The following is a 57,671-nucleotide window of genomic DNA, read 5'->3' as shown; positions in this document are numbered from 1 at the left end:
GGCGCGCGGTGACGTCGTCCGCCGCGCGCGCGGGCGTGGCCGTCAGCAGGGCCGCGGCCGTGGCGGTACCGGTCGCGAGCAGCGTCCGTCGGGCCATCGGGGGTCGGGGTGGGGTGCCGGCGTTCAAGATCTCTCACCTTCGCTCGGAATGCCGCGACGATCTCTCCCGTGATCGACGCGGGGGCGCGGACTTCCGGTTGCGCCCGGCCCCCGCCGGACCGCGGCGACGTCCTGTGCGACGGGCTTCGGCGGGGCGGGAGTCCGGTGCCGCCGGGACGGCGCCGGGCCGGGGGAGGGGACCGCGGTCGAGGCGGGCGGCGAGCCGCAGGAGGAGAGGTGCGTGGACTTCGCGCACAGCAGCCTCGCGAGTCCCGGCCTCCCGCCCCGTCCGGGTATCGGCCGTGTCCTCCGGGGGTTTACCCCGACGCCGTTTTCGGCCGGGGCGGCCGTACGGTGTGGCCGGAACGGACCGTGCGGAACCCCAGGTCGTCGATCCGGAAGGTCGGGTGGCCGCGGCGCCGCACGGAGGCCCGGCAGCTCCAGTGCTCGTCGGACCAGCCGCCGCCGCGCAGCACCCGGTAGGTGCCGTACACCTCGGCGTCGTAGACGTCCCAGCACCACTCCCACACGTTGCCCAACGTGTCGTACACGCCCCACGCGTTGGGCCGCCTGCCGCCCACGGGACGGATCCGCCCCTGCGAGTTGTCCTGGTACCAGGCGATGTCGTCGAGGCGGCCGTAGCGCGGACCGGTGGTACCGGCACGGCACGCGTGCTCCCACTCCGCCTCGGTCGGCAGCCGGTACCCGTCGGCGGAGGCGTCCCACTCGGCGGTCTCGTCCTCGATCCGCAGGCGGTACGCGGGCGTCAGCCCCTCGCGCAGCGACAGGGCGTTGCAGAACCGGACCGCGTCCCACCAGGAGACGCCCTCGACGGGCAGCCGGTCCCCCCGGGCGGCACTCGGGCGCAGGCCGGTGACCCGCTCGTAACACGCCTGGGTGACCGGGAACGCCGACATCCGGAACGGTGCGACGTCGACCGGCCAACTGCGCTGTGTCCGCCGGTCCGACAAGGTCACGCGCCCCGCCGGGACGGCGACCATCTCGTCGTCCGGGTCCGTCTCCATGACGGGCCACCCTACCCGCGTCCCGCGCCGCGGCGCGGTGCTCAGACGGTGCGCAGGAACGCGGTCCAGGCGTCCGCCCCGACCACCAGGACGGGTCCGTGCGGCACCTTGCTGTCCCGCACGGGGACGACACCGGGGACGCCGTCGGCGACCTCGACGCAGTCACCGCCGTTGCCGTCGCTGTAGGTGCTCTTGCGCCAGCGGGCCGCGCCGGGGAAGTCGTACGCGACCTCGACGCAGCTGCCGCCGTTGCCGTCGCTGTAAGTGCTCTTGCACCAGCGCGCGTTGCTCAGGTCGTACTCGTGCATCGTCTGAAGTCCTCCGCCACCGACTCGACCAGGGCCAGGGACGCCTCAGGCGACAGCGCGGCGGCCCTGAGCAGATCGTATGACGACTGCACGCGCTTCACCACGGCCGGATCGTCCAGCAGATTCCCCGAATACACGGCTTCTGTATAAGCCGTTGGCGGCGCGTCCTCGAACTCCATGAGCGCCAGCATGCCGTTCATGAGCGCGTACGCCCCAGCCGTGCACGGCAGCACCTGCACCAGCACCGTCCGCTGTCGTGCCAGCGCCGCCACGTGCTCCAGCTGCGCCGCCATGACCGCCGGGCCGCCCACCGGGACGCGCAGCACGTTCTCGTGCAGGATCACCCAATACACGGGACGTGTGGCGTCCTTCAGGATTCGGGCCCGTTCCACGCGGCCCGACACTTTCTCCTCGATGAACTCGTCCGGTGCGAGCGGGTTCATCGCCAAGGTGACCGCCCGCGCGTACGCGGCCGTCTGAAGCAGCCCGGGTACCAGCGCGGGCGCGAACTCGCAGATCCTCGTCGCCAGTGCCTCCAGCTCGGCCGCCTTGGCGAAGTAATCCGCATACCGCTTGTCGTCGATCAGCTTCCTGCACAACCGCTCGAAAATACCGTCGGTTTGCAGGACCTCGTCGATCCGCTGGGCGATATCCAGCTGCGGTTTTCGAATGGCCTGCTCGAACTGTCCGATGTAGGCGCCGGACACGAAGACCCGCGCACCCAACTCCACCTGCGTGAACCCCGCGTCCTCCCTGCGCCGCTTCAGCTCCGTGCCGAAGAACTCCCAGGCCGCCTGCCGCGAACCGTTGGCCATCGCCGAACCCCCTTGCACTGCCCCGCACTTGCAGGGCGCTGACCCTTTCCGAGTCTAGGTGCGCTGCGTCACCGTGGGAATGCGAAGCGTGAAAACGGAAAAGAAAGGGGAGCACGATGGCGGTACGGCACGCGGCGCTCTGCGTCGTGGAAGCGGAGGAAGCGGTGGAAGAATTGCGGACGGAACTCGCCGAGGCCGGAATTACCCTGCCCTCACTGGGGCTGGATCCGGTGAGTCTTGCGCGGGAGGCGCCCTGTCCGCTCGTGGAATTGGGCCGGTGTTCCGTGGAGACGGCCCGGCGGCTCGCGGCGGCGCTGCGATGAGGCCCCCGGTCGGCGCGTACGTGGTGGACACCCTCACGGGGCGGGTCGGGATCGTCATGGGGCACGAGGGGCCCTACGTCCAGCTCAGACCGTACGGGGGAGGCAGGGAGTGGGACGCCCATCCCCGCGCCGTGCGGCACGCCACCCCGGCCGAGCGGCTGCGCGCGGCGACGGCGTACGCCAACGCGCGCAGCCGGGGGGAGGTCCCTTGACGCGGAGGACGGGGCCGGCCGCCGCGTAGGCGAGAATGGATGCATGAGTCTGTTCCGCGACGACGGCATCGTGCTGCGCACCCAGAAGCTGGGTGAGGCGGACCGGATCATCACGCTGCTCACGCGGGGTCACGGCCGGGTACGGGCGGTGGCCCGGGGCGTGCGCCGGACGAAGTCCAAGTTCGGTGCGCGCCTCGAACCCTTCTCGCACGTCGACGTGCAGTTCTTCGCCAAGGGCAGCGAGCTGGTCGGGCGCGGGCTGCCGCTGTGCACGCAGAGCGAGACGATCGCCCCGTACGGCGGCGGGATCGTCACCGACTACGCGCGGTACACCGCCGGGACGGCCATGCTGGAGACCGCCGAGCGGTTCACCGACCACGAGGGCGAGCCGGCCGTCCAGCAGTACCTGCTGCTCGTCGGGGCCCTGCGCACCCTCGCCCGGGGCGAGCACGCGCCGCACCTCGTCCTGGACGCCTTCCTGCTGCGCTCCCTGGCCGTCAACGGCTACGCCCCGAGCTTCGGCGACTGCGCGAAGTGCGGGATGCCGGGGCCGAACCGGTTCTTCTCGGTGGCGTCGGGCGGTTCCGTCTGCGCCGACTGCCGGGTGCCCGGCAGCGTCGTACCCTCGCCGCAGGCGCTGGAGCTCCTCGGCGCGCTGCTCACGGGGGACTGGCGGACCGCGGACGCGTGCGAGCCGCGGTACGTCCGGGAGGCGAGCGGGCTGGTGTCCGCGTACCTGCACTGGCACCTGGAGCGCGGGCTGCGCTCCCTGCGCTACGTCGAGAAGTAGCCGCGGAGCGACCGGGCGGCTGCCGAGAAGCACGAGAAGCACTCAGACCTAGGGAGACGAGAGACACATGGCCGTACGCGGGATCCTGGGGCGCCAGCGCCGGGAGTACAGGACGCCGGAGCCGCACCCGTCCGGCGCGCGGCCCCCGAAGCTCCCCGGCGAGCTGGTCCCCAACCATGTGGCGATCGTCATGGACGGCAACGGGCGGTGGGCCAAGGAACGCGGGCTGCCGCGCACCGAGGGGCACAAGGTCGGCGCCGAGCGGGTCCTGGACGTGCTCCAGGGCGCGATCGAGATGGGCGTCGGGGCGATCTCGCTGTACGCCTTCTCCACGGAGAACTGGAAGCGCTCGCCCGAGGAGGTGCGCTTCCTGATGAACTTCAACCGCGACTTCATCCGCCGCACCCGCGACCAGCTCGACGAGCTCGGGATCCGGGTGCGCTGGGCGGGGCGGATGCCCAAGCTGTGGCGGTCGGTGGCCAAGGAGCTGCAGATCGCCCAGGAGCAGACCAAGGACAACGACCGGCTCACGCTGTACTTCTGCATGAACTACGGCGGCCGTGCGGAGATCGCGGACGCGGCCAAGGCGCTGGCGGAGGACGTCAGGGCCGGCCGGCTGGACCCCTCGAAGGTCACCGAGAAGACCTTCGCGAAGTACCTCTACTACCCGGACATGCCGGACGTGGACCTGTTCCTGCGGCCGAGCGGCGAACAGCGCACCTCGAACTACCTGCTGTGGCAGTCCGCCTACGCCGAGATGGTCTTCCAGGACGTGCTGTGGCCGGACTTCGACCGGCGCGACCTGTGGCGGGCGTGCCTGGAGTTCGCCTCCCGCGACCGCCGCTTCGGCGGGGCCATCCCGAACGAGGAGCTGCTCGCCATGGAGGGCAGGCAGGCCGAGGCCTGAGCCGGGACGGCCCCGGGCGGAACCGGACACCGGTGTTCCGCCCGGGGCCCACCGGGGACGGGACGCGGGCGGACGGCGCCCGCCCCGCCCGCGCGTCCGGAGCCACGGCTGCGCGTCCGGGGGCTCCACGCCCGCGTGTTCGAGGGCTCTACGGCTGCGCGGCGGCCGCCGCGCACTCCGCGCAGGTGCCGAAGATCTCCACCGTGTGCGCCACGTTCACGTAGCCGTGCTCGGCGGCGATGGCCTCCGCCCACTTCTCCACGGCCGGGCCCTCGACCTCGACGGCCCGGCCGCAGCTGCGGCAGACCAGGTGGTGGTGATGGTCGCCGGTGGAGCAGCGGCGGTAGACGGACTCGCCGTCGGCGGTGCGCAGCACGTCGACCTCGCCGGCGTCGGCGAGGGACTGCAGGGTGCGGTAGACGGTGGTGAGCCCGACCGAGTCGCCCTTGTGCTTGAGCATGTCGTGGAGCTCCTGCGCGCTGCGGAACTCCTCGACCTCTTCCAGGGCCGCCGCCACGGCGGCCCGCTGCCGGGTGGCGCGGCCCTTCACGGGCGGTCCAGCGGTCGTCACCGGTTGCCTCCTCATGTCTGCCTGTGCCCGGGTCATTGTGCCAGCCCGGGCCGGACCCGGTCAGACGCCGAGCTCGTCGGCGGTCCCCCGACTGGCCGGAATGGCGCACTCCGCGGGGTCCGCGGCGGGCCGCGCGGCGGCCAGCGCGCGGGCGCGGCGCCGGGCCAGCGGGGCCGCCAGCGCCGTCAGCAGGACGAACGCGCCGATGGTCAGCAGCACGATCGTCGCGCCGGGCGGCACGTCCTGGTAGTACGACGTGACGGTGCCGCCGAGGGTCACGCTCACGCCGACCGCGACGGCGATCGCGAAGGTCGCCGCGAAGCTGCGGCTGAGCTGCTGCGCGGCGGCCACCGGGACCACCATCAGCGCGGACACCAGCAGCAGGCCGACCACGCGCATCGCCACCGTCACCGTCACCGCCGCCGTGACCGCCGTCAGCAGGTTCAGGGCGCGCACCGGCAGGCCCGTCACCCGCGCGAACTCCTCGTCCTGGCTGACCGCGAACAGCTGGCGGCGCAGCCCGAGGGTGACCAGGACCACGAAGGCGGCCAGCACGCAGATCGCCGTGACGTCCGACTGCGAGACGGTCGACAGGGAGCCGAACAGGTACGAGGTCAGGTTGGCGTTGGAGCCCGTCGGCGCGAGGTTGATGAACATCACGCCGCCGGCCATGCCGCCGTAGAACAGCATCGCGAGGGCGATGTCGCCGCGGGTGCGGCCGTACCAGCGGATCAGCTCCATCAGCACCGCGCCGAGCACGGAGACGAGCGTCGCCATCCACACCGGCGACCAGGACAGCAGGAAGCCCAGGCCCACACCGGTCATCGCGACGTGGCCGATGCCGTCGCCCATCAGGGCCTGGCGGCGCTGGACCAGGTAGATGCCGACGGCGGGGGCGGTGACGCCGACCAGGACGGCGGCGATGAGCGCCCGCTGCATGAAGGCGTAGTCGAGGAAGTCCATCAGCTCAGCAGTCCCGTGCGGATCGGTTCGGCGCCCGCCGGTGCGTGCGGGTGTACGTGGTCGTGGCCGGGCAGCGCGTGCTGGCCGACCGCCTTGGGGGGCGGGCCGTCGTGCAGGACGCAGCCGTCGCGCAGCACGACGGCCCGGTCTATCAGGGGCTCCAGCGGACCCAGTTCGTGCAGGACCAGCAGGACGGTCGCGCCCTGGGAGACCTGCCGGCGCAGGGTGTCCGCCAGCACCTCCTGGCTGGCCAGGTCGACGCCCGCCATCGGCTCGTCCATGATCAGCAGCTCCGGCTCGGGGGCGAGCGCGCGGGCGATCAGGACGCGCTGGTGCTGGCCGCCGGACAGGGCGCCCACGGAGTCCTTCGCCCGGTCGGCCATGCCGACCAGCTCCAGGGACCGCCGTACGGCCTCGCGGTCCGCCTTGCGGAAGAGGCCGAAGCGGGCGCGGGCCAGGCGGCCGGAGGAGACCACCTCGGTCACCGTGGCGGGCACGCCGCCCGCGGCGGTGGTGCGCTGCGGGACGTAGCCCACCCGCGCCCAGTCGCGAAAACGCCTGTGCGGTGTGCCGAACAGCTCGATCTCGCCGCTGCTCACCGGCACCTGGCCGATGACGCTGCGCACGGCCGTCGACTTGCCGGAACCGTTCGCGCCGAGCAGCGCGACGACCTCACCGCGGCGCACGGTGAGGTCGATGCCGCGCAGGACGGGGCGCGAGCCCAGTTCCGCGCGGACGCCGCGCAGGGAAATGACGGGCTCGTTCATACCGTCCTCCGATGGGTCGATCACTTGGCTCCCAGGGCCGTCCGCAGGGCCTTGAGGTTGGCTTCCATCACCTGGAAGTAGTCGTCGCCGCGGGACTTGTCGGTGATGCCCTCGAGCGGGTCGAGGACGTCCGTCTTCAGCTTCGCGTCCCTGGCGAGGGTCTTGGCGGTCTTGTCGGACACCAGTGTCTCGTAGAAGACGGTGGTCACGCCGTCCGCCTTCGCCTCCTGCTGGAGCTCCCTGACGCGGGCCGCGCTCGGCTCGCTCTCCGGGTCCAGGCCGGAGATGGCCTCCTGGGTCAGCCCGTAGCGGTGGGCGAGGTAGCCGAAGGCGGCGTGGTTGGTGAAGAACACCTTCGTCCTGGTGTTCCGCAGGCCGTCCTCGAAGGCCGTGTCGAGGTCGGTCAGCTTCTCCACCAGGGCGTCGGTGTTCTTGCGGTAGTCGGCCGCGTGGTCCGGGTCGGCCTTCTCGAAGGCCTTGCCGACGCCCTCGGCGACCTCCGCGTACTTCACCGGGTCCAGCCAGACGTGCGGGTCGAGCGCGTGCTCCTCCTCTTCCGCGCCCTCCTCCGCGTGCTCCTCCCCGGTGCCGTGGTCGTGGCCGTCCTCGGTGCCGAGGTCCTCCAGCTTCGTGAGCGTCGCCGCGTCGATCTTCGTCTTGACGCCGGACTGGCCGATGGCCTCGTCGACGGAGGGCTGCAGGCCCTTGAGGTGGAGCGCCGCGTCGGCCTCCTCGATCTGCGCGCGCTGCTGGGGGCTGATCTCCAGGTCGTGCGGCTCCTGGCCGGGTTCGGTGAGGCTGGTGACCTGCACGTGGTCGCCGCCGATCCGCTCGGCGAGGAAGGCCATCGGGTAGAACGACGCGACGACGTCGAACTTCTCCGAGTTCCCCGAGTTCCCGCCCGCCGCCTCACTGTCGCCGGAACAGGCGGAGAGGGTGCCGAGGGCGAGGGCGGCGGCCGCCGCGGCCGCGATCCCGGATATGTGCTGTCGTCGTACGTTCATGACACTCATTTTCAGCAAAGATGGAAACCATTGTCAACAAAGCATGTCAGCGGTTCGCAGGACGGCCCATAGCGGTCCTGAGCGGGCACCGATTTGGCCGAGGGGCAGTCCCCGCCGGTAATCTGAAGCATTCGCTGGAAGCATCTCGCTTCGTCGCCCGTCGTCGTAATGAAGAGAGCACCGTGGCCGCCGACAAGATCGACACCATCGTCAGCCTGAGCAAGCGCCGTGGCTTCGTATTCCCCTGCAGTGAGATCTACGGCGGCCAGCGTGCCGCCTGGGACTACGGGCCGCTGGGTGTCGAGCTCAAGGAGAACCTCAAGCGCCAGTGGTGGCGCTACATGGTGACGTCGCGCGAGGACGTGGTCGGCATCGACTCGTCCGTGATCCTGGCCCCCGAGGTGTGGGTCGCCTCCGGCCACGTCGCCACCTTCACGGACCCGCTCACCGAGTGCACCTCCTGCCACAAGCGGTACCGTGCCGACCACCTGGAAGAGGCCTACGAGGAGAAGAAGGGCCACGCCCCGGAGAACGGGCTCGCGGACCTCAACTGCCCGAACTGCGGCAACAAGGGCACCTTCACCGAGCCCAAGCAGTTCTCGGGCCTGCTCTCCACCCACCTCGGCCCGACGCAGGACTCCGGCTCCGTCGCCTACCTGCGTCCCGAGACCGCCCAGGGCATCTTCACCAACTTCACCCAGGTGCAGACCACTTCGCGCCGCAAGCCGCCGTTCGGCATCGCCCAGATGGGCAAGTCGTTCCGCAACGAGATCACGCCGGGCAACTTCATCTTCCGCACCCGCGAGTTCGAGCAGATGGAGATGGAGTTCTTCGTCAAGCCGGGCGAGGACGAGAAGTGGCAGGAGTACTGGATGGAGCAGCGCTGGAACTGGTACACCGGCCTGGGCCTGCGCGAGGAGAACATGCGCTGGTACGAGCACCCCAAGGAGAAGCTCTCCCACTACTCCAAGCGCACCGCCGACATCGAGTACCGCTTCCAGTTCGGCGGCAGCGAGTGGGGCGAGCTGGAGGGTGTCGCCAACCGCACCGACTACGACCTCGGCGCCCACTCCAAGGCCTCCGGCCAGGACCTGTCCTACTTCGACCAGGAGGCCGGCGAGCGCTGGACGCCGTACGTCATCGAGCCGGCGGCCGGCGTCGGCCGCGCGATGCTGGCGTTCCTGCTGGACGCCTACGTCGAGGACGAGGCGCCCAACGCCAAGGGCAAGCTGGAGAAGCGCACCGTGCTGCGCCTGGACCACCGCCTCGCCCCGGTGAAGGTCGCGGTGCTGCCGCTGTCCCGCAACCCGGAGCTGTCGCCGAAGGCCAAGGGCCTCGCCCAGGCGCTGCGCCAGCACTGGAACATCGAGTTCGACGACGCCGGCGCGATCGGCCGCCGCTACCGCCGCCAGGACGAGATCGGCACGCCGTACTGCGTGACGGTCGACTTCGACACCCTGGAGGACAACGCCGTGACCGTGCGCGAGCGTGACTCCATGAAGCAGGAGCGCGTCTCCCTCGACCAGATCGAGGGCTACCTGGCCGGCCGCCTGATCGGCTGCTAGGGCCGCGCCGCCCCGCGTACCGGCCCCCGGTACGGGTCCCGCCGTGGACCTGTGCCGGGGGTTTTCGCATGTCCGGGGTGGTTCCCCCGGCGTCGCCCTCCTGCCGGCCCTCCTCGCCGCGGCCACCGACTGACATGTATTGAATGACAGATATTGAAATCTGTCATCTGTCATGCGAGGGTGGATCCATGACGACGCCGACCCGCCCCCTGGGAACCACCGGCCCCCGCGTCTTCCCCCTCGGCCTCGGCTGCATGGGATGTCCGCGCTGTACGGCGACGCCGACCGCGCCGAGTCGGTCGCCACCATCCACGCCGCCCTGGAGGCGGGCGTGACCCTGCTCGACACCGGCGACTTCTACGGCATGGGCCACAACGAGCTGCTGATCGGCGAGGCGCTGCGCGGCGCGCCCGCCGCCCGGCGCGAACAGGCGCTGGTCAGCGTGAAGTTCGGGGCCCTGCGCGGCCCGGACGGCTCCTGGTTCGGCTACGACGCCCGCCCCGCCGCCGTGAAGAACTTCGCCGCCTACACCCTCCAGCGCCTCGGCCTCGACCACATCGACATCTACCGGCCGGCCCGCCTCGACCCGGACGTCCCCATCGAGGAGACGGTCGGCGCGATCGCGGAACTCGTCGAGCAGGGCCACGTCCGCCACATCGGCCTCAGCGAGGTCGGCGCCGACACCCTCCGCCGCGCCGCCGCCACCGCGCCGATCACCGACCTCCAGATCGAGTACGGGCTGATCACCCGCGGCATCGAGGACCGCATCCTGCCGGCCGCCCGCGAGCTGGGCATCTCCGTCACGGCGTACGGCGTCCTCTCCCGCGGCCTGATCTCCGGCCACTTCACCCGCGACCGGCAGCTCGCCGCCCACGACTTCCGGGCCCACTCGCCCCGCTTCCAGGGCGACAACCTGCGGCGCAACCTCGACCTCGTGGAGGCCCTGCGCAAGATCGCCGATCAGAAGGGCGTGACGGTCGCGCAGATCGCCATCGCCTGGGTGCTCTCCCGCGGGGAGGACATCGTGCCCCTGGTCGGCGCCCGGACCCGCCAGCGGCTCACCGAGTCGCTGGGCGCGCTGGAGGTGACCCTGGACGCGGCCGACCTGGCGGCGATCGAGGAGGCCGTGCCGCCGGACGCGGCGGCGGGCGAGCGCTACCCGGCCGCGCAGCTGGCACACCTCGACAGCGAGCGCTGATCCCCGTGCCGGGTACGGTCTAGGACATGGCACCGACCACCGAGACCCTGACCGCCGAGCGCATCCTCGAAGCCACCGAGGAGGTGCTGCGCCGCCACGGCCCGGCCAAGGCCACCGTGGTGGACGTGGCCCGCGCGCTCGGCGTCAGCCACGGCAGCGTCTACCGGCACTTCCGGACCAAGGCGGCGCTGCGCGAGGCGGTCACCAAGCGGTGGCTGGACCGCGCCTGCGAGGAGCTGTCCGGCATCGCCGCCGGGGACGGCGACCCGGCGGTCCGGCTGCGGGAGTGGCTGGCGGCCCTGTTCACCGCCAAACGCCGCAAGGCCGGCGAGGACCCCGAGCTGTTCGCCACCTACCTGGTCCTGGCCGGGGAGAACGGCGAGGCGGTCGGCGCGCACATCGCCGACCTCACCGGCCAGTTGACGCGGATCGTGCGGGCCGGCATCGACTCCGGCGCCTTCGCGCCCGTCGCCGACCCCCGGGCCACGGCCCGTGCCCTCTTCCACGCCACGGACCGCTTCCACGACCCCTGCCACGCACGGGAGTGGGTGGAGCCGGGCGTCGAGGACGACTTCGAGACGGTCGTGGAACTGCTGGTGCGCGCGCTGCGGGCCTAGCCTCTGTCGTCGTCCCGGCCCCGGTGGAGCGCGAGCTCCGCCCGTCCGAAGCCGGGAAGCCGGCCGTGACCGCTGCCGGGCGGCGAAGATCCCCGGCGAGCGGGGCCTCGCGGCCGTGGCGGTGCCCATGGGCCCTCCCGCCCCGCCCGCGGACCGACCGCGATCCGATCACCCACGCGCTGAGCCTCCCGGGCCGCCCGAGCCGCCCGGGTCATCCGAAAAGCGACTCAGGGATTCACCGACCTCACGTACAACCCTCCCGCGTCTTTAGTGGTCTCCTGTTTGCTCATCGGACCGTTGAACCCGAGGCCAACGCCCGGCGAACGCGCCGTCCGTCGCACCCCACCGACTCCGGGATGTCCGCCGGACATCCCCGCATGCCGCAGGAGACCCGCATGCAGCACACCCTGCGACTCGCCCTCGCGACGGCCGCCGCGGCCGCGCTGACGGGCGGTCTGCTGATCACCCTGCCCGCCTCCCCGGCGCTGGCCGCGCCCTCCGGGCCGGCCGGTGACTTCAACGGCGACGGCTACCGCGACGTCGCCGTCGGCGCGATGGGCGCGGACGCCGGTTCCGTGCAGGACGCGGGCGCCGTCGTCGTGCTGTACGGCTCGTCCTCCGGCATCTCCGCGACGAAGAGGACCGTCATCACGCAGGACTCCACCGGCGTCCCGGGCGCCGCCGAGTCGGACGACCGCTTCGGCAGCAGCCTCGCCGCCGGCGACCTGAACGGCGACGGCTACGCCGACCTCGTCGTCGGCTCCCAGTACGAGGCCATCGGCGACCGCGACGGCGTCGGCTCGCTCACGATCCTGTGGGGCGGCTCCGGCGGCCTCTCCGGCGGCGCGGGCCTGCCCCAGCCGGCCGACCTGCCCGAGTGGGGCGGCTACGGCGCCTCCGTCGCCACCGGTGACTTCGACGGCGACGGCAAGACCGACGTCACCGCCACCGGCCAGGGCCGCGTCCACCTCTACCGCGGCGGCTTCACCCGTACCGGCACCCCGCTGAGCCACACCGACGTCGGCGAGCTGGGCGGCGCGTACGAGGCGATCGCGGGCGACATCAACGGCGACAAGGCCGCCGAGCGCGTCTACCCGTTCCTCGTCGACGGCGACGAGCGCGGCCAGATCGGCTACTTCCGCCACGACCCCGGCAACATGGACCACCCCGAGTCCGACTACGCCCTCACCGACCTGCCGAACGCCGACGGCGAGCACGGCACGATCGGCGACGTCAACGGCGACGGCTACGGCGACCTGGTCCTCGGCGACTACACCGACCCGCGCCCCGGCGTCACCGGCGGCCACAAGGGCGGCCAGATCAGCGTCTGGTACGGCGGCCCGAACGGCCCCGACCCGGCGCAGACGCCGACCGTCATCCACCAGGACACCACGGGCGTGCCCGGCTCCGGCGAGACGGACGACATCTTCGGCGCGTCCGTCACCGTCGGCGACATCAACGGCGACAAGTACGCCGACGTCGCGGTCGGCGCTCCCGGCGAGGACCTGGGCTCGGTGCAGGACGCCGGCTCGGTCACCGTCCTGTTCGGCTCCGCCGGTGGCCTGACCGGCACCGGTGCCAAGAGCTACACCCAGGACACCGCGGGCGTGCCCGGCTCCTCCGAGTACATGGACTGGTTCGGCGGCTCCGTCCGCCTGGTCGACTTCGACAGGACCGGCAAGGCCGACCTGGTCGTCGGCGCCGCCTACGAGAACGGCACCGGCGCCCTCACCACCCTGCGCGGCACCGCCTCCGGGCCGACCACGTCCGGCGCCACGTTCATCTCCGCCGCGAACGTCGCCGTCAAGGGCGGCAACCCCACCTTCGCCTGGGACATCGCCCCGTGACCCACCGTGGCCCGGCCGTGCCGCCCGCGGCCGCCCCGACCCCGCTCACGCCGTCCCTCACGGCGCGGTGCACCCGGGGCGGTCCCGGACGGCGGGCTTCTCCCACACCGACACGTGGCGGACGCTCTCGCCGGTGAACGGTGCCCGGGACCACCCCTCCCACCGGTCGCGCAGCCGCAGCCCGGCCAGGCGCGCCATCAGGTCCAGCTCGGCCGGCCACACGTACCGGAACGGGATCGCCCGGTACTCGGCGCGGCCGTCGACGATCGTGACGTAGTGCGAACTCATCGCCTGGGTGGCGGTGTCGTAGGTGTCGAAGGCCCACTGCGCCGGGCCGACGCGGAACGGCACCGCGCTCTGCCCGGGCGGCAGCCGGCGCAGCTCCGGCACCCCCACCTCGACGACGAAGCAGCCGCCGGGCCGCAGGTGGGCGGCGGCGTTGCGGAAGCAGTCCACCTGGGCGTCCTGCGTGGTCAGGTTGTTGATCGTGTTGAACACCAGGTAGACGACCGAGAACGCGCCGGGCACCCGGGTCGTGGCGAAGTCGCCGACCGTCACGCCGACGCTGTCGCCGCCGGGTTTGGCCCGCAGCCGGGCCACCATCGCCCGGGACACGTCGATGCCGTGCACCGGGACCCCGCGCGAGGCCAGCGGCAGCGCGATGCGGCCGGTCCCGACGCCGAGTTCGAGCGCCGGGCCGTCGCCGGCGAGCCCGGCCAGCAGGTCCACCGCCGGGTCCACCACCTCGGGGCGGAACATGTCCGCCGCCGACTCGTCGTAGGCGGCCGCGACGCTCTCCGGGAAGTAGCCGTCCTCATCGCTCATCGGGGGACCGTACCGCCGACGGCCCCCGGGTGCGCGCGGTTTTCCGGGGGCCGTCGGCGGTCAGCCGACCGCGCGCGGCAGGCGCAGGCTCAGCAGCCCGGTCAGGACCACCCCGGCGAACTGCACCGACAGCGTCACGACCAGCGCGTCCCGCATGCCCATGGCCGGTACCAGGGACAGGAACAGCGTGCCCAGGGTGGCCACGCCGAGGGCCAGCGCCGACTGCTGGACGGTGACCATCACGCCGCTGCCGACGCCCGCGCGGGCGGGCGGCACCTCGGACAGCACGACCCGGAAGACGACGGGCAGTTGCAGCGCCTGGCCCGCACCGGCCACCGCCCCTCCCGGCAGCAGTTCGAGGATCCCCAGGTGCGGCCAGCGGAACCAGGCGGCCAGGGCGATCAGGACCAGACCCAGGCCCTGCAGCACGGCGCCCGCCGTCACCACGCGCGTGCCGTACCGGGCGACCAGCCGCGGGCCCAGCAGCGAGAAGACGAAGAACACCACGGCCAGCGGCGCGAGCGCGAGGCCCGCGGCGACCGGAGCGAGCCCCGCGCCCTGCTGCAACGCCACCGCGATCACGAACATGAAGCCGCTGAAACCGGCGGAGAACGGCAGGATCAGCAGCAGCCCCCGCCGCAGGGAGGCCAGCCGGAACAGGCTCGGCGGGATCAGCGGCGTACGGCCCCGGCGGTCCCTGCGGCGCTCCACCGCGTGGAACGCCGCCGCCGCGCACGGGAACGCCGCCAGCGACAGCCACGTCCACAGCGGCCAGCCCGCCGCCCGGCCCTCGGTGAGCGGGACCAGCAGCGTGAGCAGGCAGACGGCGAGGAGGACGGTGCCCGGGCCGTCGACCGGCTCGGGGCGGTCGGAGCGGGTCTCCGGCACGGTCCGGGCGGCCAGTACCAGGCCGACGAGCACGACCGGCACGTTCACCAGGAACACCGAGCGCCAGCCGGTGCCCGCGATGTCCGCCGCGACCAGGACGCCGCCGAGGATCTGCCCGGCGATCATGGACAGCCCGGCGGTCGCGCCGTACAGCCCCATGGCCCTGGCACGGCGCGGCCCGGCCGTGGTCGCCTGGATGGTGGCCAGCACCTGCGGCAGCATCGCGGCGGCCGACGCGCCCTGCGCGACCCGTGCCGCCACCAGCGACCAGGCGTCGGGAGCGAGCCCGCACGCCAGCGAGGTCAGCCCGAAGCCCGCCATGCCGGCCAGGAACAGCCGTCGGCGGCCGAACAGGTCGCCGAGCCGGCCGCCCAGGACGAGCAGGACGGCGTACGACACCCCGTACCCGGCGACGACGAGTTCGAGGACCGCCTCGCTCGCGGCGAGGCCGGTGCCGATGGCGGGCAGGGCGACGTTGACGATGAAGAAGTCGACGAGGGGCAGTGCCGCGGCCAGCAGCACCGTGAACAGTCCGGGCCCGCCGAGCACGGGTGGGGCGGCGGGGGAGCGGACGGGCGGTGAGGTGAGGATTTCGGTCACGGCCACGAGCCTGTCGCCGCGCCGGGACCGGTACCAGAGTCCTGTTGTCCTGGTACCACCGCCACCTGGAAACAGGGTGCCGCGGACGGCAGGCTGGAGGGCATGACGACCATGGCCCGGGAAACGGCCCCGCGCGCGCCCGAGGCGCCCCGCGAGGCGGATGTCCGGCGGCACGAGCTGGCCGCCTTCCTGCGCAGCCGCCGGGAGCGGATCAGCCCCGAGCAGGTCGGCCTGCCGCGCGGCCGCCGGCGCCGTACGCCCGGGCTGCGCCGCGAGGAGGTCGCCCAGCTCTCCGCCGTCGGCGTCACCTGGTACACCTGGCTGGAGCAGGCCCGCGACATCCAGGTCTCCGTACAGGTCCTCGACGCCCTCGCCCGCGCGCTGCTCCTCGACCCCAGCGAGCGCGCCCACCTCTTCCAGCTCGCCGGAGCCGTCGACCCGACACCGGCGGCCACCTCTCCGTCGGTCACCCCGGCCCTGCGGGCGGTGCTGGAGCAACTGGAGCCGTTCCCGGCGTGCCTGCAGAACAGCCGGTACGACATCCTCGCGTACAACCGCACGTACGGGCTGCTGCTGTGCGACCTGGACGCGGTGCCGCCCGAGGACCGCAACTGCCTGGTCCTGTCCTACACGAACGTCCAGTGGCAGTCGTCGATCGTGCACCTTCAGGAGGCCCAGCGCCTGATGGCCGCCCGCTTCCGCGCCGCGATGGCCGGCCACCTCGCCGAACCGGCCTGGAAGATGCTGCTCAAGCGGCTTCGTGCGGAGTCCGCCGAGTTCCGGGAGGTCTGGGACCGGCACGAGGTCGTCGCCCACCGCACCAAGCGCAAGGAGTTCGTCAACCGCCACGTCGGCCGTGTCACCGTCGACCACACCGACCTGTGGCTGGGCCCGGAGCCGGGACCGCGCATGGTGACGTACGTGCCGGCCGACGAGGAGTCGCACAGGCGGCTGGAGGAGCTGCTGGCGATCGCCTCGGCGCGGGGCGTCTAGGGCCTGTCGTCGAACTCCCGTCGTCCGCCCGGAGGGCGGGCCGTGTCACCCGCCGACGCCGGCCGCTTCCCGCACCTCCGCCGCCCGGAGCCGCTCGGCCGTGCGCTCGGCGGTGCGCCGGGCCCAGCGGCCGCTGGTCGCCGCGCCCAGGACCAGGACGGCGAGGCCGCAGCCCACCAGGATCCACCAGCCCGGGCGGGCGGCCGCCACGAAGGCGTCCCGGTACGGCGACGCGCCCACGCCCGAGGCCAGTACCGCCCCGACCACCGCCACGCCGAGGGTCTGGCCGAGCTGGCGGCTGGTGGAGGCGACGGCGGCGGCCACACCGGCCTGGGCGCGGGGCATGCCGGAGACGGCGGTGTTGGTGATGGGGGCGTTGACGAAGCCGAAGCCGACGCCGAAGAGGGCGTAGCCGAGGAAGAGGGTGACGTCGGAGGTCTCGGCGTCGAAGGCGGCGAACAGCAGGGCGCTCGCCGTCATGGCGCAGCCCGCGACCAGCAGGGACAGGCGCGGGCCCCGGCTGCCGACCAGGCGGCCGGACAGCGGGGCGCACAGGAAGGTCGGGACCGCCATCGGCAGCATCCACAGGCCCGCGTGCAGGGCGTCCAGGCCGCGCACGTTCTGCAGGTACAGCGTCGACAGGAAGAGGAAGCCGCCCAGGGCCGCGAACGCGCTGATCGCGACCACCGTGGCCCCGCTGAACGGCGCCGAGCGGAAGAAGCGCAGGTCGATGAGGGGTTCGGCGCGGCGGGGCTCGTACCACAGCAGACCGAGCAGCGCGGCCGGCGCGAGCACGGCGAAGGGGGCGATCGCGCCGGGGGCGGCGTGCGGCGCCTCGATGATCGTGTAGGTCAGGGAGCCGAACAGCACGATCACCAGGAGCTGGCCGACCGGGTCGGGGCGGCGGGCCCGGCCGGCCCGGGACTCGGGGACGAAGCGCAGGGTGAGCAGCAGCGCGGCGAGGGCCACCGGCAGGTTGATCCAGAAGATCGCCCGCCAGCCGACCGACTCCACCAGCAGGCCGCCGACGAGCGGGCCGGCGGCCATCGAGATGCCCACCACCGCGCCCCACGCGCCGATCGCCCGGGCCCGCTCGCGCGGTTCGGTGAAGGTGTTCGTGATGATCGACATGGCGACCGGGTTGAGCATCGAGCCGCCCACCGCCTGCACCATGCGGAAGGCGATCAGCGACCGGAGGTCCGGCGCGAGGGAGCACAGCAGCGAGCCGGCGCCGAAGACCACCAGCCCCGCCGTGAAGACCCGCCTGCGGCCGATCCGGTCGGCGGTGGAGCCCGCGAGCATCAGCAGCGAGGCCAGCACCAGCGTGTAGGCGTCGATCGTCCACTGCAGGCCCGAGGTGCTCGCGTGCAGCTCCCGCTGCATGGCGGGCAGGGCCACGTTCAGGACCGTGTTGTCCAGACTCACGATCAGCAGGCTCATGCAGCAGATCGCGAGGACCAGCAGGCGCCGGCGGGGACTGAGCTCGGGCATGGCTCCCATCGTACGCTCGATAGTGCGGTTAACTAATGACCGTTGCACGGTTCTGTGTGCCGGGTACCCGCGGCGTGCGTGACAATGGGGGAATGCCCACGCCCACGCCCACGAGGAACTCGACGCACACGACGCCCACGACGGACACGACGCATGCGGCGGACACGACGCATGCGGCGGACGCGCCCCTGCGGATCGGTCCGCACACGGTGCGGCCGCCCGTCGTGCTCGCGCCCATGGCCGGGATCACCAACGCGCCCTTCCGCACCCTGTGCCGGGAGTTCAGCGGCGGCAAGGGCCTGTTCGTCAGCGAGATGATCACCACCCGGGCACTGGTCGAGCGCAACGACAAGACCATGCAGCTGATCAGGTTCGACGCGAGCGAGCGGCCCCGCTCCATCCAGCTGTACGGCGTCGACCCGGTGACCGTCGGCAAGGCCGTCCGCATGATCGCGGAGGAGGACCTCGCCGACCACATCGACCTGAACTTCGGCTGCCCGGTGCCCAAGGTGACCCGCAAGGGCGGCGGCTCGGCCCTGCCCTACAAGCGGAACCTGCTGCGGGCGATCCTGCGGGAGGCCGTCGGCGGGGCCGGGGGCCTGCCCGTGACGATGAAGATGCGCAAGGGCATCGACGACGACCACATCACCTACCTCGACGCCGGGCGCATCGCCGTCGAGGAGGGCGTCACCGCCATCGCGCTGCACGGGCGCACGGCCGCCCAGCACTACGGCGGCACCGCCGACTGGGACGCCATCGCCCGGCTGAAGGAGCACGTGCCGGAGATCCCGGTGCTCGGCAACGGCGACATCTGGTCGGCCGAGGACGCGCTGCGCATGGTGCGCGAGACCGGCTGCGACGGGGTGGTCGTCGGCCGGGGCTGCCTGGGGCGGCCATGGCTGTTCGCCGACCTCGTCGCCGCCTTCGAGGGACGCACCGGGGACATCGCGCGGCCGACCCTGCGGGAGGTCGCCGACGTCATGGTCCGTCACGCCACCCTGCTCGGCGAGTGGATCGGCGACGAGTCGCGCGGGGTCGTCGACTTCCGCAAGCACGTCGCCTGGTACCTCAAGGGGTTCGCGGTCGGCTCCGAGATGCGCAGGAAACTGGCGGTCACCTCCTCGCTGGAGGAGCTGCGGGCCGGGCTGGACGAGCTGGACCTCGACCAGCCGTGGCCGGCCGGCGCCGACGGGCCCCGCGGCCGTACGTCCGGCAACAACCGGGTGGTGCTGCCGGACGGCTGGCTGAAGGACCCGTACGACTGCGCGTGGGTCGGCGAGGACGCGGAGCTGGACACCTCCGGCGGCTGATCAGCCCCCGGAGGGGGACGGGGTCGAGCCGAACGCCGTCAGGAAGCGGTCGCGGAAGGAGCTCATCGGCCACACCGGCGCGTTCCGGGCCGGTGTGAGGCCGTCCGTCCACTTCCAGCCGTCGACCTTGTCCAGCACCTCCGGGTCCCTGGCGACGATCGAGACCGGCACGTCGCGCGAGGCGCGGTCGCCGCTGACCCGGGAGACGGGCTGGTGGTCGCCGAGGAAGACCAGCACGGTGTCGTCGGTGCCGTAGCGCTGCAGCCACTGGGTGAGGCTGGTGAGCGAGTACTGGATCGACTTGCCGTACTCCTGCCGCGACCGGGTGGCGTCGGTGACGACGTCCCCGGGCTTCTGGCCGGCGTCGTGGACGGCGTGGAAGACGGAGCCGTCGCCCAGTTCGTCCCAGCCGACCATCCTCGGGATCGGCGCCCAGGGCTGGTGGCTGGAGGTCAGGATGACCAGGGACATCAGCGGCCTGTCGCGCTTCCGGCCGTGCACCCGGCGCTGGAAGGCCTCCAGGGCGTACTGGTCGGGCATGGTCGACCAGCTGAACTTCGGTCCCCGGTAGCCCAGGTCGAAGGCGTCGTAGACCTTGTCGAGGCCGTACCACTCAGCCTCCGGCCAGCCCTTCTGCACACCGGGCATGACGCCGACGGTGTCCCAGGCGCCGGTCCTGCGGAACGCCTCGGTCAGGGTCAGGTGGTCCCCGGCGGTGACGGTGCGGTAGCGCTGCTGGTTGTCGATCCACAGGCCCGACATGGCCGTGGAGTGGCCGAGCCAGCTGCTGCCGCCGTACGTCGCCGAGGTCAGCCAGCCGCTCTTCGCGCGAAAGCCCGCCTTCGCCAGCGCCTCGGTGCTCGTGTCGAGCGTCCGGCCGACGCCGGGTGCCATGACCGGGTCCTCGATCGCGCTGCGGCCGTAGCTCTCGATGAACGTGAAGATCACGTCCTTGCCGCGCAGGTCGGGCACGAGCCGGCCGGGGGGCGTGGCACCGAAGGTGTCGGCCCTGGCCTCCCTCGCGAACGCGGCCTCGTCCCGCAGGGTGTCCGCGACCCGGTGGGCCTGCGCCTTCAGGGCCCCGGCGCTGCGGTCGGAGGCGATCGGCATGCCGGAGACCTGCAGGCCGAGGGCGGAGCAGGTGATCCAGACGGTGCCGGCGGCGAGGGCGCCCCGGGTGGCCCGGCCGCGGTGCCGGGCCAGCAGGTCGCCGAGCCGCACCGTCGCCAGGGCCATGACGACCAGCAGGAGCAGGACGAGGACGACGGCACCGACGGCCGCGCCGGTCGCGGCCGTGCGGCCCGCCGTGTCCTCGACGTACGCCTGGGCGTCGTCCAGCAGGCCCCAGTCGAGCACGAGGTTGAAGCCCCGTCCGAGGTACTCGTTGAAGCCCATGTCCAGGACGTTGACGACGGTCAGCGCGCCGAGGCCGGTCCCGTACAGCACCGCCGCGACCAGGCGCGGCACGCGCGGCAGGGCGAGCAGCACGGCGGCCCCGACGATCGCCTCCGCGGGAAGGCGCGTGAACCGGTCGGGCTGCAGGCCCTGGAGGGTGTTCGGAAGCAGCAGGGCCCCGAGGACCAGCACGGCGGCCAGGGCGGTGGTGATCCGGGACAGCGCCCGGGCGGCGGCGGGGTACCGCGTGCGCCAGGCACGCAGGCGCGCGAGGCGGGCCCGCACCGTCCGTACCGTCCGCACCGTCCGCGAAGCCCCCGGGACCCCCGGGGCTCCGGGGGCTTCGCGGACGGTGCCGTCGCCCGTGTCCCCGGCCGGGGCGGGCGGCTGGCGGAAGCGCGTGAAGACAGGCACCCGGAGGTCCTTCCGTACGAAACCCGTGGGACGGCGGACCCGGTGGGGGGAAGGTCGGGTCCGCCGCATGTCCGTACGGCCGGTCCGCGGGGCGTGTTCAGCCTGCCGGGCCCACACTCGGCAAACACCCGGCAAACGGCACGCCAACCGCCCCGCTGCGCGCCGCCGACAGACCCTACGCGCCGCCGACCGCCGTGAGCAGCGCCAGCGGAGCCGCCGCCGAGCGTGACTCTCGCACGCACGCGTGTGGATAGGGCACCGGCTCGGGATGGGTGCCGCGGCCGTAGCCCGCGAGGACCCCGGGCAGCCGGTGGCCGGTCGCGGTCGCCGCGTCGACCAGGCCGTGCGCGACCGTGCGGGCCTCGTCGTGCAGGCCGTAACGGGCGAGCCCGAGCGCGATCAGCGCGTTGTCGTGCGGCCAGACCGAGCCGCGGTGGTAGGAGAGCGGGTGGTACGCCGGCTGGCCCGCCGCCAGCGTCCGCACGCCCCAGCCGGAGAAGAAGTCCGGCTCCAGCAGGCGCCGGCCGACCAGCTCGCCGTACTCCTTGTCCAGCAGCCCGGACCACAGCAGGTGCCCGGCGTCGGAGGCCAGCGCGTCGACCCGCCTGCCGTTGCCGTCCAGCGCGATGGCCGGGAAGGAGTGCTCCGGCATCCAGAAGTCGCGCTGGAAGCGGTCGCGCAGGTCGCCGGCCGCCTGCTCCAGCAGGGCGGCGTACGTCTCGTCCGCCCAGACGGTGCGGGCCAGCCAGGCCGTGCGGCGCAGCGCGTCGTACGCGTAGCCCTGCGCCCCCGCCGCCGTCACCGGCCCGTGGGGGCGCGTGCCGTCGGCCGAGCAGATGGCGTCGGGGGAGTCCTTCCAGTTCTGGTTGGCCAGGCCGCCCCGGTCGGCGCGGTGGACCAGGTAGCCGCGCGAGGTCAGTCCGCCGTGGTCCAGCATCCAGCCGATCGCGGCACGGGCGTTGGCCTCCAGCCGGCCGGCCAGTGCCGTGTCCCCGGTCTGCTCGACGTACGCGCCGAGCAGGACGAGGAAGAGGGGGGTGGCGTCGACCGAGCCGTAGTACCGGCCGTAGGGCACCTGGCCGAAGTGCGCCAGTTCGCCGTGCCGCACCTCGTGCACGATCTTGCCGGGCTGGGCGACCGCGTCGGGCCCGGCCGGCGTCGCCCCGGTCGCCTGGGTCGCGGCCAGCGCGGGAAGCGTGGCGGCGGCCAGCCGGGGACGGTAGGGGAGGGCGAACAGCGAGGTGAGCAGGGCGTCCCTGCCCAGCAGGGTGAGGAACCAGGGGGCGCCGGCGGCCGGGACGCGCAGTTCCTCGCCGTCGGGCCCGGTGGCCGGGACCTGGAGCGCGGCCAGGTCGGCCAGTCCCCTCGCGCAGGCCGCCGCCAGCTCTGGCCAGCCGGTCGGGAAGGCCACGCCCTCCACGAACTCGCCCTCGCGGGCCAGCTGCCGCTCGTTCACGGCGGCCGGGTCGCGCGGCACCCGCAGGGCGCGCTTCTCGCCGTGCGGACGGGCCATGACCCGCAGGACCAGCTCGGCCGTGCCGTGCGGTGCGAGCTCCAGCGTCCACACCAGACGGCGGGCGCCGGTGCCGGTCTCCTCCACGGTGTCCGGCACGGGGTCGGACGTCACGGTCGTGCAGGACCGCCACTCGCCGCGCCGGTAGGTGAACTCCACGCCGTGGTCCAGGACCTGACGGGAGCGGACGGCGCCGGCCTTCGCGTACGTGCGGTGGTCGGAGCGCAGCTCGAACTGGTCGGCGAAGTCGGCGTCGGCCGTGATCGCGAGGCGGACCGTGACCGGCACCGGGCGGTTGCTGGTCACGCGCAGCGACTCGACGAACGAGGCGTCGCCGACGGCCTGCTCGCGAAAGAGCGTGTACGCGGGCGGCTCCTGCCGGCCGCCGCGCGGGACGAGGACGCAGCGCGCGCCGTCCCCGTCGGCCACCGGGCTCAGGACCTCGGGCACGGCACCGTCCACGGTGAGCTGCCACCGGCTCAGGTGCCGGGCGTCCCGTACGAACAGCCCGTCCGGGGAGGTGCCGCCCCGTATTCCGACGATGTCCCCGCGGTCGCCCACGTTGGCGAACGTCCCGCCGTGCACGAGCAGATGATGCCGCTCCGTCATCCCCGGTCCCCTCCCGTGATTGCCTTGACACCGTTCCCGTCCCGTCCGGGCCGGGCGTGCAGCAGGTCGAGCGTGAGCGCGGCCGTCCAGCCGAAGCCGGTCGCACCGCACGCCTCGCCGGTGTACGGGTCGACGTACTCGGCGAAGCCGGAGGCGTCGGCTACCCGCACCAGGGCCCTGCGCAGCGCGGCGGCCCGCCCGTGCGCGCCGTGCAGCCTCAGTCCGCGCTCCAGCAGCCAGTTGGTGTTGAACCAGGCCGGGCCCCGCCAGTAGCGGTGCGGATCGAAGGCCTCGCCGAGCAGGTCGTAGCTCGGGACGAGGCGGGTGACCCCGCCTAGTCCGAAGTGCGGTCCGCACATCGTGCGGACCAGCGCGGCGGCGAGCTCGCGCGGCAGCGCGGGCAGCAGCAGGGGGACGAGCCCCGAGACGCCGCGCTCGGGGATCAGCTCCCCGCCGCGCACGTCACGGCACAGGAACATCCCCGCCGCCGGGTCCCACAGCCGGTCGACGAGCGCCGCCGTCAGGCGCCGGGCGCGTCCGTGCCGGGCCGGGCCGGCCGCGCCCAGCTCGTGCGCGATCCTCGCCAGCGCGTGCTCGGAGGCGATGAGCAGGGCGTTGAACGCCGGGTCCTCCACGGCGAAGCCGCCCGCCCCGCCCCCGCCGCCCCCGCGGCCCGCCTCCCGGTCCGTCCCGTCGGTGTAGCCCCGGTCCCGGTAGTCCGCCGCCAGCCGCACGTACCGCCCGTAGTCCAGGTCCGTCGGCCGGTCCCCGGGCGAGCCGTGGGCGAGGTCGGCGCGGCGGAAGGCGCCGGCCGGGGCCGGGGTGACGCGGGACAGCGGCCGGTCCCAGCAGGGGCTGTTGTCCATACCCTGTTCCCAGGGGTGCACGACGGACACCAGCCCGCCGCCGCCCAGGTCGCGCCGGTGCAGCAGGTAGCGGTGCCAGGCCGCGAGCCGCGGGTAGGCCCGGACGAGGAAGCCGCGCGCCCGGGACAGTCCCGGGTCGGCGCGGTGCACGAGCCAGGCGGCCAGCGCGTGCACCGGTGGCTGCACGATCCCGGAGGTCTGTACGGTGCGCGGGGCGCCCGCCGCCCGCCCCGCGGTCGAGGAGCGCCAGAAGTCGGGGCTCGGGAAGTACGCGTCGAGCGGGACGGAGGGGTTGAACACGATGTGCGGGATCCGCCCGTCGGCCCACTGGGCGTCCAGCAGCGTCTCCAGCTCCGTCTGCGCCCTGAGCGGCGACAGGTGCCTGAGGCCGATCGCGATGAACGCCGAGTCCCAGGACCACTGGTGCGGATACAGCCCCCGCGAGGGGACGGTGGACGTGCCCGTCCAGTTCTCCTCCAGCACCCGGGCGGCCCTGAGGTGCGGGGACGACGGCGCGGCCGGATCGTGTGCGACGGGCGGTCGTGCGGGACGGGTGGGCAGTTGGGCGGTGCGATCCACTCGGGACTCCCCGGAAGACGTCCGGCCGACCGGTTCGATCATGGCCGCCGTAGAGTTACGTCTATTTAACACGCAAAACCCACTATGTAATGCAGGCTCGATGAACACAAGGGGGTGTGCATGACCGGACGGCCGGGAAGGACCGGGACATCCACCAAGGGGGGCGGCCAGGCGAGCGCCGGCGATCTGCTCCACCTGGTGCGCAGCGGCCGCGCCACGACCCGGGGCGCGCTCCAGCAGGCGACCGGGCTGTCCCGGGCCACCGTCGGCCAGCGCCTGGACCGCCTCTTCCGCGCGGGCTGGCTGCGCGAGGGCGCCGGGGGGCCGGTGGACTCCCCGCTGGGCGGACGGCCCTCCATCACCCTGGAGTTCGACGACGGGCACGCCGTCGCCCTCGCCGCCGACCTCGACACCCGGCACGCGCGCGCCGCCGTCCTGACCCTCTCCGGCGAGATCCTCGCCGAGCACGCGGGCACGCTGGTCGTCGAGGACGGCCCCGAGGCGGTCCTCGGGGAACTGGGCCTGTGGTTCGCCGAGCTGCTGCGGAAGGCCGGGCGCCGGGCCGAGGAGGTCTGCGGCATCGGGCTCGCCGTCCCCGGGCCCGTCGACAGCGGGACCGGCCGGGTCGTCCAGCCGCCGATCATGCCCGGCTGGGACGGCTACGACATAACCGGCCGCCTGGCCAGGGCCTTCACCGAGCACACGGGTGCCGCCCGGGTGCCGGTGCTCGTCGACAACGACGCCAACCTCATGGCGTACGGCGAACAGCGCACCGGATACCCGCACTGCTCGGCGTTCGTGCTGGTCAAGGTCTCCACCGGCATCGGCGCGGGGGTGGTGGTGGACGGCTCGGTCTACCGGGGCGTCGACGGCGGCGCCGGGGACATCGGCCACATCCGGGTGCCGGAGGGCGACCGGGCGCTGTGCCGGTGCGGCTCGTACGGCTGCCTGGCCGCCGTGGCGAGCGGTGGCGCCGTGGCGCGGCGGCTGGCGCAGGCGGGCGTGCCGGCGGCCTCCGGCTCGGACGTGCGGGACCTGCTGGCGGCCGGGCACCCCGAGGCGGTCGGGCTCGCCCGGGAGGCGGGGCGCCGGGTCGGGGACGTCCTGGCGACGGTGGTGACGCTGCTCAACCCCGGGGTGCTGATGATCGCCGGGGATCTGGCCGGCACGCCCTTCCTCACCGGCGTCCGCGAGCTGCTGTACCAGCGGGCGCTGCCGCGCTCCACCGCCCGCCTGGAGGTCGTGGTCTCGCGGCTCGGCGAGCGGGCGGGGCTGGTGGGGGCCGGGGCGCTGGTCGTCGAGCACCTGTACGCGCCGGAGCGGGTGGAGGAGCGGCTGCGGGCGCTCGGGCTGTGAGGGTTCCTCCGGGGCGCGGGCGGCCCCCGGGTGACGAGCGCGTTTCCGTCCGAACCCGCGTCCGCATGGTGAAATCAGGGCGTCTGTGGCAGCGTGATTCTCGCCACCCTTGATAAGGGATGCGCTCAGATGAGCGAATCGCGGGCGACTGCACTTCTCCAAAGGGTGGCACTCAGTGCCACCCTTTGATCGTTCATCGGGCGAAATCAATCGTGGCGATAGTCGCTCACATGAGCGACTTCGTCGGCCTGTGGAGGCCGATGCGTTCAAGAGGTGAAAACATGCGCCGTCAACCGCTTGCCAAGCCTTGACTTTCGATCCGCTGGCGGACGAGTGGTTACAGGCGCATGACGCGCAAGTGGACGTACCCAGATGCCTTCGATCTGGGTATGTTCCTCGCCGTCAGGGCAGCCACCGCGTCCTCGAGGAGTCGAGACCCGTGTCGGAAAACAAAGATCTCCAGGTAGCTGAGCACGGCAACAGCGTTGAGGGCGTGAAGTTCGTTTACGACTTCACCGAGGGCAACAAGGACCTCAAGGACCTCCTCGGCGGAAAGGGTGCCAACCTCGCCGAGATGACGAACCTGGGCCTTCCGGTGCCCCCCGGCTTCACCATCACCACCGAGGCCTGCAAGGTCTACCTGGAGAGCGGCGAGGAACCGGCGGCACTGCGTGACGAGGTGAGCGCGCACCTCGCGGCCCTCGAGGAGAAGATGGGCAAGAAGCTGGGCCAGGCCGACGACCCGCTGCTGGTCTCGGTCCGCTCCGGCGCCAAGTTCTCCATGCCCGGCATGATGGACACCGTCCTCAACATCGGCCTGTCCGACAAGTCGGTGCAGGGCCTGGCCCGGCAGGCCGGCGACGAGCGCTTCGCCTGGGACTCCTACCGCCGCCTCATCCAGATGTTCGGCAAGACCGTCCTCGGCGTCGACGGCGAGCTCTTCGAGGACGCGCTGGAGAAGGCCAAGGCGGCCAAGAAGGTCACGGTCGACACCGAGCTGGAGGCCGCCGACCTGAAGAAGCTGGTCACCACCTTCAAGAAGATCGTCAAGAAGGAGGCCGGCCGGGACTTCCCGCAGGACCCGCGCGAGCAGATGGACCTGGCCATCAAGGCGGTCTTCGACTCCTGGAACGGCGACCGCGCCAAGCTCTACCGCCGCCAGGAGCGCATCCCGCACGACCTGGGCACGGCCGTCAACGTCTGCTCCATGGTCTTCGGCAACCTCGGCCCCGACTCCGGCACGGGCGTCGCCTTCACCCGCGACCCCGCCTCCGGCCACCAGGGCGTCTACGGCGACTACCTGCAGAACGCGCAGGGCGAGGACGTGGTCGCGGGCATCCGCAACACCGTCCCGCTCGCCGAGCTGGAGCGCATCGACAAGAAGTCGTACGACCAGCTGATGCAGATCATGGAGACGCTGGAGAACCACTACAAGGACCTCTGCGACATCGAGTTCACCATCGAGCGCGGCCAGCTGTGGATGCTCCAGACCCGGGTGGGCAAGCGCACCGCCGGCGCCGCCTTCCGCATCGCCACCCAGCTGGTGGACCAGGGCCTGATCGACGAGGCCGAGGCGCTGCAGCGCGTCACCGGCGCGCAGCTCGCCCAGCTGATGTTCCCGCGCTTCGACGAGAGCGCGAAGGTCGAGCAGATCGGCCGGGGCATCGCCGCCTCGCCGGGCGCGGCGGTCGGCAAGGCCGTCTTCGACTCCTACACCGCGGTGAAGTGGTCGCGCTCCGGCGAGAAGGTCATCCTGATCCGCCGCGAGACCAACCCCGACGACCTGGACGGCATGATCGCGGCCGAGGGCATCCTCACCTCGCGCGGCGGCAAGACCTCGCACGCGGCCGTGGTCGCGCGCGGCATGGGCAAGACCTGTGTCTGCGGCGCGGAGGAGCTGGAGGTCGACACCAAGCGCCGCCGCATGACGGTCCCCGGCGGACGCGTCGTCGAGGAGGGCGACGTCATCTCCATCGACGGCTCCACCGGCAAGGTCTACCTGGGCGAGGTCCCGGTGGTGCCGTCCCCGGTCGTGGAGTACTTCGAGGGCCGGATGCACCCGGGCGCCGACGACGCCGACGAACTGGTCGAGGCCGTGCACCGGATGATGTCCTTCGCCGACCGCAAGCGCCGCCTGCGGGTGCGGGCCAACGCCGACAACGCCGAGGACGCGCTGCGGGCGCGGCGCTTCGGCGCCCAGGGCATCGGCCTGTGCCGCACCGAGCACATGTTCCTCGGCGACCGGCGCGAGCTGGTGGAGCGGCTGATCCTGGCCGACACGGAGGCCGAGCGCGAGGAGTCGCTGAAGGAGCTGCTGCCGCTGCAGAAGCAGGACTTCGTCCAGCTGTTCGAGGCGATGGACGGCCTGCCGGTGACGATCCGCCTGCTGGACCCGCCGCTGCACGAGTTCCTGCCCGACATCACCGACCTGTCGGTGCGCGTCGCCCTGGCGGAGGCCCGCCAGGAGCCGCACGAGAACGAGCTGCGCCTGCTCCAGGCCGTGCACCGCCTGCACGAGCAGAACCCGATGCTGGGTCTGCGCGGTGTGCGCCTGGGCCTGGTCATCCCCGGCCTGTTCACCATGCAGGTCCGGGCGATCGCCGAGGCGGCGGCCGAGCGCAAGGGCGCCAAGGGCGACCCGCGCGCCGAGATCATGATCCCGCTGGTCGGCACGGTCCAGGAGCTGGAGATCGTCCGCGAGGAGGCCGACAAAGTCATCGCCGAGGTCCAGGAGGCCACCGGCACCGAGCTGAAGCTGGCCATCGGCACGATGATCGAGCTGCCGCGGGCCGCGCTGACCGCCGGCCAGATCGCCGAGGCGGCGGAGTTCTTCTCCTTCGGCACCAACGACCTGACCCAGACGGTGTGGGGCTTCAGCCGGGACGACGTGGAGGCGAGCTTCTTCACCGCGTACCTGGAGAAGGGCATCTTCGGCGTCAGCCCGTTCGAGACCATCGACAAGGACGGCGTCGGCTCCCTGGTGAAGCTGGCCGCCGAGGCCGGCCGCCGGACCCGTCCCGACCTGAAGCTCGGCGTGTGCGGCGAGCACGGCGGTGACCCGGAGTCGGTCCACTTCTTCCACGAGGTCGGACTCGACTACGTCTCCTGCTCCCCGTTCCGCATCCCGGTGGCCCGCCTGGAGGCGGGCCGGGCGGCGGTCCAGGCGATGGGCAGCGACCACCGGTAGATCCGCGTGGCGGCCCGTCGAGGGCCGCCTGGACCCCGGAGCCGTCGTGGTCCCCGACCCTCACCGATCGCGGCGGCTCCGGAACACCGGGGAGGGCGGCACCCGTGCGGGGGTGCCGCCCTCCCGCGTCCTCAGCGCGGCCGTCCCTCCCGCAGGCACACGACGGTCCCCGCGCGGGCCGCGGCGTGCAGCGCGGTGAGGACCGGCAGCGGAGCCGTCAGGGGGAGCGCCGCCAGGTCCGTCGGCGTGAACAGGCCGTCCCGGTCGTGCTCCGGGCTGCGCCGGACGGTCTGCCCGGCCGCGAGGACGCCGCCGTAGAAGAAGAAGTCGATCGCCGGGCCGGTGCCCTTCACGTCGGCCCGGTGGTCGTAGCCGAGGAACCTCGGATCGCGGTCCAGGGCGATGCCGGTCTCCTCGTACAGTTCCCGGCGCGCGGCGCCGACCGGGTCCTCGCCGTGGTCGAGCATGCCGCCCGGCAGCCACCAGGTGCCGGCGCCCGGCTGGGCCCCGGCGTAGCGCAGCAGCAGGATCCGGTCCTCGCGGTCCAGCAGCAGGACGCAGGACGCGACGACGGCCTGCGGCAGCGTCTTGACCCACTCGGCGTGCGGCAGCACTGCGGGTTCGGGGGCGGTCGTTCCCACGATGGTGTCCTTCCGTCGGTGGGGCGGCCCGAGGCGGCCGCCCCACCGGTGGAACGGCCGGACGCGCGGATGGTCACCGAGGCGGCCGCGCCGGGTCCCGCGGGCGGCCCCCGCCGTCGCGGTCCGGGGACGGGCCGGCGGGGGCCGGCCCGTCCCCGGACCGTCCGGAGGGGATCACGTGCGGAACGGGCCCCGCACCTCGTAGGTGATGCCGCCCGAGGAACTGCCCGTCGTGCCGCGCTGGCTGGAGAAGTACAGGCGGGTGCCGTCGGGGGAGAAGGCCGGGCCGGTGATCTCCGAGCCGGACTGGCCGTCGACGCGCAGGAAGGGGGCGACCACGTCGTCGGGGGTGATGACGCAGATCTCCATGTTCCCGCCGTCCTCGGCCACGAACAGGTCGCCGGAGGCGGAGCCGGTGACGTTGTCGACGCCGGTGAGCGGGGGCGTGCCGGAGGCCACCAGGGAGTCGTCGTAGGCGAGTGCGATGGTCTGGGCGGCCGCGTCGTACTGCCAGACGCGGTTGTCGCCCTTGGTGGTGAACCAGCAGGTGTCGTTCGCGTAGTAGCAGCCCTCGCCGCCGTTGAAGCGCTTGGCGCCGGAGACCTGGTTGCGGGTGGCGGTGGCGCCGGTGGGGTCGGGGACGCGGGCCCAGGTGACCGGGCCGGAGGCGCCGGTGCCGGCCACCATGACCTCCAGCGTGCCGGCGGACAGGTCGCCCCAGGTGGCCGGCCGGAAGCGGTAGAAGCAGCCGTCCGTGACGTCCTCCGTCATGTAGACCACCTTGCGGACCGGGTCGGCCGCCGCCGCCTCGTGCTTGAAGCGGCCCATGGCGTCGCGGCGGACGGCCGCCTTCACGCCCCAGGGGTCGGTCTCGTAGACGTAGCCCCGGTCCACCTCCTCGCAGGACAGCCAGGTGTTCCACGGGGTCCTGCCGCCCGCGCAGTTCTGGCGGGTGCCGGACAGGACGCGGTACGCGCCCGTGATCGCGCCCGTCGACGAGAACCTCACCGCGCTCGCGCCGCCGCCCGGGTCGACCTCCGAGTTCGAGACGTAGATCCAGCCCGTGCCGTCGGCGTAGCAGGCGCCGCCGTCGGGGGCGTCGTGCCAGGTGTACGACGTGCTCCCGACCCGCTGGCCGGACCGGGCGACCACCCGGCCGGTGAAGCCGGCGGGCAGTCTGAGGCCGTTGGCGTCCGGCGCGCCCAGCGGGCCGTAGGGGCCGGTGCCCGGCTGGGCGGGGGCGGCGTACGCGGCGCCGCGCCACAGGGTGCCGCCGAACACGGCGGAGGAGCCGCCGACGGCGGCCGCACGCAGGAAGGTACGACGTTCCACTCTCGCTCCAGGAGGTGCCGTGGCCGCCCCGCCGCCGGCCGGCGGCGGGGTCGTGCGGTCGAGGAACCTAGGGGCACCAGGTGGACACGCCGTGGACGCGCCGTGACGGGGGCGTACGGGCGGGTGTCCACCGTTCCGCGGCGGGGGCGCGCCGGGCGGGGAGCGCCGAAGCCGTGCGCCGGCGTGCGCCTGGCCTGTGCACCTGCGCGCCGGGGCTCCGGGGCCCTTCTGGCGGGCGCCCCGGACCCGCGGCGGCACGGCGCCGGGTCGCCGTGGGCGGCCTCCGGGCGGTTGGCGGGCGTGACGTACGGCGCGCCGGCGGCCCGGCGGGCGGGCCGGGCGCCCTACCGGGGCACCGCCACCACGTTGAACGTCGTCTGCGGCGTCTGCGGGCTGGTGAAGCGGGCGTTGACGAGGTAGAGCCGGTCGCCGAAGCGGGCGGCGGTGGCGGGGACGTCGAAGCGCGGGTCCGTGATCGTGCGCCGCAGGGCCGCCCGGGTGGCCCCGGCGTCCAGATCGAACACGGTCACCTTGTTCAGCCGGTTCTGCACCACGTACAGCGTGCGGCCGACGCGGACCAGCCCGTCGCCGTTGGCGACGTCGTCCGCGCCGGTCAGCGCGATCCGCGCGGCGCGCCCGGTCCCGAGGTCCACGCGGTACAGCTCGCCCGGCGCGCTCTTGACGACGATCAGGCCCCGGCCGTCGGGCGTGCCGACCACGCCGTTGGCGTTGTTGACGTCCGGCAGCTGCGTCCAGTCGCCGGTGAGCGGCAGGGCGCGGACCTCTCCGCGCCGGCCGCGCGGCACGCCGTACAGCACGGCCTCCCGCGAGTCGGTGAACCAGGCGCGGTCCCCGAGCAGCACCACGTCGTTGACGAAGTGGCCGGTGGCGGCGGTGAGCCGGTGGGTGGCCAGCGGCTCACCGGTGCGCGCGTCGATGATCCGCGCGGAGCCGCCGGCCCCGCCGGCCACGTACAGCAGGCCGTCGCGGTCCAGCTTCAGGCCGATGGACGCCAGGCCGGCGGCGCCCTCGTACAGGACCCCGCCCCTGCCGGTGCGCAGGTCGGCGCGGTAGACGCCGCCGTGGGCGCGGGAGCCCAGGTAGGCGTACGGCCCGCCGCCGATGGTGATGCCCTCGGGCAGCCAGCCGTCGGGGAGCGGGAACTCGGACGGCCAGGTGGTCCTCGGCCCTGCGGCCCCGGCCGTGCCGGTGCCGGCCACGGCCGTGAGGGCGGCCGCGGCGGCTCCGCCGAGCACGGCGCGCCGGGACGGGCGGGGGTGGTTCCGGTTCATGGTGCGGGCCTCCGTGACGGTGGGGGGACGACGCGATGAAACTCGGACGGTTCGGACGGTCCGCCGGGCGCGCGGGACGCGGCGGGACCGACGGGAACCCGGCAGCCGGCGGCGGTCTCCCGCGGCCCGCCCGGGCCGGGCCGGCACCTCCTCGATCGCGGACCGGAGCTCTCCTCGCCGTCCAGGATGACCCGGTGGCCGCGATACGGCGACACCGCCGGTCCGGCCCCGCGCCGGCGGTGTGCCCGTCCCCCCACGGCCCCGGCGACCGCTGTCCGGCGGCCGCCGGGGCCCGGACGGGGCCGCCCCTCCGGGCGGTCACGGCCGGCGGCGCCCCCGGTCAGGCCGTGGCGCCGCTGTCCACCACGAGGTCGGTGCCCACCACCGAGGCCGCGTCGTCCGAGGCCAGGTACAGGACGGCGGCGGCCACCTCCTCGGTGGAGGAGATCCGGCCGAGGGGGAGGGTCGCCCGGGCGCGCTCGGCACGCTCGGCCTCCGTCTCGCCCGGGCCGAGGGACATCGGGGTGTCGGTGGCGCCCGGGCTGACGGCGTTGATGCGGACGCCCTCGCGGATGTGGTCGAGGGCGGCGCCCCTGGTCAGGACGGAGACGGCGGCCTTGGTGGCGGCGTACGCGGCGGCTCCCGGGTGGCGGGAGTGCACGCCGAAGGTGGAGGCGACGTTCACGATCGCGCCGCCGGACGGCTGGGTGCGCATCTGGCGGATCTCGGCCCGCAGGGCGAGGAAGAGACCGGTGACGTTGACGTCGAGCTGGGTGCGCCAGTCCTCCTCGGACAGATCGGCCAGGGGCTGTCCGCCCCGGAAGACGCCCGCGTTGTTGACCGCCACGTCGAGCGAGCCGAAGTGCTCCACGGCGGTGTCGACGAGGGCCTGCACGTCGGCGGCGCGGGACACGTCGGCGGTGACGGCCAGGGCCTTGCCGCCCGCTTCCTCGGCCAGGGCCGCCGTCTCCTGGAGCGGGTCGCGCCTGCGTCCGGCCACCACGACGTGCGCCCCCTCGGCGGCGAACGCGAGCGCGACGGTCCGCCCGATGCCGGAGCCCGCTCCGGTGACGAGCACGGTCCTGCCGGTGAAACGGCTGGTCATGATCTCCCCTTTTTTTGACCGATCGATTCAGTATGAAGGCATGAAAAACGCCCCTCGTCGGGGGCGTCTCAGTCGAGCAGCGCCAGGGCCTGTTCCGCCGCGTCCCGCACCCGGGCGGGATCCGGCGACGCCTTGCCGACCACGCGCAGGCCCTGCAGCAGCACCAGCAGCATGCGGGCGAGGGCGAGCGGGTCGCGGCCGGCGGACAGCTCGCCCCGGGCCTGGGCCCGGACCAGCGCCGAGTGCAGCACGGTCTCCAGGTGGTCCCAGTTCCGCTCGACCTGCCGTGCGGCGGCCGGGTCGCGCGGGGCGAGCTCGGCCGCCGTGTTGGTGACGAAACAGCCGCGCCCCCGCAGGTCCTCGGCCGCCGCCTCGGCGGCGTAGGCCCGCACCAGCGCCCGCACGGCGGGCAGCACGGGCCCGGGCCGGGACAGCTCGCGCAGCATCCGGGGCAGCCGCTCCCGCTGGTAGTGCTCCAGTGCTTTCAGGTACAGCTCGTGCTTGCTGCCGAAGGTCGCGTAGATGCTGGCGCGCCCGATGCCGAGGTGGGTCACGAGGTCGGACATCGAGGTCGCCTCGTAGCCGCGCTGCCAGAAGAGCTCGAGAGCTGCCTGCAGCGCGGCGTCCGGATCGAACTCCTTGGTCCTGGCCACGCACCGCAGCCTAGAATTTTCTGAAACGATCAGTCAATAAAATTTCTTGCGGGAGTTCTCCCCGCGAGGGTTCTCCTGCGGAGGGCCTCCCGCGGGGAGAACCCTCACGAGGTCCGGATCTCGTACGTCGCCACCCGCACCGCCTCGTCGTCCAGGCACTGCCCCGAGGCCAGGTCGAAGCGCTGCTTCAGCAGCGGCGAGGCCACGAACGGGCGGCCCCGGTGGGTGCCGGTCAGGCCGCGGGAGAGGACGGCCGCGCCGGTGAACGGGTCGCGGTTGTCGACGGCGTACAGCCGGCCGTCGCGGTCGCGGAAGAGGGCCGCCTGACGGCCGTCCGGCAGCAGGGCCGCCACCCCGCGGCCCGGGGACAGCGCGCTCAGGTCGCAGACCGCGAACCAGTCGCCCGCCAGCCGGAGTTCGACCTTCAGATCGGTGGTCTCGAGAGCCAGGGTCATCGCTGGGCGCTTCCTTCCAGGGCGGCTTCCTCGGATCGGGCCGGCCGCATGCCGACGGACAGCAGCGGCAGGTCGGGCTTGATCTGGTCCCGCTCGGGGACGAAGGCGACGACCGGGTCCGGGGTGTCGGGCGCGTTCACGAAGGACACGAACCGGGCCAGCTTGTCGGGGTCGTTGACGGTCTCGGCCCACTCGTCGCGGTAGTGCGCGACGTGCGCGGCCATCAGGGACTCCAGCTCCGCGCAGATGCCGAGCGAGTCGTGCACGACGACGTCCCGCACGTGGTCCAGGCCGCCCGGGATCCGCTCCAGCCAGGTGGAGGTGCGCTCCAGACGGTCGGCGGTGCGGATGTAGAACATCAGGAACCGGTCGATCAGGCGGATCAGCTCGGCGTCGGACAGGTCCTGCGCGAGCAGGTCCGCGTGGCGCGGGGTCGCGCCGCCGTTGCCGCCGACGTACAGGTTCCAGCCGTTGGCCGTGGCGATCACGCCGAAGTCCTTCGACCGGGCCTCGGCGCACTCGCGCTGGCAGCCGGAGACCGCCGACTTCAGCTTGTGCGGGGAGCGCAGGCCCCGGTAGCGCAGCTCCAGGTCGATCGCCATGCGGACGGAGTCCTGCACGCCGTAGCGGCACCAGGTCTGCCCGACGCAGGACTTCACCGTGCGCAGCGCCTTGCCGTAGGCGTGGCCGGACTCGAAGCCGGCGTCCACCAGGCGGGCCCAGATCAGCGGCAGCTGCTCGACGCGGGCGCCGAACATGTCGATGCGCTGGCCGCCGGTGATCTTCGTGTAGAGGCCGAAGTCGCGGGCGATCTCACCGATCACGATCAGCTTCTCCGGGGCGATCTCGCCGCCGGGGATGCGGGGCACGACCGAGTAGGAGCCGTTCTTCTGCAGGTTGGCCAGGAAGTGGTCGTTGGTGTCCTGGAGCGCGGCCTGCTCGCCGTCCAGGACGTAGCCGCTCGCGCCGATCGCCGGGGCGAGGGAGGCGATGATCGAGCCGACCGCCGGCTTGCAGATCTCGCAGCCCTCGCCGCCGCGGGCCTCCTCGCGGCCGTAGCGGTCCAGCAGGTCCCGGTAGGAGGTGACGCGCAGCGCCAGGACGATCTCGTACAGCTCCTCGCGGGTCTGGCCGAAGCAGCCGCACAGGCCCTTGTCGACCTCGATGCCGCTCGCCTCCAGCTCGGCGTCGACGAGCTGGCCGAGCACCTTGACGCAGGAGCCGCAGCCGGTGCCGGCCCTGGTGCACTTCTTCACCTCGGGCACGGTCGTGCACCGGTGGTCGGTGACCGCGCCGCGGATCGTGCCCTTGGAGACGTTGTGGCAGGAGCAGACGATCGCCTCGTCCGGCAGCGCGGACGGACCGAGCCGGGCGGACTCGCCGGAGCCGGCGGGCAGCACCAGCGACTCGGGCGCGACGGGCGGCACCGAGCCGGTCAGGGCGCGCAGCGTGCCGTACGCCTCCGCGTCGCCGACCAGGATGCCGCCCAGCAGCGTGCCGTCGCGGCCGACGACCAGCTTCTTGTACAGGCCCGCGCGGGAGTCGGAGTAGACCACGTCCAGGCAGTCCTCGGTGGTGCCGTGCGCGTCGCCGAAGGACGCCACGTCCACACCGAGCAGCTTCAGCTTCGTCGACAGGTCCGCTCCGGTGAACGCGGCCTCGTCGGCGGCGATCGTGGCGGCCGCCGTCTCGGCCTGCTCGTACCCCGGCGCCACCAGGCCGTACACCCGGCCGTCCGCCGCCAGCGCGCACTCGCCGATCGCGAACACGTGCGGGTCGGTGACCGTGCGGCACTGTTCGTCGACCGCGATGCCGCCGCGTTCGCCGACCGTCAGGCCGCAGTCGCGGGCCAGCTGGTCGCGGGGGCGGACACCGGCGGAGAAGATCACCATGTCGGTGGCGATCTCGGACCCGTCGGACAGCTTCATGCCGGTGACAGCGCCGTCCACGCCGGTCACGATCTCCTGCGTGCCCGTGCCGCAGTGGACGGTCAGGCCCATGTCCGTGACGGTGCGCAGCAGCGCGGCGCCGCCGCCCTCGTCGACCTGCACCGGCATCAGGCGCGGCGCGAACTCCACGATGTGCGTCCGGACGCCCAGGCCCTTGAGCGCGCCCGCGGCCTCCAGGCCGAGCAGACCGCCGCCCACCACGGCGCCGACCCGGGCCCTCTTCGCGTACGCCTCGATCGCGAGCAGGTCCTCGATGGTGCGGTAGACGAAACAGCCGGGGGCGTCCTTGTTCGGCACCGGCGGCACGAACGGGTAGGAGCCGGTGGCCAGCACCAGGACGTCGTAGTCGACGACGAGACCGGAACGGGCGGTGACCTTGCGCGCCGCACGGTCGACGGTCCGCGCCGGGTCGCCGACGTGCAGCTCGATGCCGTGGTCCGCGATGAACCCCGGGTCGGTCAGGGACAGGTCCTGCGGGGTCCTGCCCGAGAAGTACGAGGTGAGCTGGACGCGGTCGTACGCCGGGCGCGGCTCCTCGCACAGCACGACCACGCGGTGCGTGGCGGTCAGGCCGCGCTCGGCGAGCGCTTCGAGGAAGCGCTGGCCGACCATGCCGTGGCCGACGAGCACGATCGTGGGGTGCGTCCCCGGGGTGGCCGTCATCAGGAGCCTCCATCGTTGGTGAGCAGGTGGAGCAGGGGGCCGTCGTCGGGGAGCGGCTCCGCTCCCTCCCAGGCGCGCGCCAGCGCGCCGACGGTGCCGAGTTCGCCGACGAGGACCCCGCCGACCAGGCGGTCGTCGCGGACGATGACCTTGCGGTAGGTGCCACGGGTGGCGTCGGCGAGCTGGACGACGTCGTCGCCCGCACGCGCCTGCGGCTCGCCGAACGCGGCGAGGTCGAAGGGGGCGTCGTGCCCCGGCAGGGTCAGCCGGGTCAGGGAACGGGTGCCGGTGTAGCGGGCGCCGGCGTCGCCGGCCAGCAGCGCCGCCAGCGCGTCGGCCTGCTCCAGCGCCGGGGCGGCGAGCCCGTACACCGTGCCGCGGTGCTGGGCGCAGTCGCCGACGGCGTGGATGCGCGGGTCGGAGGTGCGCAGTTCGTCGTCGACGACGACGCCCCTGCGGACGGCGAGCCCCGCGTCCTCGGCGAGGCCCACGCGCGGGCGGACACCGCAGGCCAGGACCACCAGGTCGGCGTCGAGGGCGTAGCCGTCGGCCATCTCCACCGAGCGGACCGCGCCGCCGGCGCAGCGCACGTCGCGCACCCGGCACTCGGTGTGCACCTCGACGCCCAGGCCGGTCAGGTGCCGCCGGACGAGCCGGGAGGCCGCCGGGTCGAGCTGGCGTTCCATCAACCGCTCGGCCTGCTGGGCGAGGACGACCTGCGCGCCGCGCACCGCCAGCGCCCGGGCCGCCGAGACCCCGAGGAGCCCGCCCCCGACGACGACGGCCCGCACGCCCGGCCGGACCGCCTTGGACAGGCCCAGGCAGTCGTCCATGGTGCGGAAGGCGTGCACGCCCTCGGGCAGCACGCGGTCGGGCGTGAACAGGCCGCGCAGCGGCGGCAGGACCGGGTTGGAGCCGGTGGCCAGCACCAGCGTGTCGTACGCGATCACCGAGCCGTCCGCGCACCGCACCGTCCGCCCGGCGCGGTCGATGCCGGTGACCCGCCCGCGGACCAGCCCCGCCGGAGCCGGCAGCGCGATCACCTCGGGGCTGTACCGCCCGGCCAGCACCTCGGCGAGCAGCACCCGGTTGTACGGGCGGTGCTCCTCCTCGCCGATCAGCGTCGCGGGCGTGCCGAGTTCACCGAGCCGCCGGGCGAGACGCACGCCCGCGAGGCCGGTGCCGATCACCACCACACGCTCGTTCGAGGTCATGGCACCGAGCCTGCGGTGCCGGTGTTACCCGGCGGCATCCCCTCTGTTTCCCGTGCGGAACGCTGCCCTCAGCGGGGGCGGGGGGCGGGTGTGAGGGCGCGCGGCGGCCCCGGGGCGGCCGCGCCGTCCCCGGGACCGCCCGCACGGCGGCGGTCCGGTGACCGCCGGACCGGCCGATCGCGGCGTGCCGGGCGCCCGCGCGGCCCCGCCGAGGGGCAGCCGCTTCGTACGGACCGTCCCGCCGGCGGCGGACCCGGAGCGCGGGCGGCGGGCTCTCCAGGGCCTGTCGTCGGACTCCCGCCTGCCCCGCGACGCCCTGCACGCCCTCTTGCAGCACCGGGCGCAGACCCGGGTACATCCAGTACGAGGGTCCGCGCCCGGCATGCCGGAAGCACGCACCCGACACCGCGGGGCCCGCCCTCCGGGCGGACGACGGGAGTTCGACGACAGGCCCTAGGCCGCGTCCTGCCGCAGGTCGAGCAGGTCGATCACCCCGGTGAGGTCCTCGTCGCCCTGGCCGCCGGCGAGCCGGCGCGCCATCAGGTCAAGGAACGGCGTCAGCAGTTCCGGGCTCACGCCCTGCTCCTCGGCCGTCCGCAGCAGCGTGGCACTGCCCGCGACCTGCATCGCGAGGGTGGAGACCACGTTCCCGGTGTAGTCGCCGCTCTCCAGGCGCTCGGCGCTCCGGTACGCGGCCGGGGCCATCGCGCCGAGCCAGGACACCAGCAGCGGCGCGAAGTCCCGGGGGGCGATGTCCTCCCGGCGGATCAGGGCGAAGGCGTGCGAGACGCCGGCGAACATGCCGTACATCGCGCTCAGCAGCGCCACGTCGTGCAGGGCCGCGAACCCCGGGTCCTCTCCCACGTACCGGGCGCCGGCCGGGACGGCGAGCGTGTCCCGGTGCTCCTCGAAGAGCGCGGCGGAACCGCTGTACAGGACGTACCCGCCGGACCCGGGGTCCCCCACCATCGGCGGGACGGCCATGATCCCGCCGTCCAGGAAGCGGGCGCCGCGCGCCTCGGCCCAGGCCGCCCGGGCCCGGGCCTGCGCGGGCGTACCGGTGGTGAGGTCGACCAGGTCACGCCCGGCCAGGTCGCATCCTTCGAGGGCCTCGCCGACGGAGGCGTCGTCGAGCAGGCAGGCGACCACGAGAGGGCTCGCCGCCACCGCCTCGGCGGCGGTCGCGGCGACCGCCGCGCCCTCGGCGGCCAGCGCCTCGGCACGGGCGGGGGTGCGGTTCCAGACGGTCACCGGGTGGCCGGCGGCGAGCCAGGCCCGCGCGAGGGCCGCGCCCATGGCGCCGGTGCCGAGCAGGGTGACGGGGGCGCGGGAGGCGGGGCCGGGGGAGGGGGCCCGGAGGGAAGACGCGGTGGGGGAGACGGTGTTGTCGGTCATGGCGATCAGGCTCGCCGCGGGAGGACGGCCTGCTCAAGTACGTACTTCGAAGTGGGTGGTTACTCCGGGGGAAGGGTCCAGGCAGACGAAGGGGACGAGGTCCGGGCATGGCGACGGTACGGCGGCCGGGGACGTATGTGTGCGGGGTCGACGCGGCGATGGACGTGATCGGCGGGAAGTGGAAGGTGCTCATCCTGTGGGCGCTGGCCGTGCGGCCGTGCCGCTTCGGCGAGCTGCGCCGGGAGGTGCCGGGGATCACGGAGAAGGTACTCGCCTCGCACCTGCGGGAGCTGGAGACCGACGGCATCGTGCACCGCGAGGAGTACGAGGAGGTGCCGCCCCGCGTGGAGTACTCGCTGACGCCCCGGGGCGTCGCCCTCAACGAGGCGCTGGAGCCGCTCGGGGCGTGGGGGCGCGAGCACGTCCTGGGGGACGCGTACCGCGGCGGTGCGGGCGGCGGCCCGGCGCCCGGCGGGCGTTCGGCGACCGCCCGTCGGGCGCGCGAAGACCACGACGTTCCCCTGGTGGCCGGCGGCGCGTGAGGAGCCGCCGCCGCAGGTGCCGCCCCGCGGCCCGGGCCGCCCGGCCGCCCCGTACACCGTCGCGTCGGGCAAGTCCCGCACGTCGTACACCTCGACGGCGTCCACGGCGAACGCGGCGACGCCGCCGTCCCGCCGGCCCCCCTCCCGAACCTCTCCCGCCCTTCCTGGAGCTCGTCCCCGTGCCCCCCTCCGGGCCGCGAGGGGCGTCGGACCCGGAGGGGGTGGGGACATGCGGTACCGGCGGACGGACAGCGGAGGGTGTCCGTCAGATCCCGTCGCCTCTCGCCCGGCGATGCAGGAGCCAGGTACCGCCCGCGGCGGCGACGGCGAGGGCCGCCACACCGGCCGCGGTCTGCACGGGATCGGGGCCCAGTGCGCCGCCGACCCCCGTCTTCACGCTTCCCCTCGGATGGACCTGCTCGCGCGGGGCCGTCAGCGTGACCACCAGGTCGCCCGTCACCCGCCGGTCCTCCCCGGCGCAGGTCGCGACGATCTCGTACGTCCCCGGCTGCGCGCCCGCCGGCACCCTGAACCGCCCGGCCGCGTCCCGCCCGTGGCTGCCGGGCGCCAGGGTGAAGGAACCGGCCCCCACCGCGCCGGCGTCGCCCGCCGCCGTGCCGCCGTCCCCGCACGCGGCCGTGCCCACCGTGACCTGGCCGCCCGGGACGACGGAGGACGGGTGCACCCCGAGACCGCCGGTGCCGGTACCGGTACCGGTGCCGTACGCGGGGGCGGTGAGGAGGCCCGCGGCGACGACGGCGAGAGCGGTACCGGTCAGCAGCCGGACGGTACGTCGCATCGGTGCTCCTTCGAGCTGTCGAGTCGTTCGTGCCCCTGCCTTACAGAGGAAAGGGCCGGCGGAGCCGGGCCGCTTTCTGACGACTCGTCAGAAATGCGGGGAACGGGTGCCGCGCGCAAGCCGACGGAGCCTTCCTCGCCGCCGTTTCGGCAGGTCAGGGGCGCGCGTCGGGTGCGTCGCGGAAAACCGCGGGGGCGCGGGTGTGAACGGGTGACCCGCCCCGCACGGGGCCGCGTCCACCGCCGCGTCTACCGCCGCGCCCGCCAGTCGCCGCCCTCGATCGGCCTCCCCCGGGAGCGCAGCCGGGCGGCCACGGCGGGCGCGGCGACGTACACCCAGGCCCGGACGGCACTGCCGTCCGCGTCGCGGACCACCTCCCGCCCGACCCGCTCGTACAGGTTCCGCGGCGACCCCGGCACGTACTCCTCCAGCCGGTCGAGCTCGGCCAGCAGTCCGGCGTAGTCCTGCGGCAGCGCGGTGACCAGCTCCCCGCGCACCACCCCGCCCGGCTCCTCGACGGCGTAGGGGTAACCGGGTCCGTCGTACAGCACCGCGCCCCCGAGCCGCCCGGGCTCCTCGCGGCGGGTCCGGCCGCGCAGGAAGAGGCGGTGGTTGGCCTCGCCGGGGCGCAGGGTGCCGTAGACGAAGAAGGGGAGACAGGGCAGCGGGGGGAGTGCGGACGAGGGCCTCACGGAAACGATTCTCCCCCCTCACGCGCAGGGCGCTCTACGGCCCCGTCGTCTTCGTCGTCTCCGTGATCTCCGACGTCCCCACCGCCTCCAGCCGCACCGCGCACGCCTTGAACTCCGGCATCCGCGAGACCGGGTCGAGCGCGGGATTGGTGAGCGTGTTGGCACGGCCCTCGCCCGGCCAGTGGAAGGGCATGAAGACCGTGTCCGGGCGGATGCCGGCCGTGATGCGGGCCGGGGCGACCGCCCGGCCGCGGCGCGACACCACGGCCACCGGGTCGCCCTCCGCCGCGCCCAGGCGTGCCGCCAGGCGCGGATGGAGTTCCACGAACGGGCCCGGCGCGGCGGCGTTCAGCTCCGCCACGCGCCGGGTCTGCGCACCGGACTGGTACTGGGCCACCACCCGCCCGGTGGTCAGCAGCACGGGGTACTCGTCGTCCGGTTCCTCGGCGACCGGCCGGTGCGAGACGGGCACGAAGCGCGCCCTGCCGTCCTCGGTGGCGAACCGGTCGAGGAAGAGGCGCGGGGTGCCCGGGTGCGGAGCCGGCGCCTCCCGGCCGGGACCGCCGGGCGGCGGCCCGTCCGACGCGGCGTCCCCGCCCTCGGGCGCCCCGGTGGGCGCCGGGCACGGCCAGAACACCCCGTTCTCCTCCGCGAGCCTGCGGTAGGTGATCCCCGAGTAGTCCGCCGGGCCTCCCGCGCTCGCCCGGCGCAGCTCCTCGAAGACCTCCTCCGGGTCGGTCGGGAAGCCCTTCTCCACGCCGAGCCGGGCGGCCAGCCCGTGCAGGACGTGCAGGTCGCTGCGGACGCCCTCGGGCGGGGTGAGGGCCTGGCGCCGCAGCAGCACCCGGCCCTCCAGGCTGGTGGTGGTGCCGTTCTCCTCCGCCCACTGCGTGACCGGCAGGACGACGTCCGCGAGCGCCGCCGTCTCCGACAGCACCACGTCGCACACCGCCAGGAAGTCCAGCGACCTCAGCCGCTCCTCGACGTGCGCGGCGCGCGGCGCCGACACCACCGGGTTGGACCCCATCACCAGCAGCGACCTGATGTCGGTGCCCAGCGCGTCCAGCAGCTCGTACGCGCTGCGCCCCGGACCGGGCAGCGTGTCGGGGTCCACGCCCCACACCCCGGCCACGTGCCGTCGTGCCGCCGGGTCGGTCAGCTTGCGGTAGCCGGGCAACTGGTCGGCCTTCTGGCCGTGTTCGCGCCCGCCCTGCCCGTTGCCCTGCCCGGTCAGGCAGCCGTACCCGGACAGCGGGCGGCCCGCCCGGCCGGTGGCCAGGCACAGGTTGATCCACGCGCCCACCGTGTCGGTGCCCTTGGACTGCTGCTCGGGCCCGCGCGCGGTGAGCACCATCGCGTGCTCCGGCTCGCAGAACAGCCGGACCGCCTCGCGCAGTTGGGGAACGGACACCCCCGTGATCCGCTCCACGTACTCCGGCCAGTGCGCCATCGCCGCCGCCCGGGCCTCCTCCCAGCCGGCCGTGCGCTCCCGGACGTACTCCTCGTCCACCCGGCCCTCGGCGACCACCAGGTGCAGCAGGCCCAGTGCGAGCGCCAGGTCGGTGCCGGGGCGGGGCGCGAGGTGCAGGTCGGCGTGCTCGGCGGTCCTCGTGCGGCGCGGGTCGACCACGACGAGCGTGCCGCCGTTCTCCCTCAGCTCGGTGAGGAAGCGCAGCGACGGCGGCATCGTCTCCGCGAGGTTGGAGCCGACCAGGATCACGCAGCCGGTCCGCGGGACGTCCTCCAGCGGGAACGGCAGCCCGCGGTCCAGCCCGAACGCCCTGGTCCCGGCCGCCGCCGCCGACGACATGCAGAACCGGCCGTTGTAGTCGATCTGCGAGGTGCCCAGCACGATCCGCGCGAACTTGCCCAGCGCGTACGCCTTCTCGTTGGTCAGCCCGCCCCCGCCGAACACCCCCACCGCGTCCGGCCCGTGCCCGGCACGGGTGCGCGTGAGCCCCTCGGCGACCCGGTCCAGCGCCTCGTCCCAGGAGGCGGGCGCGAGCGTGCCCCCGGAGCGCACCAGCGGGGAGGTCAGCCGCACCCGGGACGAGAGCACCGCCGGCGCCGTACGGCCCTTGCCGCACAGCGCGCCCCGGTTCACCGGGAAGTCCGTCCGCTCGCTCACCTCGACGGTCCCGTCGGCCGAGGGCGTCAGATTCATCCCGCACTGCAGGGCGCAGTACGGGCAGTGCGTGGGCGTCGCGGAGTTCTGCATGCCGTTCAGCGTGGTCCGGCCGTGTTACGTGCGGGACGGCCCCCTGTTACGCGACCGGCACGGGCACCTCCCCGCCGCCGCCGGCCCGGCGTGAGGCGCCGCGAGCGCCCCGCCTCACCGCCCGGCGGCGAGCGCCCGCGCCACGCCGGGCTCCCGCGGGCCGAGGAACCGGGGGTCCGGCCGCACGACCGCGTCGAAGGCCGCCTTGTGCGCCGCGAGGACCTCCCGGACGCCCCCGTAATACCAGGTGACGTCGTGCCGGTCGGCGGCCCCGACGCCGTACGAGGCGACACCCGCCGCCTCGCACAGCGCCACCGCCCGCCGGATGTGGAAGCCCTGGCTGATCAGGACCGCCCGGTCCACGCCGAAGACCTTCTTCGCGCGCACGCAGGAGTCCCAGGTGTCGAAGCCGGCGTAGTCGCTGACGACGCGGGCGTCCGGGACGCCGTGCCGGGTCAGGTAGGCGCGCATCGCGTCGGGCTCGTCGTAGTCCTCCCGGCTGTTGTCGCCGGTGACCAGGACCACCTCGATCCGCCCCGCGCGGTACAGCCGAACCGCCGCGTCCAGCCGGTGCGCCAGGTACGGCGACGGCTCCCCGTCCCACAGGCCCGCGCCGAACACCACCGCCACGTCGGTGCGCGGCACGCCGGCCGCCGGCCGCAGCCGGTCGTCCGCCACCGCGTGCAGCCAGGTCGCCGGCAGCAGCGCCAGTACGCACACGGCCATGACCGCCTGCACCAGCCGCCGCCGCCCGGCGCGGGTGCGCGGCAACCGCGGCCGCACGGCTCTCCAACGGCGCATCGGACGCCCCCTCCCCGGTCGGCCCTCGCCCCGAAGAACGCCCCGGCGGGGCCCCCGGTTCCCCCGCGCCCCCGTGACAGGCTTCACTCCGGACGGTGAAACCACAGGTCACACCACCTCACACAGCCCGGACACCCCACCGTGAAGCCCCGGAAAACACCCGTCATTCCCGTGCAACGGGAAGGCAACGTGCCGCCGCCACCATCGGTGCATGAAGGCGACGAACAGCACCCCCGGCCCTACGGCGGACCTCATGCGGCGGATCAGCACCCGGCTCACCGGCCGGCTCGGCCGTGTCCCCCCGCCCCACGGCCGCCGCCCGGCCCCGCCCGCCCTCGTCGTCGTCGCGCACGGCAGCCGCGACCCGCGCGCGCTGAGCACCGTGCGGGAGCTCCTGGACCGGGTGCGCGAGCTGCGCCCCGGCCTGCCCGTGCACCTCGGGCACATCGAGCTGAACGAGCCGCTGCTGCCCGACACGCTCGCCGCCCTGGGGGAGGCCGAGGCGGTGCTCGTCCCGCTGCTGCTCAGCCGCGGCCACCACGTCAAGCAGGACATCCCGGAGATGGCCGCCGCCGCCCGGGCCCGCACCCGCGTGGCCGCCCCGCTCGGCCCGCACCCGCTGCTCGTCGACGCCCTGCACGCCCGGCTGGCCGAGGCCGGCTGGCCGGCCCGGACGGACGAGGACACCCGCCGCACCGGTGGTGTCGTCCTCGCCGCCGCCGGCTCCCGCGATCCCGAGTCCCGCACCGACACCGGCCGCACCGCCCGGCTCCTCGCCGACCGCCTCGGCGTCCCCGTCGTCCCCGCCTACGCCTCCGCCGCCGCGCCCACGGTCCCCGAGGCCGTCCGCGCCCTGGCGGCCCGGGGCCGCCGCCGCGTCGCCGTCGCCTCCTGCTTCACCGCCCCCGGCCGCTTCGCCGCCGAGTGCGCCGAGGCCGCCCCCGGCATCGTCTCGGCCCCCCTCGGCACCCACCCGTCGATGGCCCGCCTCCTCCTCCACCGCTACGACCGGACCCTCACAACCCCGGCGACCACCACCCCGGCCCTGGCCCCGGCCTGACGGCACCGGCGGGGACGCCCCCTGAAGAGGGGCGCGGGGAACCGCGCGCCAAGCCGTACACACCCCCGCACCCGCCCGAAACCCCGCCCGGCACACGCGGCGGCACCGGATTGTCACCCCCTGCCCGTACTGTCGAGACATGGAAGGCACCGCACCCCACACCGGCTATGACCCCACGTCAGCGGAACGCTGGGCCGCAGAGCCCGACAAACGCCCCGGCCGCACCGCCTTCCAGCGCGACCGCGCCCGCGTCCTGCACTCCGCCGCCCTGCGCCGCCTCGCCGGGAAGACCCAGGTCGTCACCCCCGGCACCATGGGCCCGGCCTGGGACGCCAGCCCCCGCACCCGCCTCACCCACTCCCTGGAGTGCGCCCAGGTCGGCCGCGAACTCGGCGCCGCCCTCGGCTGCGACCCGGACCTCGTCGAGGCCGCCTGCCTCTCCCACGACCTCGGCCACCCGCCCTTCGGCCACAACGGCGAACAGGCCCTGAACGAGTTCGCCGCGGACTGCGGCGGCTTCGAGGGCAACGCCCAGTCCCTGCGCCTGCTCACCCGCACCGAACCCAAGAGGTTCGTCGCCGACCCGGAGTCGGGGGACCTCGTCAGCGTCGGCCTCAACCTCACCCGCGCCACCCTCGACGCCGCCACCAAGTACCCCTGGCCGCGCGGCGCCCACCCCACCGACCCGGCCTCCTCCAAGTTCGGCGTCTACGAGGACGACCGGCCCGTCTTCGACTGGGTCCGCAAGGAGGCGCCCGGCACCCGCACCTGCTTCGAGGCACAGGTCATGGACTGGTCCGACGACGTCGCCTACTCGGTGCACGACGTGGAGGACGGCCTGCACGCCGGCCACATCGACCCCGGCTGCCTGCACGCCGGGCCCGAACGCCGGGAGGTCTTCGCGGTCGCCGTCGCGCGGTACGTCCCCGCGGACACCGACCCCGCCGAGCTCGCCGAGGCCCTCGACCGGCTCCAGGACCAGCCGTGGTGGCCGCACGGCTACGACGGCACGGCCGTCGCCCAGGCCCGGCTGAAGGACGCCACCAGCCAGCTCATCGGCCGCTTCTGCCTGGCCGCCGAGACCGCCACCCGGGAAGCGTACGGCGGCGGGCGGCTGACCCGGTACACCGCCGAACTCGTCGTCCCGCGCCCGGCGCGCCTGGAGTGCGCCGTCCTCAAGGCGGTCGCCGACCTGTACGTGATGCAGCGCGCCGAGCAGGAGCGGCTGCGCGCCGACCAGCGGGTCGTGGTGCTGGAGCTGGCCGAGGCCCTCACCGCGCGCGCCCCGCACGGGCTGGACCCGCAGTTCCGCGCCCTGTTCGACCGGGCCGCGGACGACCGCGCCCGCAAGCGCGTGATCGTCGACCAGATCGCCTCCCTCACCGACGCCTCGGCCCGCTCCCTCCACGCCCGTCTGACGGGGCGGCGGTGAGACGGGCGGGACACCAGGGGCACGCACCCGCCCGAAGGTGACCCTCCGTGGCCTGATCGGGCCACTCCCCCTTCCCGCATCACGCTCCGTGCGGGACGCTCGCAGGTGGCGGCATCCACAGTGTTCCCCGGGACGACACCCCCCGGACACCCCGGCAGGAGGCGACAAGTGGTCGACGCGGATCAGACATTCGTCATCGTCGGAGGCGGCCTGGCCGGCGCGAAGGCGGCCGAGACGCTCCGGGCGGAGGGCTTCACCGGCCGCGTGATACTGATCTGCGACGAACGGGACCACCCCTACGAGCGCCCGGCCCTGTCCAAGGGCTACCTGCTCGGCAAGGAGGAGCGCGACAGCGTCTTCGTGCACGAACCCGCCTGGTACGCGCGCAACGACGTCGAACTGCACCTCGGCCGGACCGTCGACGCCATCGACCGGACGGCGAAGACGGTCCGCTTCGGCGAGGACGGCACCCTCGTCCGCTACGACAAGCTGCTGCTGGCCACCGGCGCCGAGCCCCGCCGCCTGGACGTCCCCGGCACCGGCCTGGCCGGCGTGCACCACCTGCGCCGCCTCGCCCACGCCGAGCGCCTCAGGCACGTCCTCGCCTCCCTCGGCCGCGACAACGGCCACCTCGTGATCGCCGGCGCCGGCTGGATCGGCCTGGAGGTCGCCGCGGCGGCCCGCGAGTACGGCGCCGAGGTCACCGTCGTGGAGCCCGAGCCGACCCCGCTGCACGCGGTGCTCGGCCCCGAGCTCGGCCAGCTCTTCGCCGAGCTGCACCGCGAGCACGGCGTCCGCTTCCACTTCGGCGTCCGGCTCACCGAGATCGTCGGCCAGGACGGCGTGGTGCTCGCGGCCCGCACGGACGACGGCGAGGAGCACCCCGCGCACGACGTCCTGGCCGCCGTCGGCGCGGCCCCGCGCACCGGTCTGGCGGAGGCGGCCGGCCTGGAGATCGCCGGCCCCTCCCAGGGCGGCGGCGTCGTCGTCGACGAGCGGCTGCGCACCTCCGACCCCGACATCCACGCCGCGGGCGACGTCGTCTCCTTCCCGCACCCCCTCTTCGGCACCCGGCTGCGCGTCGAGCACTGGGCCAACGCGCTCAACGGCGGCCCGGCGGCGGCCCGCGCGATGCTGGGCCGCGACGTGACCTACGACCGCGTGCCCTATTTCTTCTCCGACCAGTACGACCTGGGCATGGAGTACTCCGGCTGGGCGCCCCCGGGCAGCTACGACGAGGTGGTGGTCCGGGGGGACGCGGGCAGGCGGGAGTTCATCGCGTTCTGGGTGAAGGAGGAACGCGTGCTGGCCGGGATGAACGTGAACGTGTGGGACGTCACGGACCGGATCCAGCGGCTGATCCGTTCCGGGGCCCGGGTGGACACCGAGGCACTGGCGGACCCGCACGTCCCGCTGGACCGCCTGGCCTCGTGAGCGGCGGGACCGCCCCGCCGTCCCCGTAGAATTCACGCGTGGCAGGACGGATCAACGACGAGGACGTGAAGGCGGTACGGGACGCGGTCCCGATCGACGCCGTCGTGTCCGAGTACCTCCAGCTGCGGAACGCGGGCGGCGGCAACCTCAAGGGGCTGTGCCCGTTCCACGACGAGAAGTCGCCGTCCTTCCAGGTCAGCCCCGCCAAGGGGCTTTTCCACTGCTTCGGCTGCCAGGAGGGCGGCGACACCATCACGTTCGTGATGAAGATCGACCACCTCTCCTTCTCGGAGGCGGTCGAGCGCCTCGCCGCCCAGGCCGGCATCACCCTGCGCTATGAGGAGGGCGGGTACAACCCCGCCCACCAGCGCGGCGAACGCATCCGCCTGGTCGAGGCCCACAAGATCGCCGCCGAGTGGTACGCGGAACAGCTCGCGACCTCCCCCGAGGCCGAGGCCGGCCGGCTCTTCCTCGCCGAGCGCGGCTTCGACCAGGCCGCCGCCGTCCACTTCGGCGTCGGCTACAGCCCCCAGGGCTGGGACCACCTCACCCGCTACCTGCGCGGCAAGGGCTTCAGCGACAAGGAGCTGATCCTCTCCGGCCTCTCCCAGGAGGGCCGCCGCGGCCCCATCGACCGCTTCCGCGGCCGTCTGATGTGGCCCGTCCGGGACATCGGCGGCGACGTCGTCGGCTTCGGCGCCCGCAAGCTGTACGAGGCGGACAACGGCCCCAAGTACCTCAACACCCCCGAGACGGCGATCTACAAGAAGAGCCAGGTGCTGTACGGCATCGACCTGGCCAAGAAGGAGATCGCCAAGACCTCCCGCGCGGTCGTCGTCGAGGGCTACACCGACGTCATGGCCTGCCACCTCGCCGGCGTGACCACCGCCATCGCGACCTGCGGCACGGCCTTCGGCGGCGACCACATCAAGATCCTGCGCCGGCTGCTGATGGACAACGGCAGCGCCCGCGTGATCTTCACCTTCGACGGCGACGCGGCCGGCCAGAAGGCGGCCCTGCGCGCCTTCGAGGACGACCAGAAGTTCGCCGCCGAGACCTACATCGCCATCGCCCCCGACGGCATGGACCCCTGCGACCTGCGCCTGGCCAAGGGCGACGAGGCGGTCGCGGACCTGGTCGAACCCCGCACCCCGCTCTTCGAGTTCGCCCTGCGCCAGATCGTGAGCCGCTACGACCTGGACACCCCCGCGGGCCGCGCCGCTGCCCTCGACGAGGCCGCCCCGGTCGTCGCCCGCATCAAGAACAGCGGCGCCCAGCACGAGGTCGCCGTCCAGCTCGCGGGCATGCTCGGCATCCTCGACACCCAGTTCGTGGTCAAGCGGGTGGCGCAGCTGGCCCGTTGGGCCCGCGAGCGCGGCGGCAGGGGACCGGCGCCGGACCGGCACCAGCACGCCCCGCAGCAGTACGCGGGCCCCGCCCGGTCCGCTTCCCGGGGCCCGGCCCTCAACCTGCGCAACCCCGTCCACGCCACCGAGCGGGAGCTGCTCAAACTCGCCCTCCAGCGCCCGGAGCTGGTCTCCCCGGCCTTCGACGCGTACGGCGTCGACGAGTTCACCGCCCCGCCCTACGCGGCCGTCCGCCAGGCCATCGCGGACGCGGGCGGCGCCGAACTGGGCGTGCAGGACCCGCAGGACTACCTGGTCCGGGTCCGCGAGGCCGCCCCCGACGACACCGTCCGGGCCATGGTCACCGAGCTCGCGGTCGAGGCGATCATGCTGCACAGGGGCGTCAAGGAGGTCGACGAGACCTACGCGGGCGCCCAGTTGGTCACCGTCCGCCGCCGCGCCGTCGAGCGCCGGGTCCGCGACATCCAGAGTCAGCTCACCCGCCTCGGCTCCCAGGGCGATCCGGCCCGGCTGGCCGCCGTGCAGAACGAGCTGTGGGTCCTCCAGCAGTACGACCAGGCCCTGCGGGAGCACGGCGCGGCAGCGCTCTGAGGCCCGTTCGGTCCGCGATTCGAGCTGTTTCGGGTCCGCCGGGCCGCTCACCCGTCCGGTGGGAGTAACCACGCGGTCACGGACCGGACGCAAAAAGTCACCGCACGCCCCTCGTGGCGACGATGTGTCTTACTCCACACTGGGTTGCGGTGCCTGAGTCCTCGGAGCGCGGCCGATCCGTCCCCTGCGGATCCCTGACCCCCGCGGTTCCGCTCATCGCGTACGGGACGGACAGCGGCGAGGCCGCCGACTCCGCTCCCGAAGTACCGCTGCCGCACACCTCAGCAGCGATCATCCTGGAGGTCGCCCCCCGTGCAGACCCAGACCCTCGTCCAGACCGACACCCGTACGGACGGCGCGGAACCCGACGCGCGAAGCGGCGTTCTCGTCGCCGTGCCCGCGCAGGGCCGTGCCGTGCACCACCCCGGGACCCAGCCGCACGAGCCGGCAGAACCGCCGGCCGGCGCGCGGGACGCCGAGCCCGCCGAACCCACCGAGCCCACCGAGCCCGCCGAACCCGTCGAGCCCGTCGAGGCGCAGCCCGCCCGCGCCGAGACCGGCGGCCCCTCCTCGGACCTGTTCCGCCAGTACCTGCGCGAGATCGGCCGCATCCCCCTGCTCACCGCGGCCGAGGAGGTCGAACTCGCCCGCCGCGTCGAGGCCGGCCTGTTCGCCGAGGAGAAACTGCGGCTCACCCCCGACCTCGACAGCCGGCTCGCCCTCGACCTGGACCGGCTCGTCGTCATGGGCCGCATGGCCAAGCGCCGCCTGATCGAGGCGAACCTGCGGCTCGTCGTCTCCGTGGCGAAGCGGTACGTCGGCCGCGGCCTGACCATGCTCGACCTGGTCCAGGAGGGCAACCTGGGCCTCATCCGGGCCGTGGAGAAGTTCGACTACGCCCGCGGCTACAAGTTCTCCACGTACGCCACCTGGTGGATCCGCCAGGCCATGTCCCGCGCGCTGGCCGACCAGGCCCGCACGATCCGGGTCCCCGTCCACGTGGTGGAGCTGATCAACCGGGTCGTCCGCGTCCAGCGCCGCATGCTGCAGGAGCGGGGGCGCGAGCCGACGCCCGAGGAGGTCGCCGCCCACCTCGACCTGCCGCCGGAGCGGGTGAGCGAGGTGCTGCGCCTGGCCCAGGAGCCGGTGTCGCTGCACGCCCCGGTGGGCGAGGAGGACGACGTCGCCCTCGGCGACCTGATCGAGGACGGCGACGCGGCCAGCCCGGTGGAGTCGGCGGCGTTCCTGCTGCTCCGGGAGCACCTGGACGTGGTGCTCTCCACCCTCGGCGAACGCGAGCGCAAGGTGGTCCAGCTCCGCTACGGCCTGGCCGACGGCCGCCCCCGCACCCTGGAGGAGATAGGGCGCATCTTCGGCGTGACCCGGGAGCGCATCCGGCAGATCGAGTCCAAGACCCTCAACAAGCTGCGCGACCACGCCTTCGCGGACCAGCTGCGGGGCTACCTGGACTGAACGCGCGGTGCCGCCGCGGCACACGCGGCCGCAGCGGCACCCCGGCGCCGGCGGCGCCCTCAGTCCACCTCGGCCACCGCCTGCGCGAACTGCGCCCGGTACAGCCGGGCGTAGGCGCCGCCGGCCGCGAGCAGCTCCGCGTGGGAGCCCTGCTCGACGATCGAGCCGTTCTCCATCACGAGGATGGTGTCGGCGTCCCGGATCGTCGACAGCCGGTGCGCGATGACGAACGCCGTCCGCCCGTGCGCCAGTTTCGCCATCGCCTTCTGGATCAGCACCTCGGTGCGGGTGTCGACGGAGCTGGTCGCCTCGTCCAGCACCAGGATCACCGGGTCGGACAGGAACGCCCGCGCGATGGTGACGAGCTGCTTCTCACCGGCGCTCACCCCGCTGCCCTCGTCGTCGATCACCGTGTCGTAGCCGTCGGGCAGCGTCCGGATGAACCGGTCGGCGTGCGCGGCCCGCGCCGCCTCCTCGATCTCCCCGCGGGTGACCTCCCGGGCGGCCCCGTAGGCGATGTTCTCGGCGATGGTGCCGCCGAACAGCCAGGTGTCCTGCAGCACCATGCCGATCCCGGCGCGCAGTTCGTCCCGGGACATCCGCGCGATGTCCACGCCGTCGAGGGTGATGCGCCCGCCGGTGACCTCGTAGAACCGCATGAGCAGATTGACCAGGGTCGTCTTGCCCGCGCCCGTCGGGCCGACGATCGCGACCGTCCGGCCGGGCTCCACCGTCAGCGACAGGTCCTCGATCAGCGGCTTGTCGGGGTCGTACCGGAACGACACGTGCTCCAGCGCCACCCGCCCGCGCAGCTCCCCGGGCCGCAGCCCCGGCTCGGGGTCCGCCTCCTGCTCCTCGGCGTCCAGCAGCTCGAAGACCCGCTCGGCGGACGCGACACCGGACTGCACGAGGTTCGCCATCGACGCGACCTGCGTCAGCGGCATGGAGAACTGCCGCGAGTACTGGATGAAGGCCTGCACGTCACCGATGGACAGCGCGCCGGACGCGACCCTGAGGCCGCCGACGACCGCCACCAGCACGTAGTTGATGTTCGACACGAAGAACATCAGCGGCTGCATGACCCCGCTGTTGAACTGCGCCCGGAACCCGGCCTCGTACAGCGCCTCGTTCTCCTCGGCGAACTGCCGCGCCGACTCCTCCTGCCGCCCGAACACCTTCACCAGGGCGTGCCCGGTGTACATCTCCTCGATGTGCGCGTTGAGCCTGCCGGTCGTGCGCCACTGCTGCACGAAGTGCGGCTGGGAGCGCTTGCCCACGCGGGTGGCGACGACGAACGACAGCGGCACGGTCACCAGCGCGACCAGCGCCAGGATCCAGGAGACGTAGAACATCATCGCGAGCACGCCGACGATGGTCAGCAGCGAGTTGATCAGCTGGCCCAGCGACTGCTGGAGCGTCTGCCCGATGTTGTCGATGTCGTTGGTGGCCCGGCTGAGCACCTCGCCGCGCCGGCGCTCGTCGAAGTACGACAGCGGCAGCCGCGACAGCTTGGTCTGCACGTCCTCGCGCATCCGGTACATGGTCCGGTTGACGGCCCGGTTCACCAGCCGCGTAGCCCCCGCCATCAGCACACCGGCCCCGACGAACACGGCCAGCGCGACCAGCAGCACGTTCCCGACGGCGGTGAAGTCGATGCCCTCGCCCGGGGTGAAGTCCGTGCTGCGCAGCATGTCGGCGACGTCGCCCTCGCCGCGCTCGCGCATGGAGTCGAGGACCTGCTCCTTGCTCGCCCCGTCCGGCATCTCCCGCCCGACGATCCCCGCGAAGACCAGGTCGGTCGCCCTGCCGAGGATCTTCGGCCCGAGGACGCTGAGGCCGACGCTGACGACCACGCACAGCAGCAGCGCGTAGATGGTCAGCCGCTCCGGCCGGAACCGGGCGAGAAGCCGTCTGCCCGACCCCTTGAAGTCCATCGAGCGCTGATCGGGGCCGCCCCCGGCCATCATCCGCCCCATCGGCCCCGCCATCAGGCAGCCTCCGCTTCCGTCAGCTGGGAGAGCACGATCTCCCGGTAGGTCTCGTTGCCCGCCATCAGTTCGTGGTGCCGGCCCGTGCCGACGACCCGGCCCTCGTCGAGGACCACGATCCGGTCGGCGTCCCGGATGGTCGCCACCCGCTGGGCGACGATCACCACGGTCGCCTCCGCGGTCTCCCGCGACAGGGCCGCGCGCAGCGCCGCGTCCGTGGCGTAGTCCAGCGCGGAGAAGGAGTCGTCGAAGAGGTAGATCTCCGGGCGCTGCACCAGCGTGCGGGCGATGGCCAGCCGCTGCCGCTGACCGCCGGAGACGTTCGTCCCGCCCTGCGCGATCGGCGCGTCCAGCCCGCCCTCCAGCCGCTCGACGAACTCCCTGGCCTGCGCCACCTCCAGCGCGTGCCACAGCTCCGCGTCGGTGGCGCCGGGATTGCCGTAGCGCAGGTTGGTGGCCACCGTGCCCGCGAACAGGTACGGCTTCTGCGGCACCAGCCCGACCGTCCTCGCCAGCACCACCGGGTCGATGCCGCGCACGTCCACGCCGTCGACGAGGACCTCCCCGTCGGTCGCGTCGAACAGCCGGGGGACCAGCCCCAGCAGCGTCGACTTGCCGCTGCCGGTCGAGCCGATGACGGCGGTGGTCTCGCCCGGCCGGGCGACCAGGTCGATCCCCTTGAGCACCGGCTCCTCGGCCCCCGGATACCGGAAGCCCGCCGAGCGGAGCTCCAGGTGCCCGTGCCGGCGCAGCTCGCGCACGGGCGCGGCGGGCGGCACGACACTGGACTCCGTGTCCAGCACCTCCTGGATGCGCTCGGCGCACACCTCCGCGCGCGGCACCATCATGAACATGAAGGTGGCCATCATCACGGACATGACGATCTGCATGAGGTAGGCCAGGAACGCGGTCAGGTCGCCGATCTCCATGGCGCCGCTGCCGATGCGGTGCGCGCCGAACCACACCACCGCGATCGACGACAGGTTCACCACCGTCATGACCACCGGGAACATCAGCGCCAGCAGGTTGCCGGTGCCCGTCGACATGTCGGTGAGGTCGGCGTTGGCCTTCCCGAAGCGCCGCTGCTCGTACTCGTCCCGGACGAAGGCGCGGATCACCCGGTTGCCGGTGATCTGCTCGCGCAGCACCCGGTTCACCGTGTCCAGCCGCTCCTGCATGGCCCGGTACAGCGGGCGCAGCCGCCGTACGATCAGCGTCACGCAGATGCCCAGCACCGGTACCACCGCGACCAGTACCCCGGACAGCGGCACGTCCAGGCCGAGTGCCATCACGATCCCGCCCACGCACATGATGGGCGCCGACACCATCAGCGTGAACGTCATCAGCGCCAGCATCTGCACCTGCTGGACGTCGTTCGTCGTACGGGTGATCAGCGAGGGCGCCCCGAAGTGGCCGACCTCACGCGCCGAGAACGACTGCACCCGGTCGAACACGGCGGCCCGCACGTCCCTGCCGAGCGCCGACGCGGTACGGGCGGCGTGGTACACCGCACCGATGTTGCACACGACCTGGACCAGCGAGATGCCGATCATCAGGGCGCCGTAGCCGAGGATGTAGCCGGTGTCCCCGCGCACGACACCGCGGTCGATGATGTCCGCGTTCAGCGTGGGCAGGTAGAGCGTGGCGCAGGTCTGCAGGAACTGCAGCAGTACCAGCAGGGCGATGGGTTTGCGGTACGGCCTGAGGTGGGCCCGCAGGAGTCGTATGAGCACGCTGCTTCTCTCGGAGTCGGCGATCGGGGGGAGGTGCCTTGGCCCCCATCGTCGAACACTCCACCCGCGTTACCTCAACCGATTAATCCGGCGGTGGTGCCGGTCACCCCCCAAACGCCCCCGGATGGGTCTGCTCCCGCACCGACACGAACTGCTGGCGCACCGCCTGACCCACCGCCAGTTCCTCGCCGGGCTCCAGCACCTGGGCGACCGCGCCCTGCCAGGCCGGCGGGGTGCGCGGGTCGAGGGTGCCCCGGGACACCCCGAACGCCCAGGCCGCCTGCCGGGCGGCGCCGATCGCCGCGTAGTCGGCGGGCTGCGGCACCACGACCTGCGTCCCGAACAGCGAGGGCGCCGCGGCCTGCACGGCGGGCAGCTCCGCGGCCGGCCCGAGCAGGAAGACGCGCCGCACCTCCACGCCCCGGCCGCGCAGCACGTCCAGCGCGTCGGCGAGCCCGCACAGCATGCCCTCGAACGCGGCCCGCGCCAGGTGCTCCGGCTTCATCGACTCACGCCTGAGCCCCGCCAGGGTCCCCGCCGTGTGCGGCAGGTAGGGCGTGCGCTCACCCTCCAGATAGGGCAGCAGCACCAGCCCGTGCGCCCCGGGCGTCGACTTCATCGCCAGGTCGGACAGGGTCTCCAGATCGGGCAGCCCCAGCAGCTCGGCGGCCCCGCGCAGGGCCCGTACGGCGTTCAGGGTGGTGACGGCCGGCAGATGCATGCCGGTCGCGTCGGCCAGCGCGGTGATCATCCCGCTCCCGTCGGCGAGCGCCTCGGGATGCACGGCCATGACCGATCCCGAGGCACCCAGCGAGACCACCGCGTCGCCCGGCCCGAGGCCGAGCCCGAACGCCGCCGCCATCGTCTCGCCGGTCCCGGCGGAGATCAGCAGCCCCTCCGGCGTCGTGCCGGCCGCGTCGGCCGGGCCGATCACCTCCGGCAGCACCGCCTGGCGCCCGAGCGCCAGCTCCACCAGGTCGGGCCGGTAGGTGCCGGTCGCCGCCGACCAGTACCCGGTGCCGGACGCCCCGCCCCGGTCGGTGGTCCTCCTGACCGGCCGTCCGAGCAGCTGCCACACCAGCCAGTCGTGCGCCTGGAGCAGGGCGGCCGTGCGCAGGGCGTTGTCGGGTTCGGTGCGGGCCAGCCAGCGCAGCTTGGTCACCGGCTGCGCCACCTGCGGCACACACCCCACCGCCTGCGCCCAGGCCTCGCGCCCGCCCAGCGCGTCGATCAGATCGGCCGCCGCGACCTGCGTCCGCTTGTCGCTGCCGACCATCGCGGGCCGCACGGTGTTGCCCTGCGCGTCCAGCGGCACCACCGCGTTCTGCTGCGCGGACACGCCGATGGCCTGCACGCCCTCCAGCAGCCCGCCGCCCGCCGCCTCGCCCAGGGACAGCAGCCAGGCCTGCGGATCGACGTCGGCCGGCCGCGCCCCGCCCTCCGGCGTCTCCACCGGGTGCGGCGCGTATCCCTGCCGGAGCACGGCCCCCGTGTCCGTGTCGCAGACGACGATACGAGTGAAATCGGGCGAACTGTCCAACCCGGCGACTATCCCCATGGCCAAAATTCTGCCGCACGGGAGGGGGTGGACGCGTCGCCGCGGCCGTCCCCGGACGCCGTCGAGGGCCCCGGGACGGTGTCCGGGGCCCTCGACGGCGCGTGTCGCGGGGGCCAGGGCCTGGCGGGGGGGTGGGGGTGGGGGGGGGGGGGGGCGGGGGGGGGGGCCGGTATATCCAAGTGGGTTTGGGGTTCCCCCCGCTGACGCCCGCGGGCGGGGGGGGGCTGGGGCCCCGCGGGGCGGAGCG

At 73.8% G+C, this 57,671-nt stretch carries 46 protein-coding genes and 3 pseudogenes (1 of these 49 cut by a window edge); 18 read left to right on the top strand and 31 right to left on the bottom strand.

Annotated elements, in window-relative coordinates:
* The 4 genes from bla to AB0L29_RS07055 form a co-directional block, all read right to left on the bottom strand.
* Positions 1-97, bottom strand: partial view of a class A beta-lactamase gene (bla, locus tag AB0L29_RS07070; protein WP_365824194.1) — the beginning only. 773 nt of this gene lie to the left of the window's left edge; 97 of the gene's 870 nt are visible here — the first part of the coding sequence; the start codon lies at positions 95-97; the stop codon falls past the left edge of the window.
* Positions 98-416: 319 nt separating this feature from the next.
* Complete coding sequence (locus AB0L29_RS07065; protein WP_365824193.1) at positions 417-1,124, bottom strand: formylglycine-generating enzyme family protein; 708 nt, start codon at positions 1,122-1,124, stop codon at positions 417-419.
* 41 nt (positions 1,125-1,165) lie between these two features.
* A complete protein-coding gene (locus AB0L29_RS07060; protein ID WP_365824191.1) occupies positions 1,166-1,432 on the bottom strand; it encodes a DUF397 domain-containing protein in 267 nt (88 codons plus the stop codon).
* The gene (locus tag AB0L29_RS07055; protein WP_365824189.1) at positions 1,414-2,247 is read right to left on the bottom strand and encodes a helix-turn-helix transcriptional regulator; all 834 of its coding nucleotides are present in this window, start codon (positions 2,245-2,247) and stop codon (positions 1,414-1,416) included. Before AB0L29_RS07055 ends, AB0L29_RS07060 begins: the two co-directional genes overlap by 19 nt.
* Before the next feature lie 116 nt (positions 2,248-2,363).
* Here AB0L29_RS07055 and AB0L29_RS07050 point away from each other — a divergent pair, with 116 nt between their 5' ends.
* The 4 genes from AB0L29_RS07050 (at position 2,364) to AB0L29_RS07035 (ending at position 4,479) form a co-directional block, all read left to right on the top strand.
* Positions 2,364-2,570 (top strand): hypothetical protein, encoded by a 207-nt coding sequence (locus AB0L29_RS07050; RefSeq protein WP_365824187.1) that lies wholly within the window; start codon positions 2,364-2,366, stop codon positions 2,568-2,570.
* Positions 2,567-2,782 carry a hypothetical protein gene (locus AB0L29_RS07045; protein ID WP_365824185.1) on the top strand — a complete coding sequence of 72 codons (216 nt, stop codon included), beginning with the start codon at positions 2,567-2,569 and terminating at the stop codon, positions 2,780-2,782. The genes AB0L29_RS07050 and AB0L29_RS07045 overlap by 4 nt, the downstream gene beginning before the upstream one ends.
* Before the next feature lie 43 nt (positions 2,783-2,825).
* Positions 2,826-3,572: a DNA repair protein RecO gene (gene recO, locus AB0L29_RS07040; protein WP_365824183.1), complete on the top strand. Its 747-nt coding sequence runs from the start codon at positions 2,826-2,828 to the stop codon at positions 3,570-3,572.
* Positions 3,573-3,639: 67 nt separating this feature from the next.
* Positions 3,640-4,479, top strand: a complete 840-nt coding sequence (locus AB0L29_RS07035) for an isoprenyl transferase (protein ID WP_365824181.1) — start codon at positions 3,640-3,642, stop codon at positions 4,477-4,479.
* A gap of 148 nt (positions 4,480-4,627) precedes the next feature.
* Here the strand turns inward: AB0L29_RS07035 and AB0L29_RS07030 are convergent, their stop codons facing one another.
* The 4 genes from AB0L29_RS07030 to AB0L29_RS07015 are packed head-to-tail and all read right to left on the bottom strand — an operon-like array spanning position 4,628 to position 7,784.
* On the bottom strand, positions 4,628-5,050 hold the full coding sequence (locus AB0L29_RS07030; RefSeq protein ID WP_365824179.1) for a transcriptional repressor: 423 nt from the start codon (positions 5,048-5,050) through the stop codon (positions 4,628-4,630).
* 60 nt (positions 5,051-5,110) lie between these two features.
* Positions 5,111-6,013 carry a metal ABC transporter permease gene (locus AB0L29_RS07025; RefSeq protein ID WP_365824177.1) on the bottom strand — a complete coding sequence of 301 codons (903 nt, stop codon included), beginning with the start codon at positions 6,011-6,013 and terminating at the stop codon, positions 5,111-5,113.
* Positions 6,013-6,780 carry a metal ABC transporter ATP-binding protein gene (locus tag AB0L29_RS07020; RefSeq protein WP_365824175.1) on the bottom strand — a complete coding sequence of 256 codons (768 nt, stop codon included), beginning with the start codon at positions 6,778-6,780 and terminating at the stop codon, positions 6,013-6,015. Before AB0L29_RS07020 ends, AB0L29_RS07025 begins: the two co-directional genes overlap by 1 nt.
* Before the next feature lie 20 nt (positions 6,781-6,800).
* Complete coding sequence (locus AB0L29_RS07015; protein ID WP_365824173.1) at positions 6,801-7,784, bottom strand: metal ABC transporter substrate-binding protein; 984 nt, start codon at positions 7,782-7,784, stop codon at positions 6,801-6,803.
* Positions 7,785-7,966: 182 nt separating this feature from the next.
* Between AB0L29_RS07015 and AB0L29_RS07010 the strand changes: the two genes are divergently transcribed.
* From AB0L29_RS07010 to AB0L29_RS06995, 4 genes and pseudogenes are all read left to right on the top strand, one after another.
* The gene (locus AB0L29_RS07010) at positions 7,967-9,349 is read left to right on the top strand and encodes a glycine--tRNA ligase (protein WP_365824171.1); all 1,383 of its coding nucleotides are present in this window, start codon (positions 7,967-7,969) and stop codon (positions 9,347-9,349) included.
* A gap of 188 nt (positions 9,350-9,537) precedes the next feature.
* Positions 9,538-10,547: pseudogene (locus tag AB0L29_RS07005) on the top strand (aldo/keto reductase).
* A 26-nt stretch (positions 10,548-10,573) separates the two neighbouring features.
* Positions 10,574-11,164 carry a TetR family transcriptional regulator gene (locus AB0L29_RS07000; protein ID WP_365824170.1) on the top strand — a complete coding sequence of 197 codons (591 nt, stop codon included), beginning with the start codon at positions 10,574-10,576 and terminating at the stop codon, positions 11,162-11,164.
* Positions 11,165-11,559: 395 nt separating this feature from the next.
* Positions 11,560-13,011: an FG-GAP-like repeat-containing protein gene (locus tag AB0L29_RS06995; RefSeq protein WP_365824168.1), complete on the top strand. Its 1,452-nt coding sequence runs from the start codon at positions 11,560-11,562 to the stop codon at positions 13,009-13,011.
* 57 nt (positions 13,012-13,068) lie between these two features.
* On the opposite strand, the gene AB0L29_RS06990 is transcribed toward AB0L29_RS06995, so the two are convergent.
* The gene (locus AB0L29_RS06990) at positions 13,069-13,836 is read right to left on the bottom strand and encodes a class I SAM-dependent methyltransferase (protein ID WP_365824166.1); all 768 of its coding nucleotides are present in this window, start codon (positions 13,834-13,836) and stop codon (positions 13,069-13,071) included.
* 60 nt (positions 13,837-13,896) lie between these two features.
* The gene (locus AB0L29_RS06985; protein WP_365824164.1) at positions 13,897-15,324 is read right to left on the bottom strand and encodes an MFS transporter; all 1,428 of its coding nucleotides are present in this window, start codon (positions 15,322-15,324) and stop codon (positions 13,897-13,899) included.
* Positions 15,325-15,426: 102 nt separating this feature from the next.
* On the opposite strand from AB0L29_RS06985, the gene AB0L29_RS06980 reads away from it, so the two are divergent.
* Positions 15,427-16,317, top strand: a complete 891-nt coding sequence (locus tag AB0L29_RS06980) for a helix-turn-helix domain-containing protein (protein ID WP_365824162.1) — start codon at positions 15,427-15,429, stop codon at positions 16,315-16,317.
* Positions 16,318-16,362: 45 nt separating this feature from the next.
* Here the strand turns inward: AB0L29_RS06980 and AB0L29_RS06975 are convergent, their stop codons facing one another.
* A complete protein-coding gene (locus tag AB0L29_RS06975) occupies positions 16,363-17,808 on the bottom strand; it encodes an MFS transporter (RefSeq protein WP_365824160.1) in 1,446 nt (481 codons plus the stop codon).
* Positions 17,809-17,900: 92 nt separating this feature from the next.
* On the opposite strand from AB0L29_RS06975, the gene dusB reads away from it, so the two are divergent.
* A complete protein-coding gene (dusB, locus tag AB0L29_RS06970; protein ID WP_365824158.1) occupies positions 17,901-19,118 on the top strand; it encodes a tRNA dihydrouridine synthase DusB in 1,218 nt (405 codons plus the stop codon).
* Here the strand turns inward: dusB and AB0L29_RS06965 are convergent, their stop codons facing one another.
* The 3 genes from AB0L29_RS06965 to AB0L29_RS06955 all read right to left on the bottom strand — a co-directional run bounded on the left by AB0L29_RS06965 (position 19,119) and on the right by AB0L29_RS06955 (position 24,494).
* Positions 19,119-20,927 carry a CDP-alcohol phosphatidyltransferase gene (locus tag AB0L29_RS06965; RefSeq protein ID WP_365824157.1) on the bottom strand — a complete coding sequence of 603 codons (1,809 nt, stop codon included), beginning with the start codon at positions 20,925-20,927 and terminating at the stop codon, positions 19,119-19,121.
* A gap of 175 nt (positions 20,928-21,102) precedes the next feature.
* Positions 21,103-23,049 carry a glycogen debranching N-terminal domain-containing protein gene (locus tag AB0L29_RS06960; protein ID WP_365824155.1) on the bottom strand — a complete coding sequence of 649 codons (1,947 nt, stop codon included), beginning with the start codon at positions 23,047-23,049 and terminating at the stop codon, positions 21,103-21,105.
* Positions 23,046-24,494, bottom strand: a complete 1,449-nt coding sequence (locus AB0L29_RS06955) for a hypothetical protein (protein WP_365824153.1) — start codon at positions 24,492-24,494, stop codon at positions 23,046-23,048. Before AB0L29_RS06955 ends, AB0L29_RS06960 begins: the two co-directional genes overlap by 4 nt.
* 120 nt (positions 24,495-24,614) lie before the next feature.
* On the opposite strand from AB0L29_RS06955, the gene AB0L29_RS06950 reads away from it, so the two are divergent.
* Positions 24,615-25,850, top strand: coding sequence for an ROK family protein (locus tag AB0L29_RS06950; RefSeq protein ID WP_365824151.1), 1,236 nt, complete (start codon positions 24,615-24,617; stop codon positions 25,848-25,850).
* Positions 25,851-26,343: 493 nt separating this feature from the next.
* Entirely contained in the window at positions 26,344-29,037 is a 2,694-nt protein-coding gene (gene ppdK / locus AB0L29_RS06945) for a pyruvate, phosphate dikinase (RefSeq protein WP_365824666.1), read from the top strand.
* 131 nt (positions 29,038-29,168) lie between these two features.
* On the opposite strand, the gene AB0L29_RS06940 is transcribed toward ppdK, so the two are convergent.
* The 9 genes from AB0L29_RS06940 to AB0L29_RS06900 all read right to left on the bottom strand — a co-directional run bounded on the left by AB0L29_RS06940 (position 29,169) and on the right by AB0L29_RS06900 (position 39,637).
* Positions 29,169-29,678: an NUDIX hydrolase gene (locus AB0L29_RS06940; RefSeq protein ID WP_365824149.1), complete on the bottom strand. Its 510-nt coding sequence runs from the start codon at positions 29,676-29,678 to the stop codon at positions 29,169-29,171.
* A 174-nt stretch (positions 29,679-29,852) separates the two neighbouring features.
* A complete protein-coding gene (locus AB0L29_RS06935; RefSeq protein ID WP_365824147.1) occupies positions 29,853-31,010 on the bottom strand; it encodes an alkaline phosphatase PhoX in 1,158 nt (385 codons plus the stop codon).
* Between the two features lie 344 nt (positions 31,011-31,354).
* A complete protein-coding gene (locus tag AB0L29_RS06930) occupies positions 31,355-32,302 on the bottom strand; it encodes a superoxide dismutase (protein WP_365824145.1) in 948 nt (315 codons plus the stop codon).
* A 340-nt stretch (positions 32,303-32,642) separates the two neighbouring features.
* A complete protein-coding gene (locus AB0L29_RS06925; protein WP_365824143.1) occupies positions 32,643-33,407 on the bottom strand; it encodes a glucose 1-dehydrogenase in 765 nt (254 codons plus the stop codon).
* Between the two features lie 68 nt (positions 33,408-33,475).
* Entirely contained in the window at positions 33,476-34,060 is a 585-nt protein-coding gene (locus AB0L29_RS06920) for a TetR/AcrR family transcriptional regulator (protein WP_365824142.1), read from the bottom strand.
* 104 nt (positions 34,061-34,164) lie between these two features.
* Positions 34,165-34,515 carry a nitrite reductase small subunit NirD gene (nirD, locus tag AB0L29_RS06915; RefSeq protein WP_365824140.1) on the bottom strand — a complete coding sequence of 117 codons (351 nt, stop codon included), beginning with the start codon at positions 34,513-34,515 and terminating at the stop codon, positions 34,165-34,167.
* Positions 34,512-37,127, bottom strand: coding sequence for a nitrite reductase large subunit NirB (gene nirB, locus AB0L29_RS06910; protein ID WP_365824138.1), 2,616 nt, complete (start codon positions 37,125-37,127; stop codon positions 34,512-34,514). Before nirB ends, nirD begins: the two co-directional genes overlap by 4 nt.
* Complete coding sequence (locus tag AB0L29_RS06905; protein WP_365824136.1) at positions 37,127-38,341, bottom strand: FAD-dependent oxidoreductase; 1,215 nt, start codon at positions 38,339-38,341, stop codon at positions 37,127-37,129. The genes nirB and AB0L29_RS06905 overlap by 1 nt, the downstream gene beginning before the upstream one ends.
* A 453-nt stretch (positions 38,342-38,794) precedes the next feature.
* Complete coding sequence (locus AB0L29_RS06900; protein WP_365824664.1) at positions 38,795-39,637, bottom strand: NAD(P)-binding domain-containing protein; 843 nt, start codon at positions 39,635-39,637, stop codon at positions 38,795-38,797.
* A 206-nt stretch (positions 39,638-39,843) separates the two neighbouring features.
* Here AB0L29_RS06900 and AB0L29_RS06895 point away from each other — a divergent pair, with 206 nt between their 5' ends.
* Entirely contained in the window at positions 39,844-40,278 is a 435-nt protein-coding gene (locus AB0L29_RS06895; protein ID WP_365824134.1) for a helix-turn-helix domain-containing protein, read from the top strand.
* On the opposite strand, the pseudogene AB0L29_RS06890 reads toward AB0L29_RS06895, so the two are convergent.
* From AB0L29_RS06890 to AB0L29_RS06870, 5 genes and pseudogenes are all read right to left on the bottom strand, one after another.
* Positions 40,219-40,413, bottom strand: a pseudogene (locus tag AB0L29_RS06890) (class F sortase); the annotation flags it as partial. The gene AB0L29_RS06895 and the pseudogene AB0L29_RS06890 overlap by 60 nt on opposite strands.
* A gap of 130 nt (positions 40,414-40,543) precedes the next feature.
* Complete coding sequence (locus AB0L29_RS06885) at positions 40,544-41,077, bottom strand: hypothetical protein (RefSeq protein ID WP_365824132.1); 534 nt, start codon at positions 41,075-41,077, stop codon at positions 40,544-40,546.
* A gap of 248 nt (positions 41,078-41,325) precedes the next feature.
* Positions 41,326-41,769 (bottom strand): gamma-glutamylcyclotransferase family protein, encoded by a 444-nt coding sequence (locus AB0L29_RS06880; protein ID WP_365824131.1) that lies wholly within the window; start codon positions 41,767-41,769, stop codon positions 41,326-41,328.
* A 34-nt stretch (positions 41,770-41,803) separates the two neighbouring features.
* The gene (locus AB0L29_RS06875) at positions 41,804-43,987 is read right to left on the bottom strand and encodes a molybdopterin oxidoreductase family protein (RefSeq protein WP_365824129.1); all 2,184 of its coding nucleotides are present in this window, start codon (positions 43,985-43,987) and stop codon (positions 41,804-41,806) included.
* A 114-nt stretch (positions 43,988-44,101) separates the two neighbouring features.
* Positions 44,102-44,788, bottom strand: coding sequence for an ElyC/SanA/YdcF family protein (locus AB0L29_RS06870; protein WP_365824127.1), 687 nt, complete (start codon positions 44,786-44,788; stop codon positions 44,102-44,104).
* Positions 44,789-44,999: 211 nt separating this feature from the next.
* On the opposite strand from AB0L29_RS06870, the gene AB0L29_RS06865 reads away from it, so the two are divergent.
* The 5 genes and pseudogenes from AB0L29_RS06865 (at position 45,000) to AB0L29_RS06845 (ending at position 52,145) form a co-directional block, all read left to right on the top strand.
* Positions 45,000-45,848 (top strand): sirohydrochlorin chelatase, encoded by an 849-nt coding sequence (locus AB0L29_RS06865; protein WP_365824126.1) that lies wholly within the window; start codon positions 45,000-45,002, stop codon positions 45,846-45,848.
* Positions 45,849-45,987: 139 nt separating this feature from the next.
* Positions 45,988-47,280 carry a deoxyguanosinetriphosphate triphosphohydrolase gene (locus tag AB0L29_RS06860; protein ID WP_365824124.1) on the top strand — a complete coding sequence of 431 codons (1,293 nt, stop codon included), beginning with the start codon at positions 45,988-45,990 and terminating at the stop codon, positions 47,278-47,280.
* Between the two features lie 168 nt (positions 47,281-47,448).
* On the top strand, positions 47,449-48,714 hold the full coding sequence (locus tag AB0L29_RS06855) for an FAD-dependent oxidoreductase (protein ID WP_365824122.1): 1,266 nt from the start codon (positions 47,449-47,451) through the stop codon (positions 48,712-48,714).
* A 38-nt stretch (positions 48,715-48,752) separates the two neighbouring features.
* Positions 48,753-50,672: a DNA primase gene (gene dnaG, locus AB0L29_RS06850; RefSeq protein WP_365824120.1), complete on the top strand. Its 1,920-nt coding sequence runs from the start codon at positions 48,753-48,755 to the stop codon at positions 50,670-50,672.
* Between the two features lie 149 nt (positions 50,673-50,821).
* Positions 50,822-52,145 (top strand): annotated as a pseudogene (locus AB0L29_RS06845) (sigma-70 family RNA polymerase sigma factor).
* A 59-nt stretch (positions 52,146-52,204) separates the two neighbouring features.
* Here the strand turns inward: AB0L29_RS06845 and AB0L29_RS06840 are convergent.
* The 3 genes from AB0L29_RS06840 to AB0L29_RS06830 form a co-directional block, all read right to left on the bottom strand.
* On the bottom strand, positions 52,205-54,133 hold the full coding sequence (locus AB0L29_RS06840) for an ABC transporter ATP-binding protein (RefSeq protein ID WP_365824118.1): 1,929 nt from the start codon (positions 54,131-54,133) through the stop codon (positions 52,205-52,207).
* Positions 54,133-55,866, bottom strand: coding sequence for an ABC transporter ATP-binding protein (locus AB0L29_RS06835; protein ID WP_365824116.1), 1,734 nt, complete (start codon positions 55,864-55,866; stop codon positions 54,133-54,135). The genes AB0L29_RS06840 and AB0L29_RS06835 overlap by 1 nt, the downstream gene beginning before the upstream one ends.
* Before the next feature lie 103 nt (positions 55,867-55,969).
* On the bottom strand, positions 55,970-57,424 hold the full coding sequence (locus AB0L29_RS06830) for an FGGY family carbohydrate kinase (protein WP_365824114.1): 1,455 nt from the start codon (positions 57,422-57,424) through the stop codon (positions 55,970-55,972).
* Positions 57,425-57,671 lie beyond the last annotated feature (247 nt).

This window comes from Streptomyces sp. NPDC052701, from assembly GCF_040678355.1.
Lineage (GTDB): Bacteria > Actinomycetota > Actinomycetes > Streptomycetales > Streptomycetaceae > Streptomyces.
This window is presented reverse-complemented; position numbering and strand designations above follow the sequence as displayed.

Coding starts and splice junctions, on each gene's coding strand:
- AB0L29_RS07065 (WP_365824193.1), bottom strand. CDS start 1,124: ATGGAGACGGACCCGGACGACGAGATGGTCGCCGTCCCGGCGGGGCGC.
- AB0L29_RS07060 (WP_365824191.1), bottom strand. CDS start 1,432: ATGCACGAGTACGACCTGAGCAACGCGCGCTGGTGCAAGAGCACTTAC.
- AB0L29_RS07055 (WP_365824189.1), bottom strand. CDS start 2,247: ATGGCCAACGGTTCGCGGCAGGCGGCCTGGGAGTTCTTCGGCACGGAG.
- AB0L29_RS07050 (WP_365824187.1), top strand. CDS start 2,364: ATGGCGGTACGGCACGCGGCGCTCTGCGTCGTGGAAGCGGAGGAAGCG.
- AB0L29_RS07045 (WP_365824185.1), top strand. CDS start 2,567: ATGAGGCCCCCGGTCGGCGCGTACGTGGTGGACACCCTCACGGGGCGG.
- recO (WP_365824183.1), top strand. CDS start 2,826: ATGAGTCTGTTCCGCGACGACGGCATCGTGCTGCGCACCCAGAAGCTG.
- AB0L29_RS07035 (WP_365824181.1), top strand. CDS start 3,640: ATGGCCGTACGCGGGATCCTGGGGCGCCAGCGCCGGGAGTACAGGACG.
- AB0L29_RS07025 (WP_365824177.1), bottom strand. CDS start 6,013: ATGGACTTCCTCGACTACGCCTTCATGCAGCGGGCGCTCATCGCCGCC.
- AB0L29_RS07020 (WP_365824175.1), bottom strand. CDS start 6,780: ATGAACGAGCCCGTCATTTCCCTGCGCGGCGTCCGCGCGGAACTGGGC.
- AB0L29_RS07015 (WP_365824173.1), bottom strand. CDS start 7,784: ATGAACGTACGACGACAGCACATATCCGGGATCGCGGCCGCGGCGGCC.
- AB0L29_RS07000 (WP_365824170.1), top strand. CDS start 10,574: ATGGCACCGACCACCGAGACCCTGACCGCCGAGCGCATCCTCGAAGCC.
- AB0L29_RS06995 (WP_365824168.1), top strand. CDS start 11,560: ATGCAGCACACCCTGCGACTCGCCCTCGCGACGGCCGCCGCGGCCGCG.
- AB0L29_RS06990 (WP_365824166.1), bottom strand. CDS start 13,836: ATGAGCGATGAGGACGGCTACTTCCCGGAGAGCGTCGCGGCCGCCTAC.
- AB0L29_RS06980 (WP_365824162.1), top strand. CDS start 15,427: ATGACGACCATGGCCCGGGAAACGGCCCCGCGCGCGCCCGAGGCGCCC.
- AB0L29_RS06975 (WP_365824160.1), bottom strand. CDS start 17,808: ATGCCCGAGCTCAGTCCCCGCCGGCGCCTGCTGGTCCTCGCGATCTGC.
- dusB (WP_365824158.1), top strand. CDS start 17,901: ATGCCCACGCCCACGCCCACGAGGAACTCGACGCACACGACGCCCACG.
- AB0L29_RS06960 (WP_365824155.1), bottom strand. CDS start 23,049: ATGACGGAGCGGCATCATCTGCTCGTGCACGGCGGGACGTTCGCCAAC.
- AB0L29_RS06950 (WP_365824151.1), top strand. CDS start 24,615: ATGACCGGACGGCCGGGAAGGACCGGGACATCCACCAAGGGGGGCGGC.
- AB0L29_RS06930 (WP_365824145.1), bottom strand. CDS start 32,302: ATGAACCGGAACCACCCCCGCCCGTCCCGGCGCGCCGTGCTCGGCGGA.
- AB0L29_RS06925 (WP_365824143.1), bottom strand. CDS start 33,407: ATGACCAGCCGTTTCACCGGCAGGACCGTGCTCGTCACCGGAGCGGGC.
- nirD (WP_365824140.1), bottom strand. CDS start 34,515: ATGACCCTGGCTCTCGAGACCACCGATCTGAAGGTCGAACTCCGGCTG.
- nirB (WP_365824138.1), bottom strand. CDS start 37,127: ATGACGGCCACCCCGGGGACGCACCCCACGATCGTGCTCGTCGGCCAC.
- AB0L29_RS06905 (WP_365824136.1), bottom strand. CDS start 38,341: ATGACCTCGAACGAGCGTGTGGTGGTGATCGGCACCGGCCTCGCGGGC.
- AB0L29_RS06900 (WP_365824664.1), bottom strand. CDS start 39,637: ATGGGCGCGGCCCTCGCGCGGGCCTGGCTCGCCGCCGGCCACCCGGTG.
- AB0L29_RS06895 (WP_365824134.1), top strand. CDS start 39,844: ATGGCGACGGTACGGCGGCCGGGGACGTATGTGTGCGGGGTCGACGCG.
- AB0L29_RS06885 (WP_365824132.1), bottom strand. CDS start 41,077: ATGCGACGTACCGTCCGGCTGCTGACCGGTACCGCTCTCGCCGTCGTC.
- AB0L29_RS06875 (WP_365824129.1), bottom strand. CDS start 43,987: ATGCAGAACTCCGCGACGCCCACGCACTGCCCGTACTGCGCCCTGCAG.
- AB0L29_RS06870 (WP_365824127.1), bottom strand. CDS start 44,788: ATGCGCCGTTGGAGAGCCGTGCGGCCGCGGTTGCCGCGCACCCGCGCC.
- AB0L29_RS06865 (WP_365824126.1), top strand. CDS start 45,000: ATGAAGGCGACGAACAGCACCCCCGGCCCTACGGCGGACCTCATGCGG.
- AB0L29_RS06860 (WP_365824124.1), top strand. CDS start 45,988: ATGGAAGGCACCGCACCCCACACCGGCTATGACCCCACGTCAGCGGAA.
- AB0L29_RS06840 (WP_365824118.1), bottom strand. CDS start 54,133: ATGGCGGGGCCGATGGGGCGGATGATGGCCGGGGGCGGCCCCGATCAG.
- AB0L29_RS06830 (WP_365824114.1), bottom strand. CDS start 57,424: ATGGGGATAGTCGCCGGGTTGGACAGTTCGCCCGATTTCACTCGTATC.